Origin of the sequence: Sulfuracidifex metallicus DSM 6482 = JCM 9184, from assembly GCA_032834875.1 — an archaeon.
Lineage (GTDB): Archaea > Thermoproteota > Thermoprotei_A > Sulfolobales > Sulfolobaceae > Sulfuracidifex > Sulfuracidifex metallicus.
In genome coordinates this window covers 682,282-739,154 of record CP135238.1, presented here as the reverse complement: position 1 = coordinate 739,154, position 56,873 = coordinate 682,282, and the positions used below count along the sequence as shown (strand labels likewise).

General features: G+C 39.3%; 60 protein-coding genes, 3 tRNA genes and 6 pseudogenes (2 of these 69 only partly in view). 29 read left to right on the top strand and 40 right to left on the bottom strand.

The features are described 5' to 3' along the window. Positions 1-266, top strand: a pseudogene (locus tag RQ359_RS04340) (RNA-guided endonuclease TnpB family protein); its annotated part reaches 304 nt to the left of the window's first position; the annotation flags it as partial. A gap of 373 nt (positions 267-639) precedes the next feature. Here RQ359_RS04340 and RQ359_RS04335 read toward each other — a convergent pair. The 3 genes from RQ359_RS04335 to RQ359_RS04325 form a co-directional block, all read right to left on the bottom strand. After that, positions 640-927, bottom strand: a complete 288-nt coding sequence (locus RQ359_RS04335) for a type II toxin-antitoxin system RelE family toxin (RefSeq protein WP_156017775.1) — start codon at positions 925-927, stop codon at positions 640-642. Beyond that, positions 920-1,213, bottom strand: a complete 294-nt coding sequence (locus tag RQ359_RS04330; RefSeq protein WP_156017777.1) for a MarR family transcriptional regulator — start codon at positions 1,211-1,213, stop codon at positions 920-922. Before RQ359_RS04330 ends, RQ359_RS04335 begins: the two co-directional genes overlap by 8 nt. Positions 1,214-1,635: 422 nt before the next feature. After that, positions 1,636-1,779 (bottom strand): hypothetical protein, encoded by a 144-nt coding sequence (locus RQ359_RS04325; RefSeq protein ID WP_156017779.1) that lies wholly within the window; start codon positions 1,777-1,779, stop codon positions 1,636-1,638. Between the two features lie 295 nt (positions 1,780-2,074). On the opposite strand from RQ359_RS04325, the gene RQ359_RS04320 reads away from it, so the two are divergent. From RQ359_RS04320 to RQ359_RS04310, 3 genes are all read left to right on the top strand, one after another. Beyond that, on the top strand, positions 2,075-2,341 hold the full coding sequence (locus tag RQ359_RS04320; protein ID WP_054838948.1) for a hypothetical protein: 267 nt from the start codon (positions 2,075-2,077) through the stop codon (positions 2,339-2,341). A 377-nt stretch (positions 2,342-2,718) separates the two neighbouring features. Beyond that, complete coding sequence (locus RQ359_RS04315) at positions 2,719-2,988, top strand: hypothetical protein (RefSeq protein WP_054838946.1); 270 nt, start codon at positions 2,719-2,721, stop codon at positions 2,986-2,988. A 1,019-nt stretch (positions 2,989-4,007) separates the two neighbouring features. After that, entirely contained in the window at positions 4,008-5,864 is a 1,857-nt protein-coding gene (locus tag RQ359_RS04310; RefSeq protein WP_162199566.1) for a serine/threonine-protein kinase, read from the top strand. A 124-nt stretch (positions 5,865-5,988) separates the two neighbouring features. Here RQ359_RS04310 and RQ359_RS04305 read toward each other — a convergent pair whose 3' ends face one another. The 4 genes and pseudogenes from RQ359_RS04305 to RQ359_RS04290 form a co-directional block, all read right to left on the bottom strand. Next, the gene (locus RQ359_RS04305) at positions 5,989-6,186 is read right to left on the bottom strand and encodes a hypothetical protein (RefSeq protein ID WP_156017781.1); all 198 of its coding nucleotides are present in this window, start codon (positions 6,184-6,186) and stop codon (positions 5,989-5,991) included. A 91-nt stretch (positions 6,187-6,277) separates the two neighbouring features. Continuing rightward, a complete protein-coding gene (locus tag RQ359_RS04300) occupies positions 6,278-6,667 on the bottom strand; it encodes a PIN domain-containing protein (RefSeq protein WP_156017783.1) in 390 nt (129 codons plus the stop codon). After that, on the bottom strand, positions 6,654-6,881 hold the full coding sequence (locus tag RQ359_RS04295; protein ID WP_054838944.1) for an AbrB/MazE/SpoVT family DNA-binding domain-containing protein: 228 nt from the start codon (positions 6,879-6,881) through the stop codon (positions 6,654-6,656). Before RQ359_RS04295 ends, RQ359_RS04300 begins: the two co-directional genes overlap by 14 nt. A 413-nt stretch (positions 6,882-7,294) precedes the next feature. Then, positions 7,295-7,486, bottom strand: a pseudogene (locus RQ359_RS04290) (DUF1286 domain-containing protein); the annotation flags it as partial. A 195-nt stretch (positions 7,487-7,681) separates the two neighbouring features. On the opposite strand from RQ359_RS04290, the gene RQ359_RS04285 reads away from it, so the two are divergent. The 3 genes from RQ359_RS04285 to RQ359_RS04275 are packed head-to-tail and all read left to right on the top strand — an operon-like array spanning position 7,682 to position 9,120. Further along, positions 7,682-8,143 (top strand): hypothetical protein, encoded by a 462-nt coding sequence (locus tag RQ359_RS04285; RefSeq protein WP_054839329.1) that lies wholly within the window; start codon positions 7,682-7,684, stop codon positions 8,141-8,143. Beyond that, a complete protein-coding gene (locus RQ359_RS04280; protein WP_240900216.1) occupies positions 8,140-8,694 on the top strand; it encodes a hypothetical protein in 555 nt (184 codons plus the stop codon). The genes RQ359_RS04285 and RQ359_RS04280 overlap by 4 nt, the downstream gene beginning before the upstream one ends. A 36-nt stretch (positions 8,695-8,730) precedes the next feature. Beyond that, entirely contained in the window at positions 8,731-9,120 is a 390-nt protein-coding gene (locus tag RQ359_RS04275) for a hypothetical protein (RefSeq protein ID WP_240900218.1), read from the top strand. A 383-nt stretch (positions 9,121-9,503) separates the two neighbouring features. Here the strand turns inward: RQ359_RS04275 and RQ359_RS04270 are convergent, their stop codons facing one another. Both RQ359_RS04270 and RQ359_RS04265 read right to left on the bottom strand, forming a co-directional pair. Beyond that, positions 9,504-9,815 (bottom strand): type II toxin-antitoxin system RelE family toxin, encoded by a 312-nt coding sequence (locus tag RQ359_RS04270; RefSeq protein ID WP_457921240.1) that lies wholly within the window; start codon positions 9,813-9,815, stop codon positions 9,504-9,506. 56 nt (positions 9,816-9,871) lie between these two features. Continuing rightward, positions 9,872-10,241, bottom strand: a pseudogene (locus tag RQ359_RS04265) (DUF1286 domain-containing protein); the annotation flags it as partial. Between RQ359_RS04265 and RQ359_RS04260 the strand changes: the two are divergent. Both RQ359_RS04260 and RQ359_RS04255 read left to right on the top strand, forming a co-directional pair. Next, on the top strand, positions 10,199-10,549 hold the full coding sequence (locus RQ359_RS04260; protein WP_256202203.1) for a nuclease: 351 nt from the start codon (positions 10,199-10,201) through the stop codon (positions 10,547-10,549). The pseudogene RQ359_RS04265 and the gene RQ359_RS04260 overlap by 43 nt on opposite strands. Positions 10,550-10,664: 115 nt before the next feature. Further along, positions 10,665-10,814 carry a putative integrase gene (locus RQ359_RS04255; protein WP_156017787.1) on the top strand — a complete coding sequence of 50 codons (150 nt, stop codon included), beginning with the start codon at positions 10,665-10,667 and terminating at the stop codon, positions 10,812-10,814. Positions 10,815-10,850: 36 nt separating this feature from the next. On the opposite strand, the gene RQ359_RS04250 is transcribed toward RQ359_RS04255, so the two are convergent. Beyond that, positions 10,851-10,923: transfer RNA gene (locus RQ359_RS04250), tRNA-Gln, on the bottom strand. A 10-nt stretch (positions 10,924-10,933) separates the two neighbouring features. On the opposite strand from RQ359_RS04250, the gene RQ359_RS04245 reads away from it, so the two are divergent. From RQ359_RS04245 to RQ359_RS04230, 4 genes are all read left to right on the top strand, one after another. Beyond that, entirely contained in the window at positions 10,934-11,746 is an 813-nt protein-coding gene (locus RQ359_RS04245; RefSeq protein ID WP_156017789.1) for a hypothetical protein, read from the top strand. A gap of 96 nt (positions 11,747-11,842) precedes the next feature. Then, positions 11,843-13,063, top strand: a complete 1,221-nt coding sequence (locus tag RQ359_RS04240) for a phosphoglycerate kinase (RefSeq protein ID WP_156017791.1) — start codon at positions 11,843-11,845, stop codon at positions 13,061-13,063. Positions 13,064-13,068: 5 nt separating this feature from the next. Continuing rightward, positions 13,069-14,082: a phosphorylating glyceraldehyde-3-phosphate dehydrogenase gene (locus RQ359_RS04235; protein WP_156017793.1), complete on the top strand. Its 1,014-nt coding sequence runs from the start codon at positions 13,069-13,071 to the stop codon at positions 14,080-14,082. Continuing rightward, a complete protein-coding gene (locus tag RQ359_RS04230; RefSeq protein WP_054839074.1) occupies positions 14,079-14,498 on the top strand; it encodes a universal stress protein in 420 nt (139 codons plus the stop codon). The genes RQ359_RS04235 and RQ359_RS04230 overlap by 4 nt, the downstream gene beginning before the upstream one ends. Here the strand turns inward: RQ359_RS04230 and glyA are convergent. From glyA to RQ359_RS04205, 5 genes are all read right to left on the bottom strand, one after another. After that, a complete protein-coding gene (glyA, locus tag RQ359_RS04225; RefSeq protein WP_304951771.1) occupies positions 14,491-15,795 on the bottom strand; it encodes a serine hydroxymethyltransferase in 1,305 nt (434 codons plus the stop codon). The genes RQ359_RS04230 and glyA overlap by 8 nt on opposite strands. Before the next feature lie 75 nt (positions 15,796-15,870). After that, complete coding sequence (gene hmgA, locus RQ359_RS04220) at positions 15,871-17,094, bottom strand: hydroxymethylglutaryl-CoA reductase (NADPH) (protein ID WP_173571509.1); 1,224 nt, start codon at positions 17,092-17,094, stop codon at positions 15,871-15,873. Beyond that, positions 17,091-17,486, bottom strand: coding sequence for a Zn-ribbon domain-containing OB-fold protein (locus tag RQ359_RS04215; RefSeq protein WP_054839071.1), 396 nt, complete (start codon positions 17,484-17,486; stop codon positions 17,091-17,093). Before RQ359_RS04215 ends, hmgA begins: the two co-directional genes overlap by 4 nt. 5 nt (positions 17,487-17,491) lie before the next feature. Beyond that, positions 17,492-18,574 (bottom strand): thiolase family protein, encoded by a 1,083-nt coding sequence (locus RQ359_RS04210; protein WP_156017795.1) that lies wholly within the window; start codon positions 18,572-18,574, stop codon positions 17,492-17,494. Then, positions 18,571-19,617 carry a hydroxymethylglutaryl-CoA synthase gene (locus tag RQ359_RS04205; RefSeq protein ID WP_156017797.1) on the bottom strand — a complete coding sequence of 349 codons (1,047 nt, stop codon included), beginning with the start codon at positions 19,615-19,617 and terminating at the stop codon, positions 18,571-18,573. The genes RQ359_RS04210 and RQ359_RS04205 overlap by 4 nt, the downstream gene beginning before the upstream one ends. A 165-nt stretch (positions 19,618-19,782) precedes the next feature. Between RQ359_RS04205 and RQ359_RS04200 the strand changes: the two genes are divergently transcribed. The 6 genes and pseudogenes from RQ359_RS04200 to tenA all read left to right on the top strand — a co-directional run bounded on the left by RQ359_RS04200 (position 19,783) and on the right by tenA (position 27,278). Next, on the top strand, positions 19,783-20,685 hold the full coding sequence (locus RQ359_RS04200; protein ID WP_054839068.1) for a hypothetical protein: 903 nt from the start codon (positions 19,783-19,785) through the stop codon (positions 20,683-20,685). A 65-nt stretch (positions 20,686-20,750) separates the two neighbouring features. After that, complete coding sequence (gene msrA / locus RQ359_RS04195) at positions 20,751-21,293, top strand: peptide-methionine (S)-S-oxide reductase MsrA (RefSeq protein WP_156017799.1); 543 nt, start codon at positions 20,751-20,753, stop codon at positions 21,291-21,293. A gap of 50 nt (positions 21,294-21,343) precedes the next feature. Further along, positions 21,344-21,433: transfer RNA gene (locus tag RQ359_RS04190), tRNA-Met, on the top strand. 1,782 nt (positions 21,434-23,215) lie between these two features. Then, complete coding sequence (locus RQ359_RS04185) at positions 23,216-23,632, top strand: hypothetical protein (protein ID WP_457921239.1); 417 nt, start codon at positions 23,216-23,218, stop codon at positions 23,630-23,632. Positions 23,633-25,893: 2,261 nt separating this feature from the next. Then, on the top strand, positions 25,894-26,427 hold the full coding sequence (locus tag RQ359_RS04180) for a hypothetical protein (protein WP_457921238.1): 534 nt from the start codon (positions 25,894-25,896) through the stop codon (positions 26,425-26,427). Positions 26,428-26,624: 197 nt separating this feature from the next. Beyond that, positions 26,625-27,278, top strand: a pseudogene (tenA, locus tag RQ359_RS04175) (thiaminase II). Positions 27,279-27,383: 105 nt separating this feature from the next. On the opposite strand, the gene RQ359_RS04170 reads toward tenA, so the two are convergent. Further along, complete coding sequence (locus RQ359_RS04170) at positions 27,384-28,883, bottom strand: MFS transporter (RefSeq protein ID WP_156016029.1); 1,500 nt, start codon at positions 28,881-28,883, stop codon at positions 27,384-27,386. Between the two features lie 143 nt (positions 28,884-29,026). On the opposite strand from RQ359_RS04170, the gene RQ359_RS04165 reads away from it, so the two are divergent. Beyond that, a tRNA-Thr gene (locus RQ359_RS04165) sits at positions 29,027-29,114 on the top strand. A gap of 61 nt (positions 29,115-29,175) precedes the next feature. On the opposite strand, the pseudogene RQ359_RS04160 reads toward RQ359_RS04165, so the two are convergent. From RQ359_RS04160 to gcvT, 9 genes and pseudogenes are all read right to left on the bottom strand, one after another. Next, positions 29,176-29,223: pseudogene (locus tag RQ359_RS04160) on the bottom strand (hypothetical protein); the annotation flags it as partial. 103 nt (positions 29,224-29,326) lie between these two features. Next, positions 29,327-30,451, bottom strand: a complete 1,125-nt coding sequence (locus tag RQ359_RS04155) for a SufB/SufD family protein (RefSeq protein ID WP_054837842.1) — start codon at positions 30,449-30,451, stop codon at positions 29,327-29,329. A 2-nt stretch (positions 30,452-30,453) separates the two neighbouring features. Next, positions 30,454-31,892 (bottom strand): annotated as a pseudogene (sufB, locus tag RQ359_RS04150) (Fe-S cluster assembly protein SufB). A gap of 49 nt (positions 31,893-31,941) precedes the next feature. Beyond that, a complete protein-coding gene (gene sufC, locus RQ359_RS04145; RefSeq protein ID WP_054837840.1) occupies positions 31,942-32,691 on the bottom strand; it encodes a Fe-S cluster assembly ATPase SufC in 750 nt (249 codons plus the stop codon). A 14-nt stretch (positions 32,692-32,705) separates the two neighbouring features. Then, entirely contained in the window at positions 32,706-33,698 is a 993-nt protein-coding gene (locus RQ359_RS04140) for an AbrB/MazE/SpoVT family DNA-binding domain-containing protein (RefSeq protein ID WP_338117010.1), read from the bottom strand. Between the two features lie 77 nt (positions 33,699-33,775). After that, a complete protein-coding gene (locus RQ359_RS04135; RefSeq protein ID WP_054837839.1) occupies positions 33,776-34,129 on the bottom strand; it encodes a hypothetical protein in 354 nt (117 codons plus the stop codon). Between the two features lie 5 nt (positions 34,130-34,134). After that, positions 34,135-34,878, bottom strand: a complete 744-nt coding sequence (locus RQ359_RS04130) for a proteasome assembly chaperone family protein (RefSeq protein WP_054837838.1) — start codon at positions 34,876-34,878, stop codon at positions 34,135-34,137. Between the two features lies 1 nt (position 34,879). After that, on the bottom strand, positions 34,880-35,290 hold the full coding sequence (gene gcvH / locus RQ359_RS04125; RefSeq protein WP_054837837.1) for a glycine cleavage system protein GcvH: 411 nt from the start codon (positions 35,288-35,290) through the stop codon (positions 34,880-34,882). After that, on the bottom strand, positions 35,290-36,330 hold the full coding sequence (gene gcvT / locus RQ359_RS04120; protein WP_156016031.1) for a glycine cleavage system aminomethyltransferase GcvT: 1,041 nt from the start codon (positions 36,328-36,330) through the stop codon (positions 35,290-35,292). The genes gcvH and gcvT overlap by 1 nt, the downstream gene beginning before the upstream one ends. A 42-nt stretch (positions 36,331-36,372) precedes the next feature. Here gcvT and gcvPA point away from each other — a divergent pair, with 42 nt between their 5' ends. Next, complete coding sequence (gene gcvPA, locus RQ359_RS04115; protein WP_156016032.1) at positions 36,373-37,698, top strand: aminomethyl-transferring glycine dehydrogenase subunit GcvPA; 1,326 nt, start codon at positions 36,373-36,375, stop codon at positions 37,696-37,698. Continuing rightward, positions 37,698-39,206 carry an aminomethyl-transferring glycine dehydrogenase subunit GcvPB gene (gene gcvPB, locus RQ359_RS04110; RefSeq protein WP_457921237.1) on the top strand — a complete coding sequence of 503 codons (1,509 nt, stop codon included), beginning with the start codon at positions 37,698-37,700 and terminating at the stop codon, positions 39,204-39,206. Before gcvPA ends, gcvPB begins: the two co-directional genes overlap by 1 nt. A 43-nt stretch (positions 39,207-39,249) precedes the next feature. Here gcvPB and RQ359_RS04105 read toward each other — a convergent pair whose 3' ends face one another. After that, positions 39,250-39,672, bottom strand: coding sequence for a signal peptidase I (locus RQ359_RS04105; RefSeq protein WP_054837836.1), 423 nt, complete (start codon positions 39,670-39,672; stop codon positions 39,250-39,252). Further along, positions 39,653-39,985 carry a hypothetical protein gene (locus RQ359_RS04100; protein WP_054837835.1) on the bottom strand — a complete coding sequence of 111 codons (333 nt, stop codon included), beginning with the start codon at positions 39,983-39,985 and terminating at the stop codon, positions 39,653-39,655. Before RQ359_RS04100 ends, RQ359_RS04105 begins: the two co-directional genes overlap by 20 nt. 380 nt (positions 39,986-40,365) lie before the next feature. On the opposite strand from RQ359_RS04100, the gene eno reads away from it, so the two are divergent. After that, on the top strand, positions 40,366-41,619 hold the full coding sequence (gene eno, locus RQ359_RS04095) for a phosphopyruvate hydratase (RefSeq protein WP_156016034.1): 1,254 nt from the start codon (positions 40,366-40,368) through the stop codon (positions 41,617-41,619). Positions 41,620-41,621: 2 nt separating this feature from the next. Here eno and RQ359_RS04090 read toward each other — a convergent pair whose 3' ends face one another. Then, complete coding sequence (locus tag RQ359_RS04090; protein WP_054837834.1) at positions 41,622-41,873, bottom strand: hypothetical protein; 252 nt, start codon at positions 41,871-41,873, stop codon at positions 41,622-41,624. A 172-nt stretch (positions 41,874-42,045) separates the two neighbouring features. On the opposite strand from RQ359_RS04090, the gene cdvA reads away from it, so the two are divergent. From cdvA to cdvC, 3 genes are read left to right on the top strand one after another with little or no spacing between them, the layout of a single operon-like run. Continuing rightward, entirely contained in the window at positions 42,046-42,765 is a 720-nt protein-coding gene (cdvA, locus tag RQ359_RS04085; protein WP_054837833.1) for a cell division protein CdvA, read from the top strand. Between the two features lie 18 nt (positions 42,766-42,783). Next, a complete protein-coding gene (gene cdvB, locus RQ359_RS04080) occupies positions 42,784-43,563 on the top strand; it encodes a cell division protein CdvB (protein WP_156016035.1) in 780 nt (259 codons plus the stop codon). A gap of 11 nt (positions 43,564-43,574) precedes the next feature. Then, complete coding sequence (gene cdvC, locus RQ359_RS04075; protein WP_240899921.1) at positions 43,575-44,696, top strand: cell division protein CdvC; 1,122 nt, start codon at positions 43,575-43,577, stop codon at positions 44,694-44,696. A gap of 365 nt (positions 44,697-45,061) precedes the next feature. Here the strand turns inward: cdvC and RQ359_RS04070 are convergent, their stop codons facing one another. From RQ359_RS04070 to RQ359_RS04050, 5 genes are all read right to left on the bottom strand, one after another. Continuing rightward, positions 45,062-45,328 carry a DNA-directed RNA polymerase subunit K gene (locus tag RQ359_RS04070; RefSeq protein ID WP_420856772.1) on the bottom strand — a complete coding sequence of 89 codons (267 nt, stop codon included), beginning with the start codon at positions 45,326-45,328 and terminating at the stop codon, positions 45,062-45,064. An 11-nt stretch (positions 45,329-45,339) separates the two neighbouring features. Continuing rightward, complete coding sequence (locus tag RQ359_RS04065; RefSeq protein WP_156016036.1) at positions 45,340-46,461, bottom strand: pyridoxal-phosphate-dependent aminotransferase family protein; 1,122 nt, start codon at positions 46,459-46,461, stop codon at positions 45,340-45,342. After that, positions 46,458-47,429 carry an NAD(P)-dependent oxidoreductase gene (locus tag RQ359_RS04060; RefSeq protein ID WP_054837831.1) on the bottom strand — a complete coding sequence of 324 codons (972 nt, stop codon included), beginning with the start codon at positions 47,427-47,429 and terminating at the stop codon, positions 46,458-46,460. Before RQ359_RS04060 ends, RQ359_RS04065 begins: the two co-directional genes overlap by 4 nt. 176 nt (positions 47,430-47,605) lie before the next feature. Next, positions 47,606-48,223 (bottom strand): N-glycosylase/DNA lyase, encoded by a 618-nt coding sequence (locus RQ359_RS04055; RefSeq protein WP_054837830.1) that lies wholly within the window; start codon positions 48,221-48,223, stop codon positions 47,606-47,608. Next, the gene (locus RQ359_RS04050) at positions 48,156-48,671 is read right to left on the bottom strand and encodes a hypothetical protein (protein ID WP_240899923.1); all 516 of its coding nucleotides are present in this window, start codon (positions 48,669-48,671) and stop codon (positions 48,156-48,158) included. The genes RQ359_RS04055 and RQ359_RS04050 overlap by 68 nt, the downstream gene beginning before the upstream one ends. Before the next feature lie 112 nt (positions 48,672-48,783). On the opposite strand from RQ359_RS04050, the gene RQ359_RS04045 reads away from it, so the two are divergent. Both RQ359_RS04045 and RQ359_RS04040 read left to right on the top strand, forming a co-directional pair. Then, the gene (locus tag RQ359_RS04045; protein ID WP_054837828.1) at positions 48,784-49,002 is read left to right on the top strand and encodes a hypothetical protein; all 219 of its coding nucleotides are present in this window, start codon (positions 48,784-48,786) and stop codon (positions 49,000-49,002) included. Continuing rightward, a complete protein-coding gene (locus RQ359_RS04040) occupies positions 48,999-49,319 on the top strand; it encodes a hypothetical protein (RefSeq protein WP_054837827.1) in 321 nt (106 codons plus the stop codon). Before RQ359_RS04045 ends, RQ359_RS04040 begins: the two co-directional genes overlap by 4 nt. Here the strand turns inward: RQ359_RS04040 and RQ359_RS04035 are convergent. The 3 genes from RQ359_RS04035 to RQ359_RS04025 are packed head-to-tail and all read right to left on the bottom strand — an operon-like array spanning position 49,283 to position 50,956. Continuing rightward, on the bottom strand, positions 49,283-49,597 hold the full coding sequence (locus RQ359_RS04035; RefSeq protein WP_054837826.1) for a hypothetical protein: 315 nt from the start codon (positions 49,595-49,597) through the stop codon (positions 49,283-49,285). The two genes, RQ359_RS04040 and RQ359_RS04035, sit on opposite strands and share 37 nt — an antisense overlap. Before the next feature lie 5 nt (positions 49,598-49,602). Next, positions 49,603-50,001 (bottom strand): hypothetical protein, encoded by a 399-nt coding sequence (locus RQ359_RS04030; protein WP_338116920.1) that lies wholly within the window; start codon positions 49,999-50,001, stop codon positions 49,603-49,605. Then, a complete protein-coding gene (locus RQ359_RS04025; protein ID WP_156016038.1) occupies positions 49,988-50,956 on the bottom strand; it encodes a geranylgeranyl reductase family protein in 969 nt (322 codons plus the stop codon). The genes RQ359_RS04030 and RQ359_RS04025 overlap by 14 nt, the downstream gene beginning before the upstream one ends. A gap of 114 nt (positions 50,957-51,070) precedes the next feature. Here RQ359_RS04025 and RQ359_RS04020 point away from each other — a divergent pair, with 114 nt between their 5' ends. Then, on the top strand, positions 51,071-53,482 hold the full coding sequence (locus RQ359_RS04020; RefSeq protein WP_156017805.1) for a valine--tRNA ligase: 2,412 nt from the start codon (positions 51,071-51,073) through the stop codon (positions 53,480-53,482). A gap of 2 nt (positions 53,483-53,484) precedes the next feature. On the opposite strand, the gene RQ359_RS04015 is transcribed toward RQ359_RS04020, so the two are convergent. The 4 genes in view from RQ359_RS04015 to RQ359_RS04000 are tightly spaced (at most 19 nt apart) and all read right to left on the bottom strand, a layout consistent with a single transcriptional unit that may run on beyond the window. Further along, positions 53,485-54,684 (bottom strand): pyridoxal phosphate-dependent aminotransferase, encoded by a 1,200-nt coding sequence (locus RQ359_RS04015; protein WP_338116921.1) that lies wholly within the window; start codon positions 54,682-54,684, stop codon positions 53,485-53,487. A gap of 19 nt (positions 54,685-54,703) precedes the next feature. Beyond that, positions 54,704-55,447 carry an indole-3-glycerol phosphate synthase TrpC gene (gene trpC, locus RQ359_RS04010; RefSeq protein ID WP_054837825.1) on the bottom strand — a complete coding sequence of 248 codons (744 nt, stop codon included), beginning with the start codon at positions 55,445-55,447 and terminating at the stop codon, positions 54,704-54,706. Continuing rightward, positions 55,447-56,037 carry an anthranilate synthase component II gene (locus RQ359_RS04005; protein WP_156016039.1) on the bottom strand — a complete coding sequence of 197 codons (591 nt, stop codon included), beginning with the start codon at positions 56,035-56,037 and terminating at the stop codon, positions 55,447-55,449. The genes trpC and RQ359_RS04005 overlap by 1 nt, the downstream gene beginning before the upstream one ends. Then, a protein-coding gene (locus RQ359_RS04000; RefSeq protein ID WP_338116922.1) for an anthranilate synthase component I crosses the window boundary here: on the bottom strand, positions 56,034-56,873 show its 3' portion. Its footprint extends 420 nt past the window's final position; only the last 840 of its 1,260 coding nucleotides appear in the window; its start codon lies off the right edge, out of view; its stop codon occupies positions 56,034-56,036. The genes RQ359_RS04005 and RQ359_RS04000 overlap by 4 nt, the downstream gene beginning before the upstream one ends.

Below are 56,873 nucleotides of genomic sequence, written 5' to 3'. Positions count from 1 at the left end.
TGTATAAGCCAACTGTTTGGCTAACTCCTAAAGCAAGTTATAGCGTGAACTTCGAGAGGATGACTGTTAGGATAGCAAGTGTTGGTGAACTACCAATTCTGGGTTATCCTAGGAACTTGAAGGAGTACTTAAGCTGGAAAATGAAGGAGGCTAGGTTAGTGATCAGAGACGATAAGGCTTTCCTCAAGGTAGTTTTTGAGAAAGAAGGAGAGAAGGTTGAGCCAAAGGAAAGTGTTGCCGTAGACATTAATATGAGTGAGATAATGGATCCAGAACAATCCTAGTGTAGTGCAATAGCCCCTTCCTGGACTTACTTTGTATATCCGCTGAAATCACTATGCCTTCAGATAATACGTAAAAAACATCTATTCTCTTTATCATGGATTTTGAGGGGATTTGTGTGGAAATCATGTTTGTTCTGTATAATGTTATACATTACACAATATATAAGCTTTTCTGTGTAGTGTTAAACGAAACACAGTATACATTACTTTTATCTTTTTAACTCCCAGTACTAATTATTACCTATGGAAAAGAAGCAAATCAAAATAATAGAGCCAGAGACCGATGAGGTTACTGTAATTAATAATAGCGAAGAATTGCATAAACTGTTCGAAGAGCTTAAGAAAGAGAGCGATATTATTCATCGTAAACGGATTCCCTCCTAGCGATTCTCCATACATGAATTTCCTTTTTATCATTATCAAAGGAAACAAGTATTCGTATATCCCTCCCGACTCTTATCCTATAAATATCCCTATTTTCGTTATCTTTCCATCCTTCTAATTTCTTCATATTAAGCTCATTTAGTTTCCTCTTACTAAGCTTATCCAGGGCTTCCTCTATTCTTTCTAATTCGTCACGTTGAAAGTCTCTTGCTAATTTCTTCATTTTAATATGGAATACTAATTTCCACTCTTCAGCCATTAGTCCGCACTTTCTTAATTAATTCTTCAATTTCTATAACCCGTTTAGCTACCTCCTTTCCCAGTTCCGTTAAACTGATCAGTCTTCTGTAAGGGAAGACGTTTTCCCTTTCCTCTTTTATCAGCTTAAGTTCTGTTAATTCCTCCAACGCCCTTTTTATACTCCCACTATTAGTATCTGTCTTCTCTACTAATTCCCTTACAGTTAAGCCCCGATTCTCTCTCCCCAAAACTATTAAGACTCTCTGAGCGACCTCACTTAATGCGAAAGGCTTTTCACTTGTCATGCTAAACACTACATGATACTTTCAGTCTACTCTTCATATAATGTTATGTAATTTGTAATGTGAAACGAGATACAGAAAGATTTAAATAATGTGTAATGTATAACATTACACGATAAATATGGTTAGAGAAAGAGACCCAAAAGGAATTCCCATGTATAAAATCCTCGCTTTTCTAAAGAAGAAGAAAGAAGCGAAAACTATAACTGAAATTAGTGAAGAGGCTTTCCGTCTCCTTAACCCCCATTTTTTGTAAAAGTTTTTCGTGGGCTCCTTAATTGACGCCGTTGAATCAAATCGTTTACGATTTGTAAAAGTTCTTCTGAACGTAAATGTTATTTATATGAGAAAAGGGCTTACCAAATGGCTTTAGACTATTTTAATGGCCTTTGTGAGCCGAGAAATGCAAGTGGAATAACTACTACTTAAGGATTTGTAATAATTATGGACAACGGTGAAAAAGTGGAAAGATATGGACTAGCTGCTGAACTGTACTCATTAGCGTCGACGAATAACGTAGCTGAGTACGCTCGAGTGGTATGTCTTATGGAAGAGATGAAGAGGCTCAACATATCTAACCATATTATAAGAGAAGATTACCAACTTGTCGTAAGGCAGCTAAATGGTGAATATAAAGTAAAGTCAAATTACAATATAAAAATAATTTTACTGATAGATAATAAATTTTCGTTTTATTCCCTATGTTTAATAAATATATTGGAAACTTTAGCTGCATATTCACGAGAAAATGTTCAATCTTTACACGATATAAAATCCATTTTGTTTAATATATCACATTATTTATGATTATGGATCTATAACTTTATATAGAACTCAATAGATACTTATATACATAGATACTGAATGAGTGAGATTGAATCTAAAATTAACCTTATGAGAAACATATCTCTAATATTATATTCATTAGATTCGTTCTTTATGATGTTACTGGCAATCTTTATTTTCGGTGGGATTTCATTCACTCTAACCTCCTCTTATGTGCAATCACATCACATCCTAATTCCTTATGGTGGGCTGAACTTCTTTACGGCTGCGTTCTTAGTATTTGCAGCCGTTTTTGACATAGCCATGATAATAGGAGTAGAGATAATGATAACAAGACTTTCTTAAAAACTTAGAAAAGAGGTTATCGGAATGATAATTGATGTGGAAATTGAGTAGCACAAGACCAAGGAATTAAAATTCCCTTACATTTACTGGAAGAACGTAATAGTAGTAATGAGGACTATAGATAGAGTGATATACGTATCCCCTTGGAGAGAGGAGTTAGGTAAATTCAAACCCCCGTTACAAGCACGAACATTCGACTTTTACTACCAAATTGGAAAATTAAAGAACAATGAGCAAAATAAGTGCCTCGAATGCATAGCATTAGAATTACAAAAGAAACTACGTCCTTATATGCCTAGTAAGATAGAATGTAAAGAAGAGGTGACGATACAATTATCGTCGATCTAAATGTCCTGATTTCCTGCTTAGGCAAAGTAGTGAAAGCTGACATAAAAGGTCTTGAGGCCGAGTTTATAGTAATGAACAAGATTATGCTAAAAGGGAAGATAAAGGTTACCCCTGGTATCTTAGATACAGTTGATATAGAGTTTAGGGAACCTTACGGAAAAGGAAAAATCCACTTCATGAAAGATAGGATAGTCATAGTATATCAAGGTGTAATGGGAAATGAGATGAAGAAAATATTAGAAACTTGTGCTTTACAATCTATTCCAGCTGACGAGAGAGCTAAGAGAAGAGTTTTATAAAAGGTTTTTCTTATTCCCTTTTTCCTCTTTGATAACTTTAAGATTAATAAGCTGACTCCTCCCCGCCAGTGAGGGTTCCCATCTCATCATTCCCACCATCGATTCGGGATTACATATGGTGGGCAGTCGGGGTAGCCGGCACTTGAATAGGGGACTTTCATCCAGTCTAGTCCCTTAAGAGATAATGGTTACTCCCCCGTCCAGTTAAGCTGGGGAAGAGCGTCATTAACGCCAATAGAGAACTTTGACAAAGAAGTATTTAAACACGGGACTATCCATCCCCTTGGTGAGGCTTTACGCCTCCCTAACTTTGTAAAGTGTCGGATTACTTTCCTTAGGAAAAGCGTTTTGCACAATGCTGGTTGAAATCAACTGGCGTGAAATTAATGACTTGTTGTAATGCGTAAATTACAATACAACGGAATAAATGACCACAGTTTCTCAAAAGGGGATTACCACTATGACTTTCATCGAGGTTTCATGATTCAACCTCTTTTCATGTCCAGCTCCCCATTGAGCGGCATTTAAACCACTCCCCAATCATGAAATGGGGAGCCTCAATGAGTAAATCCCTTTTCTAACGGAAAAGTCTACAATGGAGAGGACTAGAAATGTTACCAAATGAAACAAACTTCACAGTTTATCAAAACAATGACTTAAACCTATATGAAGTCGTTGCTAAAGTCTAACTGTGTTAAATCATTACGTAAACTTCACTGAAATGGTTTACAACGGAGTGTTAATATTATTTATACGTGTTTAATACTTCCGTAGTAACTTCCTAGTATAACCCCTTTCTCCTTTAGGACTTACATTTTTCATTAAGCTTTATTAAATTCTAACTTCTTTTTTATTTTTGAAAAATGATACCTAAATATCTCATCGTGATATTTCTATTATTTCTTGTTTCTTCTTATTACTTTTACCAATTAGGCATGAGTGCGATTTCCTTAATATACCTCGTATTGTACTTAGCCTTCATTTTATCCTATAAATATATGAGGAATAACATAATCCCGGTGATTTTTAACTTAATTCCGGGCTTAGTATCGTTCTTCTTGATAAACCAGTTTGCCGAAATCGTTAATCAAATACCTTCTGATGTACAACTATGGAATTACATTTTGTTAGTCTTCATAGGTACATTAGCCGGGATTTTGTTGATGTTTGATGAATCGAAAAACTTTGGTAGATTCCTAATCAGTTTAGGGGTAATCTTTAACATCATCTTCTTAATATTAACATTAGAGACACCACAAAAGGATTCATTGGCTTATAATATAGTAGCTAATATATTCTTTCTCTCACCCTTTTACTTTACGACCGCGATATACACTTATAAACTGCATTCGAGACATGTACCTCCACAGCTATTAAAGACAAATAAACCAGTTCACTTCTCGATCTATGGACTACCACAGGGGGCTGCAATAGTGGTAACAGTGAACGGGAAACAATACTCTCCTTCTCTATACATCAACGGAGACTACCTCTTGAGAGTAGATGAAGGAGTAGACAAGTATTATTGGAGTGTACCCCGCCAAATAACTGTTGGCAACGTAACTTACACTCCAGATATAGAGAGCGGTGTTGCCAACCCATATAAACATGTTGATGTACATTACAGTATTAGTAACCCGAGTCCCACACCTCCCCCTCGATACGTGACCTTCATAATAAGGGGATTACCACCGTCACAGAAGGCAACCATAAAGGTCGAGAATATAACTTATACTGCTGATTCCTCTCTAGTAGTTACCATTGAAGGAAGATGGGTAGCAAAGGGAGTTAAGGTGGGTAATGATGTTTATTCCCCGTTCCCACATAATGGGTATGCGAGGTTCGGTGACACAATAGTAATAGATTACCGTAAGGTATCCGTGGGTAGTATTAAACCGCGTAATCTGAGTAATGCCCCTTCAATGACACTTCACCCTGCTGGGTTGACCAAGTGGGATCCCAAAGTGTGGGTGGGAAAAATGCTCTACGTCTATGAAATCCTCGACGTGATAGGGGAGGGTGGTAACGGTAACATATTAAAGGGGGAGTACAACGGTAAGGAGGTCGCGGTGAAGGTGTTAAAACTTGACCGTGGGGACGCCGAGGAATACTTTAAAGACTGGATTAAGGAGTCCTCTAATCTTGTTACGATTTCCTCCAACCCTAAAGTCGTGAAGATTTACAGTGTTTATGTTAATGAGCAAGTAATTGAGGACATTCTTAAGGGAAACTTGAAGTTGTACAAAACGTATCCTCCCATGATAGCCATGGAACTAATGAAGGGAGGTACACTAGCGGACATATTACTCAACGATTCCTTTTACTATTCAAGTAAGTGGGAGAAGACTGTATATAGGGCTATTAAGGACGTGGCCGAGGCTTTGAGTTTCATCCACTCACAAGGTTATGTACACATGGACGTGAAACCACAGAACATCTTCCTAACTGAAAGGCCTTCACAGCCTTACGAGCTCGATAAGGTCGAGTTTAAGTTAGGTGATCTTGGAAGTGCAGTTAGGATCAACGGGAAGATAAGCCAGTTAACTCCCCTTTATTCTCCTCCAGAGGTATATGACGGCGTTGCCAAGCCCTATATCGATGTGTTTGCCTTGGGGATGACTATGTATGTAGTGCTAACCAGAAAGGACAACAGACCCGATTTAAACGAAATAAACGAGGCGTTTGATTGTTACGTAAAGAATGACGTTAATTGTGTTAAGGCAAAAGTTAGTGCTTCTAAGAGTAAATTAAGTAGTTGGGACCCCAATGTTCCAGACGCTGTGAAACCTTTGATTAGGTCTATGCTTTCTCCAGACCCCTTAAAAAGACCTACCGCTAAGGAGGTAGTTGAATACTTAAACCGTATTATCACATGAGATCATGGGGTTATAAAGGGGGTTAAGGGGGCGTAAAGCCTCACCAGCGGGGATGGATAGCCCCGTGTTTAAATATTTCTTTGCCTATTTTCTCTTAGTGATGCTAATGGCGCTCCTCCCCAGCTCAATGGGACTGGGGGGAGCTTCTAGTATCTCTCTCATCAAAGGGACTAGAGCTCAGCAATGAAAGTCCCCTACTCACTCTGTCCAAATGGTAGGGTTCTCTGAGCCACTTGACTGCCCACCAAATGTAATCCCGAATCGATGAGATGGGAACCCTCGCTGGCGGGAAGGAAGTCAGATAACACATAATGCAATTCATGCATGGCAAACCTAGACTTACCAGTAAAAAAACAAAAAGTTTTTTATTCATTAATCCGTTTTAGCTGACCATTATCATCTCCGCTTTATCCTTAAGGAATTATTCTTACACCACGTTTTTCGGCAATTTTCCTTAATTTTTCATCATAGGTTGCTAAATCTCCTTTTAATTCCTTAGCTAAGGTTAGAATAACGTAATCATTTAACATCTTTAAAGGTTTACCGTCTTCCTTTAACATTTTTACGCCATTGAGTATGGTTTCCGGGTTTTCGCATATAATTTCAAACTCTCTTAACTCTTCAATCTTAGTTTTTATTAAGGAAACATCTGATGCAAGTTTAGCTAAAACCCATAAAAACTCATAAACGACTATCTGCGGAATTTTAACGTCCTCTTTTTCTATAATTTCTAGAGCTTCAGAATGGTTCTCGGAATCTTCAAAAGTTGAATAAACCAATATGTTCGTATCAACTACTATCATTTAGTGCCTCCTCAACTGCCTTATCTATATCCTCTTGACCCACTTTCTTATTTAACCTTATTGTAGTCCATTTTCTTTTATACGGCTTAATTATTATAGCTCCATTACTTTCATCCAAAGTTACTTCAACGTAGTCCCCTTCTTTTATACCTAATTTTTCCCTTATCTCTGAGGGGATAGTAACTTGAAAGTTTCTAGTAACCTTTACTTTCATAGTAAAGAGTGAGAATTACTAATATATAAATTTTACTAGTAACTACTATGACTCAGTAGAAATCCGAAATTGAGGAGAAGGGTTGAGGAGTTGGAGAGGAAGGTTAAATAGGATTTCTCTCGATAAACTAGGGAGTTTATACAATTATTCTAACGAGAATAGAAAGCATGGGATCCCACATATACGCTTATACTACTATCAACACAATTTTTCAAAATTCAATGAGAAGAAAAGCTTAATAGATAGTAAGGTTAAGATTAAAATGGGCGGGGGGTCGGGTCAGACTCCGGGTAACCTATCATAGGTCAACTCTGACCCTCCTCATCCCCCGACCCCCATTTCTACTTCTGTAAAAACACATTTAAACACCTTTCTGTTTTTATTTTTGTACATTTATTATCTCGTTAGAAATACTATTTGTAGTAATGATAATAATGGTAAGTGTGTAACTCCATTGCTGCAAATAGCATTATAACTCCTAAGAGGATTGTCATCCCGTTTACTGCAGGGTTATCGTAAGAGAAGTGGGCTAGTGCAAATCTTTTCCACTTCCCGTTCCTCTTTACGTATATTCCTCTTCCCGTGAATACGTCCAATAACATGTGTTATGGGCCGTTTAATAAGCTTATTAAAATAAATTCGATAGGTAAGTTAGGGCTTGTGATAAAGCGTTAAGCCTCAAAGCTCCTGCCTTGTCTTGTTGATATGAAATATCACGAAAACCTATGAAAGTCCGACCCCTAACTTTCTGTCTAAATTTTTTATGCACTCCGTGTATTTTAATATTAGGGTTACTGGTTATGTTAATCGATGACAGAATTTATCGCTTAATTAAATTATTGCTTTACATTGCTAAAGAGGAGAATACAGAGGTTACTGCAACTAAACTGCAGAAGATTTTCTTTTTACTTGAGAAGGAGAAAGAGATTCAACTAGGACTGGATTTTAAGCCTTGGTTCTTCGGTCCTTATTCATCAAAACTACAAGATTATATTGATAAACTAATCGAATTAGGAGAGGTCGATGTTGAAGAGGAGGAAGTAAGAGATCCATTGAGCGGAGCAATAATAGGGTACAAGAGGAATTACGTTTTAAAGCTTGAGTTAAAGCCTGAGGAAGAGGAAAAGGAGATTGAGATGTTTTTCAGAGAATGGGTTAAGAAGAGTAGGACTGAGATTCTAAACTACGTCTACAAGAAATACCCGGAATACGCTAAATATTCCATGATAAGAGACAAAGTTTTAAGTAGGTTACAAGAATGAAGAAGAGGAAGTCGACTTTTGTTAACTTCCTCTTAAACTCCTTAAGCTTTTTCGATACTACACTAGCTATATACGAAAATATTCAGAAAGGAGAAAAACCGTATTCAGACATAAAGTCTCTAGAGGAGCAAAAGATTTTTAATATTGCGAGATCTTTCGAAACCTTAAGTAAGGCCTTTCTTGCAACGTATGGTACACTGATAATTTATCCGGCCCTTTTGATATCCGTAGTAAAGAAGGGACATGTTAAAGCACCGAGACATTTTCAGAAAATGATTAATTCATTGAATATCTTAATAAGACAAGCCTTAAACCGTGAGAAGATTATCGAAAAATTAGGTCACGACCCTATGGGAAGATCTCAAATTCCAGATCTTCTGTTAGCAACCGCGAAACTCTTAGAACAAATCACGGAAAAACCTTTAGCGGAAATTTATAAAAGCTTATCGGAATATTTAAGAGAGTCACCTAATCAAAGAAGCTATGATAAACTACTAGAATTGAGAAAGAGAATTACAGCCGCAGTCCAATTTAAAGACGTATACAAATAACTACTTGATATAATTGAAAAGTGTATAGAAAAACGCATGGAAGACGAGATTTGCAAAAACTTGCCAAATGAAAGCGAGCTATTATTAAACTTCTACAAAGAAAAACCATATTTAATCGATCAAGTAATAACAATGCTAGATCTAGGTTTCCAAGAACTTTTCGATAGTTTGCTATACACAGCCTATTTAGCTAGGGCTGCTGAAACTGCTGATTATATAGTAGGGAGGGAGGAAATAGATGAAAAGTATTTGGAAGAAGTTAGAGACCACCAAAATGAAATGATAGAGTTTATGAAAGGTATGGCAGAAATTAATAGGGAGTTGGTAAAAGCTGATGAATTAGATGAATTTATGGCAGAAGTTGAGAGTGAAGCAAGAAAGGAACTACAAAAAGAGACGGAAAAAGAGAAATCGAATAATTCTTAGGGAATTTATTATGAAGAGAAAGATGAGGCCTTACACACTTCATTTACCCTGCCCTAAACTTTCACTCCTGCTTTTTGTAGCTCAGAACTCTTAGTAGTAGTTATTATTATTGGTTGAATTCCTCTCAGTAAACTGGAGAGTTTATTCAATTTTTCTAACGAGACTTTGAAGCTGGGATCCAAGGATAAGCGCTTATACTACTTTCAATCCAATTTTTCAAAATTCGATAAGAGAAACTCGATTAGCACATTGTTTTAATAGTCTCTGTGAGAAGTTTACACATATGAAGACTGGTAAAGACGGAGAATATTATTATGCGGAGCTAAGTAAAGATGAAGTAATTAAGCTTAAGGAGATTGTGGAAAAGAAAGCTAAGGAGAGAACTAACGTCCGTAAACCTTCTTATGAGACCCAATCTCCCAAATAAAAACTACACAATTTTTTGAATCCACACTGTAAAGTATTCTTATATCTCCAGTTACTTCTATGGAGAACATTGGATTGCCATGCTTATCCTTTCCTAACTTTTCCCTGGAATATTTGAAGGGATTATCTAGCAATAATAAAATCTTATCTAAGATAAGCATAACTAACTTATCGTTTGAAAAAGTATCTAGAAGGTAATCAGCTAACTCATCAAGGTTACTTATCCTCTTACTGAACATTATCCTTAATTTCCATTCCTTACAAACCACGATAAAAGATATAGAAAATGTATTTAAAAATCTTTCTCTTTTCGTATATTATCCCATTAGGAATAATAGTTGTAATAATGATAATAGTGGTAGTAGTAATCATAGTTGTGTTGCCGCAAACAGCATTATAACTCCCAACAATATTGCTAACCCGTTTACAATGGGGTTATCATAAGAGAAGTTTGCCAAGGCAAATCTCCTCCACCTTCCGTTAACTTTGTGGTAAATTCCCCTCTCCGTGAATACGTCTAGGAGCATGTTTGAAGGGCCTACCATAACTCCATCCAGGATGATTATTAAGACGGTATGTGAATAAAATAGGAAATAGAGGGCAAAAATAATTGGCACCGAAGTTAATAACCCCCGTCCGATACTCCTGGGTAGTGTGTGAGTTCTGGGAGTTCTTGAGATGTATTTTCCGATACGGTAAACCAGTAGATGCAATCCTTAAGACTAAGGTTGATTTGGGGTTTAAGTATAGTGTAGCAGGAAGGGTATACTTTGTTCTAAGTATTGATAAAGAGGATAAGTTTAGAGTCCTTACAGCACTGCAAGTAATGAACTTGTACAAGAAAGGGATAGCAAAATTAGATAGTTTTGAGAATGGCGCTAAGACCCCTTATTTCCTAATTTCTAGAGACCAATGGAAGCCATTTAGAGAGCTAATAGTAGGAATAAAGAACTGGTACTCTACGATCTCTGAGGAATTCATGTATAGGGTGAGCGGGAAATAAGTAATACCTTTTTGTTAGTATTACTGATGAGGAATCTTTGCCGTCTACTTTCAATTTGTTTTAGGATATTCTATTAGAATGAGTATTTAAAGTCCTGTTACTTAAGGTTCTTGAAATGCCTTCATTTTACGTTGGTTCTAATTTCTATTCTAAAGAGATTAAGGGGAAGTATTATGTTTACATTATAGAGAATGAGTCAGGTAGTAAGCAAAGGCATCATTATGTAGGTTCTTTAGAGAAGGTGATAGAGAGACCTACACCATGATGATGGCCAAGGTGCGGCATTGCCGCAGGACTTCAGTAGCCGGGCCCGGATTCGAACCGGGGTCCCAGGGGCCAGAGCCCTAGATCCTTGGCCGCTAGACTACCCGGCTGATCTATTTCTTGTTAATTAAGGATTTAAAGCTTCTTACCGAAAATAGTTATGGGTATGTGCTGTTGTTTTTCGACATCTTTAGAAAGACTAACAAAGACCAAAATTCGAGATATATAATTGACGATTACGGAGAATGGATGGTGATATCCCACAATAAGGAGTTATTGTTGGTAGCCAACCTAGTCATCAAGGCGTTAAAGAAGGCTGGAGTTAAGGACTTCGATTTATACATTAACTACTTCTCGTCTGACGAAAGGATAAAAGGATTGATGAGCGTTAAAGGGATGGCTATCACAAGGGAGAACAAGAGGAGCATCGACATAGGATCTTCCATGAGAAGTGTGATAAAGAATGACGGATTCGTGGTAGAGGATCAACCCCGTTCAATCTCTAACATTTGCAATTCTACATTCATCTTCTTCAATTTCGTTTTACTTATAAAAAAAGGGAAGGAATGTAAGGATCCAGTAAAGTTACTGCTTCCTCCCATGGGGGTAGATCCGTCCGAGATACCCTTTTCGTTGGGCACGTTGTTTAAAATCATAATAGAAAGAAACATAAGAGCAGTATGTAGCCTTAACGAAATTGACGCTGGAGATGGAACCAGGATTAAGGTTATAGCGACGTGTAGGACAGAATCCTCCTTTGAGGTGGACAAGGTTAAAGCTTCGTTGTCATATTTCAGCAGGGAGGATCCGAAGCTCTTCACCAAGAGGATAGGCACCCGAGAAATGGAGATAGGTTTATATATGCAACAACTTAACGTAAGGAGCTTGATACCACTTCTTTGGAACAACTTCTCGGAACAGTTGAGATGCTAATCGTAAAGAAAAATTGAAAATGTATAAAGAATTTGCGATCGTTCTTAACCCTCATTTTTATAAATTTGAAAATGTATAAAGAATTGGGGAACTGCCCTGATAAAAATAGGAGATTTGGACATTAAAACACTTGACGATCTAGAACTTTCTGGGAGGAAGGTCCTCCTTCGAGTTGACGTTAACTCACCCATAGATAAGAACGGGCACATTTTAGATAGCTCCAGACTGAAGGCACATGTGCCTACTATCAAGGAATTGGTGGAAAGGAAGAATTCTGTTGTTATGATTTCTCATCAAGGTAGACCTGGCGATAGGGATTTCGTGGAGCTGGAGGAACATGCGCAAGTTCTATCTAAGTATCTGGACTTAAACGTGGAATTCATAGACGACGTCATGGGTCCTTACGCCAGGGAAAAGATAAGCAACATGAAGGAAGGAGAAGTGATATTGTTAAATAACGTGAGAATGGTGGCTGAAGAATTAATAGAAGGACCTCCACAACAGCAAGCCAAAACTTTCCTGGTAAAGAAGCTGTCTCCCCTATTCGACAGTTACATCAATGATGCCTTCGCAACCTCCCATAGGAGCCAGCCAAGCTTGGTTGGTTTCCCCTTGGTTATGCCGTCTGCGGCTGGCAGGGTCATGGAAAAAGAAGTGTCAGCACTGTCAAAGATATTCACGCCAGAAGAAGCTCCAAAGGTTTTCGTTTTAGGCGGAGGAAAGGTTCTAGATACCTTAAGGATAATCGAGAACTTGACTAAGAAGAGGATAGCAGATAGGATATTGACCGGTGGATTGATTGCGGAACTTTTCGCCACAGCTAAGGGAATCAACTTAGGAAAGGAGAACATGGAAGTCCTTGAGAAACTAGGAATCCTGAGTTTGATACCTAGAGCCAGGAAGCTCCTCATGAGCGGTGCTCCCGTTGAGATACCTGTAGATTTCAAGGTAGAGAAGGATGGAAAAATAGAGGAAACCCCTGTACATAAGGTAGAAGGGGTAATCAAGGACGTTGGAATAAACACCGCAGATATATACTCATCCTTCATAAAGGACTCTAAGGTAACTGTCCTTAGAGGACCCATGGGAATAATAGAGGACGAGAGATTCAGAGACGGCAGTAAAGCTGTAATGAAGGCTGCGTTGGAAAACTCAGGATACGTGATTGTGGGAGGAGGTCACATGGTAAGCGTGCTAGAGGGACGCGTAGAGGACAACCCAAAGCTACACATTTCAACCGGAGGAGGAGCACTACTTTTATTCCTTTCCGGTGAGAAACTTCCTGCGTTAGAGGCTTTAAGCCTCAGCAAGGTGTAAAAGTTATGATAAAAGTATCTGTAAACGGTTACGGAACCATAGGAAAAAGGGTGGCAGATGCTACCCTTAAACAACCCGACATGGAGCTGGTGGGCGTAGCTAAAACTTCGCCTAATTATGAAGCAATGGTGGCGTTCAAGAGAGGAATGAGGATATTCGTTCCTAAGGAGAGCAAGGACAAGTTCATCGGAGCTGGAATAGAACCTTCGGGAACAATAGATGAAATGATAGATGAATCTGACGTAGTAGTTGACGCTACACCGAATGGCGTGGGTGCAGAGTATAAGAAGATTTACGTTGAAAAGGGAAAACCGGCTCTCTTCCAAGGAGGTGAGAAAAGCAACGTTGGAGAGATGTCGTTTTCTGCCTTATGTAACTACGATGAGGCAGTAGGGAAGAAGTACTTGAGAGTGGTCTCTTGTAACACCACTGCAATGCTGAGGTCTATATGCACTGTGAACAAGGTATCGCAAGTGAAGAAAGTAAGGGGAACAGTCATCAGAAGAGCTGCAGACCCTAAGGAGTACAAGAAAGGTCCTATAAACGCTCTAGTTCCAGACCCAGCATCAGTTCCAAGCCATCACGCTAAGGACGTGAATACCGTGCTCAAGGACCTTGACATAATTACCATGGCAGTAATATCTCCCACTAACCTAATGCATGTGCACCTTCTTGACATTGAGTTAGAAAAGGAGGTTACCAGGGAGGAGATACTTAAACAAGTTCTCTCTACTCCTAGGCTGGTTATAGTTCCAGGGAAGGCTGGGATAAACTCCACAGCGGAGTTGGTGGAACTAGCTAGAGATTTGGGCAGAGAGAGGAACGATATACCAGAGGTTATGATATTTGAGGACTCCATATACGTCAAAGGAAAGGAGGTATTCATGATGTACGCTGTCCATCAGGAATCCATAGTTGTCCCAGAAAACATAGATGCAGTGAGGGCTGTATCTGGAATCAGGGAATCGATAAACGTGACTAATACTTCCATGGGAATCAGGAAGGGGTACATAATATGAGCGAGAAGTTACCTCCTACCTATACAGTTAGCTTCCTCCTGAGGAAGATCCTGATACCTGTTGATGGATCTGAAAACAGCATGAGAGCTGTCGACGTAGGCGTTGACTTCGCCATGAGGTATGGTTCTAGGCTTTACTTGGTATACGTGTGCCAGGAGTGCAAGAGCACCCAAGCAATAAGAGAAAACTTAGAGAAAAGGATAAGCGGAAGAACGGACTATGAATTCAAAGAAATAAAGACAAATTACAAGGAGTCCAGCGTCGCAAATGAAATTCTGAAAATAATAACTGAGGAGAGCTTCGATGCCGTAATCATGGGAGCAAGGGGAACCTCAATAAATAGCGACGTTAACATAGGCTCTACCGCAACATCAGTGGCATTAAATGCCCCTATCACTGTCATTGTGGTTAGATGATCATTGGAATTACTTTTGAGGAGAACTTCTGCTCCCATTCTCCGTCCTGGAAGGTATATTTAACCGTTAAATAGTTCCTTCTCATTTCCATAACTTCCTTTTTCACCTGATTTACGTCCTTACCTTCAATTAGAACTTTCTTGAACAGGGAAGCTATCTCCTCCATTTCGCCTTCCTTCATGCCAAACCTGGTCATCTCCTGTACTCCTATCCTAAGTCCACTGGGGTTCGACACTGCCTCAGGGCCATCGTAGGGTAAAAGGTTCTTGTTCACTATGATGTTAGCTTCCTCCAACATCTTTGCAGCTTTGGCTCCTCCTCCCTGAGGTCTAACGTCAACTGCTACCTGATGGCTCTTGGTATAACCTAAGTTCTCTCCTACTACCTTAAATCCTAGGGAAGCTAAACTCTCGGCTAACTTTTTGGCATTCTTAACTATTTGTGACGCGTAGTCTTGTCCGAACTCCCTCATTTCCAACGCTGTCACTGCCGTAGCTGGAAGTCTATGCAGATGATGGTTGCTTACAAACCAGGGGAATATTGTCCTTGAGACTGGCTTGTAGTATTCCTCGTTATTGGAGAATATTGCTCCTCCCTGAGGTCCTGGGAAGGTCTTGTGTGTGGAAACGTTGAGAAAGTCGGCTCCTTCATCCAATGGATTGCTCCATGCCTTGCCGGCAATTAAGCCATATACATGCGCTGCGTCATACACCAACTTTGCACCTACCGCATGAATGTAAGGTGATAGCTCCTTTGCAGGGTGGGGAAACAAGTACAAGCTTCCTCCCATAACAACGAATCTAGGTTTGACTTCCTCTATCATCTTAATTGACTTGTCGACGTCCACGTTTATGTTCTCCTTATCGAAAGGTAGCTCAATATGCTCAATTCCTAGAGCTCCAAGGGTTCCGAAGCGAGTGTGACTTACGTGAGCCCCAGCTTGAACCGGAGCTATGAGTGCCTTGTCACCGGGGTTTGCTAGAACCCTGAAGACGGCAGCGTTTGCCACGGTTCCGCTTATTGGCCTCATGTCGCAGAACTTAGAGGCGATTATCTGGTTCATCAATTCCATGGTCAGAGTTTCGATCTCATCCACATACTTTGTGCCTTGATAGAACCTCTTGTAAGGTTTTCCCTCTGCGTATCTGGACATGTAATCGCTCATGTAAACTGACTCTGCTACGGGGCTCATCACATTCTCCGATGCTATAAGGTTAAGAGTTTCCTGCCTTCTCCACGTGTTTTGGCTCTTGGTTATTTCAAGAATTTTTTCTAATTCCTTTGGTATGCTCATAATTACAGAGTAAGTGATGTAACATAAAAACTTTTAGAAATTCAGATTTATGTAAACTCTAGGTTACCAAAACGTTACCTAAGGTTTAGCGTTTCTGCCAAGTTTAAGATGGGCCTTCCCTAGCTCTTTGTTTGCCAAGGCTGAGAGAAGGTTAAGTTCCCCAGCCAAAACTGACGACGCTATGATCTCTGCAAGCTTTTTAGATGAATGTGGGAGTTCTCCTTTGATCCCCATGATGGATAATGCCTCTCTTTGAGTGGGAAGTCTGGTTCCCCCTCCTACACTACCTACCTCCATTGAAGGTAAAGTGACTGAAACATAGAGCCCGTCATCCCTAACCTCGGTCCAAGTATAACCTGAACTACTCTCAACTACCTGAGCTACATCCTGCCCCGTGGCTATAAATATAGCAGCTATTATATTGGCAAAATGGGCGTTAAACTGAGATACGGACCCCGCCCTTGCACTTCCCAGCCAATTCTTCCTCAGGTTGACCTCATGGATGAGGTAAGGGTCACTCTTTAACTCAGATTTAACTACTTCGTGTGGCAATAAGACATCTGCAATCACCGTTTTCCCTCTACCCTCAAGCGAATTAATTAAAGTGTTCTTCTTGTCGCTGCACATGTTTCCGCTGACTGCGACGCACCTCGCCTTGGGAAAATTCTCCTCAATGAAAGAACAAGCCTTCTCAGATGCTATGGTAACCATATTCATTCCCATTGCGTTCCCCGTCTCAAAGGAGAAACGCAACCAAACGTTATTTCCTACAACGAAGGAGGAAAAGCCCTTGTACTTAAGGTGAGACGAGGTTGATTCGGTGACTTCCTTAATCTTGTCCTCTACGGAGTGAAGCCAAGAAAGGAAGTCCGAAACGTCACTTATTGAACCCAACTTTATTACTGGTGCTCTAGTCATCTCGTCCTTGATGACCCTGACGTTTGAGCCTCCTGCTGAAGTTATAGCCTTCATTCCCCTGTTCACACTGGCTATTAGTGCACCCTCTGTTGTCGCCAACGGAACTAGAAAATTCCCCTTAGCGAATTCTCCGTTTACCTTTATTGGACCAGCAACCCCCAAGGGTATTTGAGTTGCACCTATTACGTTCTCTGCGTTTCTATTCTTAATCTCTGCATAATCAATTATGGTGGACCCTACGTTAGGCAAACCAGCTCCGGTCAACTTTTCAACTGCTAGCCTACGGGCTAGCATTGCTGCATTAGCTTCCAGATAATTATCTATTTCATGGAGGGATATTTCTCCTGCAACTACTTTTTCTACTATTTCCTCTATCTTCATCAAGAGACTACCCTGAACTTTAGACCGTACTCTATTAAGCCGTTAGATGAATCGGTAGTAAGTTTCCTCAGGACAACGTTGACCCTCGATCCCTCCTTAGGTTCATCAATAACGTCAGTAAGCGGGGCCACTATTTCAGGACCCTCATCGAGCTTTATCAGCCCTACGTACTGTGGCATGTTCTTCTCGTAACCGGCCCTCTGCTGGAAATTCTCGGTTGCCAAAAGGAGTGTGCCATTACCGCTAAGTGTCACAACCGAAACCTCAGATGACCCGCATTTACTGCAGAAATTTGAAGGTGGCAAATCCACGTTACCACATCTATTGCACTTACTAGCGGTCAACTTATAGAGAGATCGCTTAGCCCTCCAAATTTGTGGTGGAGAAATCCTCATACTGTTCACCTCCTCAAATAAATCATGTAAGAGGTCCTCAACAAATCATCCGTATTGAGGACTAGTCCTTCCTCCGCATCCCTTGCCTTCTTGCCTGGAAACTGGTCTATAAGCTGCATGTAAACTTCGGCGACCTGATATATGCCAGTTGCTCCTCCTGGATAGCCCCTAGCCTTAAGACCTCCGCTAAGGTTAACGTTTAATGAATCTAAGGACTCCAATGATTTTCCCTTCTCTGCCAATCCGAGAGACTCTAGCTCTATTGCAGCTGAAACGCTGAAAGAGTCAGATATCTCTATTGCAGTTTTGTCTCCCCTTACTTGAGCCTTTCTTAGGGGAAATTCCAACGAAGAAATCGTGGGCTCTCCAGAGTCAAATTCTACGGCTTCGATTTCAACCGGCGAGTCTGATACCTTCTTAAAGTCCTCAGATGAGATCAAAACAGAGGAAGCTCCGTCAGCCCTCGGAGCTATATCGAAGAGTTTCATGGGAGTAGAGACTTCCTGTGACTTCCTTACTGTTTCCGAATCTACTGGAAATCTAAGGTAAGCATAAGGGTTCTCTAACGCGTTGGAATGCATCTTTATTGCCCAGTTGTAGAAGTAATCCTCTTTCACGCCATATTTTCTCATGTAGCTTTTCATAATCAACGCTCCATAAGGAGCCGGTAACAAACCTTCGTAATATGACACGTCCTCCAATGTAGTTGAAACCGCATCATTAACGAACTTTGACGGAAAGTCGGAGAACTTGTCTAAGCCAACCACTAACACGTTCCTGGCTACCCCAGATTTAACTATAGAATAAGCCGCTAGAATTCCTGCACCACCACTGGCGTCTCCTTGTTCTACTGTCATGGAAAGCTTCCCTGAGAGTCCTAACCTTTTGGAAAGTTTGAAACCTAACATGGACTGATTCTCTAGCTTCTGAGCGAAGGAATTGGTAACTATTATTGCGTCCACCTCCGGCATCTCCTCAACCGTCTTTCTAAGTCCCATAAATGCGGACTCCGCTAGGTCGAATAATGACATGTCGTAATGTCTATTTACGGGTACCATGGAAGCACCCGTTATGAAAACCTTCGTCATAACTCATACGCCTTTATCTTATTGGTGAACCTTGCGTAGGTGGCATAGTCCACCACCTTCTTATTGCTGATATAATATTCCGTTGTAGGTGCCATCTTCTGTCTTTCAACTATAGCATCAGTGACAAGCATGCTGAAGGCGTCGCTCCCAGCTCCGCTTCCGAAAGGAGCAACTAGAATCCTCTGTCCTGGCTTGGCTACGTCTAATACCTTAGTTAAGCCCAGCAATGCTGAGGCATTGTAAGGGTTTCCTATTAAAGGAGAAACTAGACCTTGCTTTACCTTCTCCATTGGAACGTTAAGCTTCTTGGCTATTTGAATGGGAAACTTTCCGTTTGGCTGATGAAAGACGAAGTAGTCGAAGTCGGATACCGTAAATCCAGTTTCTTCAAAAAGCTTCTTCACAGCGCTCATTATGTGAGCGAAGTAAGCTGGCTCCCCCGTGAAACCCTCCCCATGAAGCGGATATGGCATACCGTCCCTTCTCCAAAAGTCAGGTGTATCGGTGGTGTATGATGTTGAATGCTCTATTATTACTGGGACGTCTCCGGAACCCACAACGAAAGATGAACCAGCAGATGCGGAGCTCAGCTCTAAAATATCACCAGGATTTGACTGTGCAGTATCCGCACCCACTACTAAAGCATAAGAATCTGGGTGTGTCTCGACGAAAGTTGATGCTAACCTAAGGCCTACTGAGGCTGCCCTGCACGCGAACTCCATGTCTGCTGAGGCAGAAAAGTAAGATAAACCGAGCGAATCTATTAACAACGCTGAAGTTGGCTTTACCGCGTATACCTTTGATTCGGAGCCGAATAAAACTAACTTAACTTTTGATGGGTCTATCATTGCCCTAGCCAAGGCGTTCTTGGAAGACTCCCAAGCGATTGTGGTTGAATCCTCATCTGGACCTGGCAAAGACTTCTCTTGAAGACCTAATCCTCTTACAGTACCCTCCTCCATACCCCAAAGCTTTGCTATGTCCTCAACTTTAACTCTGAACCTGGGAACGTAAGCTCCCCAGCCTATTATACCGCTTTTCATCGAAACTCTCTTCACCTATTAAACTTTTTAAGATTTGTGTAACTGTCTATATACCCTATAGACAGTTGTCTATGATGAGACGAAAAGTAGTGAAGGGTGATCTGACTCAGCTCACTCTGAGATTGACGAATAATAATAATAAAATGCAGTCTTAATTGCTTCACCATGAAGTTCAGGATTACCTACGTGATACTAGCGATAATAGCTGTAATAGTTATAGTTGGAGCATTATTCTACATAGAGAATAACTCATTCCATGTCGTAATAAAACCAGAGTACGCGGAGGAGACGTTCTCCCCTATAGGTTACAAATACATCTTTAATTTAACTGCCTACAATAAAGGTCCTCTTCCCATGAGCGCAACCTTGTTTTTCCAAGTAGGATACCTAAACAACTCTGACCACAAGTTAATACTTGAGAATTACACATTCCCCGTGAGTCTAGGATCTGGACAGGAGTTGCACCAAACTATAAAGGTTTACCTTAACGTAAGCAAGGGTTACATTATTCAAAATGGCGTAACGACCCCCATAAACATATACTCAATGCCTCAAATAGAGAAAATAGAACTAACTGGTTATGGAGAATACGGATGGCGTCAAGATACGAGCTTCAATACCGCTGAGATAACTAAAATAACGCCACTGACTTGGCTAACAGTTCCCTCTCCACCCAATCCTGCAATATCTGGAAATATAGCCTTTCCATCTTCAGTTTATACTAGTGGAGTAAAATATTTAGTAAGCTTCAACAATACTAAGTCCATCTTCTATCCCAATATCTCAACCTATTTTACATACATGGAATTCGGATTTCAGAAGTATAGCAATCACTCCGATCGTGCTGCCGGTTATGTAACTTTACCTTTTGAGATTTATAACGTGACTTTTTATCTGCACAGCTCTGATTTCAATAAAACAATAGAATACAAAAACGTGGAAATAATTCCAGGAACTTCATTCCAAGTTCCATACGCAGAAGGCGTCACGTACAATATGACTATTACTATTGAAGGAAAAGGGGTTAACTATACTTGGTACATATATAACATGAAATACGTACCCTGATGAAAAGGAATAGTTCAAAATTTTTTCTAATGCTTATTTAAAGATACTTGAACTCAATTTTATACATGGAAAAAGCTACTTTAGGAGGAGGATGTTTCTGGTGTCTTGAAGCAGTTTTCTCTAGGGTAAACGGTGTCGTTGACGTCAGACCTGGTTATGCGGGAGGTAACGTAAAGAATCCCACGTACGAGGAAGTATGCAGCGACAATACGGGTCACGCAGAGGTGGTTCAAATAACCTTTGATCCTTCAATTATAACATTCATGGACATACTGGAAATTTTCTTTGATATACATGATCCAACAACACCTAACAGACAAGGTAATGATGTGGGATCACAGTACAGATCTATAATCCTATATCACAGTGAGGAACAGAAAAAAATATCAGAGGAAATGATAAAGAAGATTGAGGGTAGACTGGGCAAGAAGGTTGTAACTGAACTGAAGCCTTTCGATGCCTTCTATGAGGCCGAGGAGTATCATCATCATTATTTCGAGAGACATCCAAATCAGCCTTACTGCAGGGTCGTGATAAGTCCCAAGGTAAAGAAGTTTATGTCACATTTCCCTGAGAAAGTTAGAATGGAGGGGAAAACGACTCAATAGAGTATAAACATAAAAGTAAATTTTTTATCTACGCGGGATAGAATGAAACTGCCGCCGTAGCTCAGCCCGGCTAGAGCGCCGGACTCATACGATCCAGAGGGGATATCCGGTTGTCCGGGGTTCAAATCCCCGTGGCGGCACTTATTAAATTAGTTTTCAATAGCCTAAATTGAGAAATTTTATAGCTTAGTATAAATATATAGTAGTAACTAAAATATAAATTTTCCTAAGATATAGCTGTAATAGATTTATAAATAAAAAGAGATAAATAAAAGTAAAAATTAATTATACTAATATTTTTATATTAGTATTCATACTTTTAATATAAATAATTTTAATTAAGAAGAAAAATCTAATTTACCTTGAAAGATGAATAGCTTAGTGATATTATTAATAATATAATAATATATAAGTAGATTAACTGGCTGAGCGATTCGTGTGTCCATTGCGAATTCAGTTTATTTAAAGATTTGTAACAATTTTAATTGAATATTATAGCGTCGACAAGGTAGGGGTTTGCGCTGAACAGTTTACTTTTTTATATCTGTTTTATTCGTGAAATACAAATCGGAAAGGATCCCTGAATCGCCTAACTGGTTTCATAGATCTATTTAATTTTATTAAATATATATACAAATATTTATTAGTTTATATTACTAATATTTATATTGATAAGTATGGAGTTAGAAATACATGCTTGACACACCAAAGACCAAAACACAAACAACAAAAAAACCAAAAAAAAACAACCTTTACAAATACACCACCATTTACCAAAAAATAACCATAACACAACAAAGATAAAAAAACACTTCATATCAATAATACCAACTTCAATACCCAAGTTGAAAGTGGAATAGTAAAATTAGTAAGAAGAGAAATAATTAATTATTTACACAAGAAATAAACTAATGATCAACAAATGGGAAGTAGCGTACAGGTATGGACTCAGAACGGTGAAATCTATCCCGCTTCCGAGAGGAGAACATCTAGCAAAAAAGTCCTATTAAATGAAAGCATAGGTAATTTATAATAAACATTGATCGAAATTTGGATATCGTAGAAATAAAACTGCTTATTAAAAGAAATTTAGAGGAGGAAAGAAGAAAGAACCAAGTAAGAACTCTATCAGTTTCCTAGAGAGCCAGGTTGTAAGATTTAGTGAAGATGGTAAAATTATGTATGTATGTGATATTACTGCTGGAGTTATTTGGAAAACTAAAATATAAAAATATAAATGGGAATTACATAAAATCTAAGCTGAGAAAATTGGTTAAATTTAATAAATTTTTTATCTTAAATAAAGAAGTTAAATTGTATATGTTACCTTCCATTCTGGGAGTTATTGCCACAAGAATGTTTGATACTATTATACAACCTTATTTAGGGATTTATTTACAATTTAATATATCTCAAATTTCATTAATTATTTTAATTTCTACCATTGGGCTATGAGCCGGAAAGCTGATTTCGTCATCCCTAAGATATTAATATTTTCGTTAAACAAAGAGACTTTTCAGTTTTACAATACTTTCTTAATTTTATCAGCCTTTACATATATTGCTTTAGCGAGAACCCTTAATAGAACTATAATTGCAACAAGAAGAACGAGAAGCCTATTTCACAATAGCCACCTTCTGAGCCCCATAATTCCTATACCAAAGTTACAATGACTTATTTTAATATTAGTTATAATAATTATCCTTCTTTTTATTATATTAAACATAAGCTCTATAGTATCTAATATTAGATCAGATAAGATAAAAGATATCAGAACTTATATAAATTTAATAAAAGATAAGAAAACTTTAACTTTACCTTTATTGTTAGCTATAATTAGATTTATTTTTATGACAAGTTTTTTATATATTCCTTTATATTTTACGGAGATAATTAAAGGAAGCTTATTAGAGTAAGGGATAATGTTTAGTACTGAGGCTGTTGCGATAAGTTTGGCTGCGTTTCCATCAAACCTTTTATCAAATAAGTTAGGGGATATCAGTAGTTTGATGATAACAAGAGTTTCTGCCGCTATAACTTACTCCTTACTTTATTTGGTAAATTCTCCAATCTTATTTGTATTAGTAAACTTCATTGGGACACTATTTATAGCCAGGGACAATATACCTGAAGTTAACCTTATTTCTAAGATGAAAACGGCTAATTTAGCAATGTCATTAATAGACTCTTTGTCGACATTATTATCAATATGTTCTCCCGTAATTGCCCTCTATATTTGGATAAGCGTCTTTCCTAAAGCTATATTCATTATTTCACTTTTTGTAATAATACCTTCTATAATTATGCTAAATTATAAAAAGTTATATAGAGTTGATTGATATATTTACAGCATAACAAACATTTAATTATAAATTTATCCTATTTTACTATATAATAGTTTCTTATATTTCAATAAAATATTTAATGGGGAACAAAAGATAAAAAATCTTTACTTTTTCTCTCCATTAGACGCCACATGATACATATCCCAATATTCCAACACGTAAGAAAGGCTACTAATTAATTCTTTTTCTCTTATTTTATATAATTAAGGAAACGAAAAAGAACAAAGAAAAATTTTAAATTAACTTTATTTTTATCTAAACATACCCATTCAAAACAACCTATATATCTCCTAAACACACACAACTCGAAGAACACGCCATTACACAAATATGCATCGTTACAGAAACATCTAGGCAAAATAGATATTAAGAAGCCCTTGGACTGTTTAAGAACTTTCAGTCATCTTCTGATCGTAAGTATCATGTTATTTTTCGCTTTGATTTGTAACATTGTTGTTTACCCGTGAAGTGTTCGCCGTATTTTTTACCGTTACTTGGAAACTTTTTTTTTAAAATTATCTTAAAATTAAATATAAGTAAAGCAACTACATTTTTTCTCTGGTTTCTCAAATCTAGTGTCAAGTTAGAATTGGGAATTCCATCTCTTTTAAAATAAATATCTAAAATATCTTGATAAAGATACAGCAATATCTTAAGGTTATTTCGCCTATATTATGCATTATTTTATTTATCTTCATCTTTTAAAACAACATTAAAACAAATTCGTTTACTTTACTTTCAAAATTAAACTACAAAAACCGAATTTAAACTTAGTAAAAAAATTTCTACACCAAATAAAACTCCTATACACCACAAAACAACTTCAATAAAACCAAAATTCAAAAAAAAAGAATTACCAGAACTAGGATCCGAAATAAAAAACAAGCTAGAAATGAAAGGAAATGGAAATTGAGAGTGTAAGAAGCCAGTAGCTTAAGGTACTCGATATAAAAAATACAAAGAATGTCAGGTGTATCTATTTTCTTAGAGAGTTTCATTCTTAAAGGAATTTTTTAATAAACCCTAAAACTCAATTAATAAAATTCATAAAAATTACCAAACAAGCAATAGAAACAACTACTGAAAACAAGCAGAAAACAAGTTAACCACGAGAGAGCCTCTCCTATCATAAAAGTATTTTATCCAGTTTACAAATAAGCTAAGTAGAATATACGACTTCCAACTGTTCTCGGATATGACTACTAACGGATACGGATTGACTCTAGAAAGGTCAAAACCGGAACTAGGGCAAAAGAAACACCTTAGGACGAAGACTCCATAAGTCCGAATTGACGACGGCCCACTTTTATACAATTATTCCACTTTAACAACAAACTCACTATTCACAAACAAAATCATTTACATCAATAAATAAAAATTCATAAAGAGATTATTAGAGATACATGACGACTAGGAACATTTAATTACCTTTATTAGTAATCATCCTCCAACACAAAAAAATTAAAAAAAGAAGAATCAGTTACAACAATTAAAAAAACAAACATGAAGCAAACCTGCTCAAATACACGATCGGGTGTATCTCAAACCCAACCTAACCACCTCCCTACAATGACTGGACTTATACAGCGACCGTGATTATAGGGAAAATAAGGAGAACGACCTAGAAACAACGAAAAGACAAATGTGATACGATTTAAACAATAACAGAACAATATCTGCCCTCTACAGAAAGACCTAGAGAACGCAGACATCATGAGAACAAGGAAGCAAGACATCGTTCTACTAACTTAATTCCAATTCTTTTCATAGACAAGGTATCATAGAGCCATTCTTTTTAGGTATTATAGGAGACTTCATAGCCTCTTTTTTCTTACATCATAAAATATTAAGTTCTTCCTTTACCATATCAAAACTGAAGAAAGCTAGGGCATTCTTACTTATGACCACTTCGCTTCTCTACTTACTGATAGGCACATTAGTTCTCTTCCCGATTACCCCTTTGACTTTTGTAGTTATATTAATCTCCTTTTTCGGCTCCTATCTGGCTGGAACTTATGAGTCTCTCTTCATTTACTTACGGGAAAACAGACGAGAAAAAGACCATCTCAATAACGAGGATTTTCCTGGATGTACCATCTCTTCTCTTTCATTTCTAGAGTCGCAGCATTTTTCAACCACATACCCCCAACTTCTAACTTCACTAACCAACATCAAGGCTTAAGCTAACCAAAGAGGCTCTTTCTAAGTACGTTAACCTTCTAAAGGGAAACAAGAGATTCTTCTATGTAGCATTTATGGGGATTTTTATCTTCTCGCTAATCACAGAACAGTCCATGTATTTTTACGGCGTGTTCAGAAACTTCCCTGATCTATATCAGGCGTATTCCATTTATACTTTTACGGTTATGATGTGCTACGCTTTGTCCATTTTCACGGTAAGACGAGTAATTAGGAAAATAAATAAGGTCTCCACTTATTTTCTTTTCTTCTTCTATTCGTTTCCTCTTTATGTTGTCGTCATCTTAATTTCACTCTTTCACCTTTCACCGTTCTTCTTCTTTCTAGGGTTAGTTTTCACAAGATACAACATGTCCGTTTTGTCATATTATGAGAGTATGGTAGACTATTCCTCTGTACCATCTGAGATAGTAGGATACGCTAGCTCTATTAGTTCATTAATTTCAATAGGGATGACCCCTTTCACCTCGATCTTCATAGCGGGATACCTTATAGAATACTACGGTACACTGACCTCCGCATCGATAATAATAGGAGTTTCTTTACCATTAATCTCGCTCCTTTACTTCAAAACAAGGAAGATAAGTTAGTGAAGTATATCAAAGATAGTTAGAAAAATGATAAGGACAGATAGACAAGAAATTCTCAAAAACGGCTTCGCCTTTATTATAGTACTTAATTTGTATACAAACAACTGTGTCGCGAATGCCTTTACCAAAAAATCTCTTTCAGTCCTTCTAAAAAGTTTTCCTTTTAAGCTTTGAAATAGAAAAAACAGTGATAACTTTTGGATCCACAAAAGCTTTGGAAAGATTCTGATGATGCATTTCAATCTATACTTGAACATCCATTCCTCAACCAAATGAAAGAAGGAAATCTTCCAAAAGAGAAATTTAGATACTATATAGAGCAGGATTATCAATATTTGAAAGAGTTCTCAAGGGTTCTATCCCTGCTTTCAGCTAAGGCATAAAATGAAAGAGCTTCCTCGATTTTAGCCGACCATGTAAATCATTTTTAAAAAAACGAGGAAAAACTTCACAATTACTACTTCTCTTTATGGGGAAAATTGCAAGTTGAACCTTCTCCCACAAACGTTATGTATACCTCATTTCTTTCATCAATAACTTACTCCAGACCTTTTTATGAAGGGATAGCAGCAGTTCTGCCTTGCTATTGGATTTACTTAAGGGTAGGAGAAAATCTAACAAGTTCACTAAATCCTCTTTATGATAGATGGATAAGAAACTATTCTGGAGAGGACTACGAGACAGGAGTTCAAGAGGTTCTTCAGTTAGTTAGAAATATTGAGGTTAATGAGGAACAAGAGAAATCTATGATAAGATTATTCAGAATGGGTTCAATTTTCGAATATATGTTCTGGGACTCAGCATATAAAACGGAGAGATTTCCTTTCGCGCTTGTCAATAGAGGAACCTAGCTGGCTTCAAAATGTTATAACAATCTCAATAATAATTAGACAAAACTAAAATGTAAAATTACTACAGGTAAAAAGAAAAAAGATTTTCTCTCTAGGAAAAACTTCTTACTTTCCTGATGATACTTCGCTACCTTCTGAGGGGATCAACTCTTCTTCAGAGACCTCCTCCAAGGACCTATTCTTTGGCTCTTTCACGAAGGCCAGTGTCAACAACGCTCCTATCACGCTTATCCCGGCTAACATCAAAAGGATCTCCTTTACTCCAATAGTTAGTAACAATGTGGGGAACAAATACGTGGATATGGCTGCTCCTACTTTTCCCGATGCTGCAGATATTCCATGACCTGTAGTCCTATACCTTACTGGATATACCTCAGCTGGAATCACGAACGTTGTAGTATTAGGACCGAAATCTATGAAGAAGTAAGACAGTGCATATAAAGAAAATGCCGCTAACGTGGGGATCATGAAACCCGTCACTTTCGGACCACTTGCTACCATAACTAGGCTCACTATTACGTAGAGAACTGCCATCATGACAAAACCTTGTACTTGTATCAGCTTCCTGCCTAGCTTATCCATCAAAGCCACCGCAGTGAAATATCCAAAGAAGCCCACGAGGAATGGTATTCCACCATCAAATATTTCCTTTGCTAAATCAGCCTGGAAATCCCCAAGAGGTAAGTACACTCCCTTGGCCAGATGAGGGAAGGTGCTCCCTAATACCGAGCTAACTATTGGACCGGAGTACACTCCTGTGCCATAAAATGCCATATCCAGCATGGTCCAAGTTATTGCAGTTCCAATCAGCAACTTACCGTACCTAGATATAAACTCTGAGAATGGAACCTTCCTTGAGGTAACCGCTGAGGAAGTGTCCAATGAAGTTCCTAGAACTGCCGCAGCCTTCTTTGCCGTCTCAACATCTCCCTTAGCCAATAAGGAATATCTTGGGGTCTCCGGAACCTTTCTCCTTAAGTATATTACAGTCGCCGCAGGTATGGCTCCTATAATTGCCATTACTCTCCAAGCAATATCGGGAGGTAGGTACAATGCTGATATAGTACCTACAGCAACTGCTGCAACTGATCCTAGACCTTGATTTGCAAAAACTAATGCTATGAGCTTTCCGCGATCCTTGACGTTCGCATACTCGCTCATTATCGTTGCAGATATAGGATAATCTCCTCCTATGCCTATTCCCATTATCGACCTAAAAAGTATTAACATAGGAAGATTTATTGAAATGCCACTCAAGAATGCTCCTAGAGCTAAAAGGGACGCCTCAACACCGTAAACCGTCTTTCTTCCTATTCTGTCTCCTAAATATCCAAAGAGAAGTTGCCCCAATATTGCAGTTATTATTGCGGAAGATGCTAACAAGCCAGTCCAAAAGGCTGAGTTTGGACCAATCAAATAAGAGGTGAAGCCTGCTATGTTTATTCCAGCGTACTTGTGGGCATTTATGAGCGTATCAATTATGGCGCCTATAATAAAAAGATCGTACGCATCAGTGAAAAATCCCATACCGGAGGTATACCATATCTTAATGTGATTCAACGATAACTTTGAAGAATCAACGTTCTTAAACGGATTTCTATCCATATTAGGTTCTGCGTTTACATACGACTGTCATGATATATACTTTACCTACATAGTCTATTTTTATCTATATGAAATATATAGGGTATATAGAGGATCAGAAAAAGGCGAGTAAACTTTAAGTTTTATCAAGATAATTCTCAAGTGCCGCTGTAGCTCAGCCCGGCTAGAGCGCCGGCCTTGTAAGCCCTTCAAGAGAGCCGGATGTCGCGGGTCCGAATCCCGCCAGCGGCTTGGTATTTTCCCTCAAATACATTATGAGGGCTTCCCTCATTATCTCACTTCTTGATAATCGCTTGTTGGCGGCGTATAGATCTAAAAGGGATAGTAAACTCTCATCCATTTTTATTGTAACAACTCTCATAAGATAAGGTCTAATGGTATTATATTATAAAATAGACTCATATAACGTAGAATGGAGGGAGAGTTAACCGAAATTGAAATTATTAATAACCTAGATGGTAGAGTATCTGCTCTATCTTGTCCCTTATTAAGTCCGTGACTTCATCTTCTATGAAACCTCTTATTATCATTCCCTCAGCTTCTTTTTGAGTCAAGCCCCTGCTCTTGAGATAAAATATCATATCCTCGTTTATCTTAGAAACGGCTGCTGAATGCTTAGCCATTACTACCCTTCCAGTTTTAACCTCTAACATGGGTACCACTGAAGCGTGAGAGAAAGGAGACAGTATCATGGCTCTACCAGTTATAGAAGTAGAACTGTCAGTTGCCTCTTCTTTAATTTCCGCTATTCCTCTCACGGATATCTCAGCTTCATCCGCAGTAATTCCCTTCAACTTACCGTCGCTTACGCTCTTTGCACCTACATGAGACACGTCGGTTACCATGTCTATTCTGTCACGTTCAGTTCCCAACGCCAAAGCTGAGAACGTGCTCTTTGCGTTGGAATCTACGTTAGTCTTCAACGAAACATGACTCATAGAACTCTCGGTACTGAAAAGAGTAGTATTAAGGGAACCCCTAACGTTAGCCTTTACTGAGATAAAGTTGGGATTTCTGCCGCCTAGAATCACGCCTGAAAATGAGACCGAGCTATCCTTCTCTGCCTCTATTGAAATCAGGGACAAGGGAAGTACAGGTTCGCCATTAACTTCCAGCAGATAAGTAACATTCAACAAGTCTCTAGGAGATGATTTAATTATCAAGTGAATTGGAGAAAGTCCAGAGGATGCCTTATGTCTTATAACGTAGTTCCCTGATTTTTCTATTTTCATGACCTTAGCTGTAGCCATTGCAAGGGAAACTAACTTTCCGTCGTCCTTTCTGAACAACGTACCTTTCATTGAATCCGAAACCTGAACATGTGAAGGACGAATTATCTTTTCGTCGTCTATAATAATCTCTGATCCTTCCACCACCTTTGGTACGTTTACGTTTCTTATGTTTAACCTTTCATAGGTTGACCACTCGGTATACGTCTTTATAGTAGGAGAATCATGAATTGCTTGGTAAGGTATAGCGTAGTAAGCTGATAATAGATCCTCCCTTTCAGCTTGGTTATTGAACTGACTTAGTGACTTTCTCAAAATATCTGGATCTGCGAGAGTCAAGTTTATGCCACTGCACCCAACTTATCTAGCTCCAGTTTAATAACCTTATTAAGCATGGTAGCATATTCAAACGGTAACTCCTTCATTATTTCATCTACAAATCCTAGTACTAGCATTGACGTGGCTTCCTTTTCATCTATTCCCCTTGACATAAGATAGAACAATTGATCCTCGTTCATCCTAAAGGTATGGGCTTCATGACCCACGTCGCTTTCCTCCTCAAATACTTGGTTGTGTGGGAATGTATAAGCCTTTGTCTTATCATCTAGCATTAGGGAGTCACACTTTACAAATGCCTTGGAACCTATTGCTCCTTTATTTACTCTTATCAACCCTCTGTAAATGTTGACTCCGCCATTGAAGCCTATGTTCTTGTTTACGACCTTGCTCTTGGTGTTAGGAGCTGCATGAATCATCTTTGAACCGCTATCCTTCCATTCACCCTCCCCGCTGGCCATTGTAACGACTAAACTTGTTGATGATGCGCCTTTCCCTCTTAGAACTGTTGAAGGATACACGAAACTGTACTTTGAACCTAGAGATCCTTCCACCCACTCAACCACTGAGTTCTCGTTGGCCCAAGCCCTCTTATTATTGAAGTTTATCACGTTCTTGCTCCAGTTCTGGATCGTCGTAAACTTTATCCTAGCGTTCTTCGCTGCGAATAGCTCAACCATTCCGTCGTGGAAGGAATACTTTTTCATTGAAGGTGCACTACATCCTTCTATAAAGTGAACTGACGAGTTCTCGTCAGCTACTAACAATGTATGTTCAAATTGACCTTCCATTTCGGAGCCTATAACGAAGAATCCTTCAACTGGGGTATTTATGTGAACGCCCTTGGGAACGTACATGAAGACCCCTCCGCTCCATAAGGCACCATGTAGAGCGGCAAACTTGTGATCCGATGCGGGGAATATTTTCATGAAATATTCCTTCATCATATCTGGATATTTCTGGACCGCTTCCTCTGGTGGTAGCATAATGACGCCCTTCTTGGAAAGCTCGTTCTTCACGTTCGCATATATTGGCTCTGATTCAAATACTGCAACTAAACCACCTAGGAACTCCTTCTCGCTTTGAGGTATACCCAACGCATCATAATACTTCTTTATCTCCTGGGGTACTTCATCCCAACTTCCCACACGCTCCGCGTCTGGTTTCACGTAAATGTCAAGTGCTGAAACGTCCAGCGATGAAAGAACTTCAGGCAACCAATTTGGTGTGGGAATTTTCTCAAAGAGTTCGAGGCTCTTAAGTCTGAACTTGGTCATCCATTCAGGCTCCTTTTTTGCCTTAGATATTGCCTCAACTGTACTTATAGTTAATCCAGATTGAACCATCCTTCTGTGAAACTCTGACTCGGAAACCTTGTTGTACTTGGCTCAATCGATGCGTTTATAAGCTCATTTATATCCAAAGATATCTTCTCTTCAGTCATTTCGATCTACTTTAACTATGTTAAAGAAAAGATATAAACCTTTGGTAAATCAATTTTGGGCGTCCTTAATCACTGCCTCATAACCGAACTCGTCTATTTTCTTGGCTAGCTCCATGGATCCAGAGGCTATTATCTTTCCACGATAAAGTACGTGTATTTTATCTGCATTTATATGATCCAATATCCTCCTGTAGTGAGTGATGATTAGATATCCCGTAGAGTTCTGCTCTCGCAATTGAGATATTCCTTTTGCTATAACTGAAAGACCGTCCACGTCAACTCCTGAATCTGGCTCATCCAATATTGCAAACTTTGGTTTCAAGAGGAGCATCTGAAGAACTTCCACCCTTTTCTTTTCGCCGCCGCTGAAACCTTCATGAACTCCCCTATTGAGGAGAGACTCCTGAATTCCTACCTCCTTGCTTATGGTCCTTACTTCCTGAATTATCTGAGGTACAGACACGGAAGTGCCCTTCACTTTGTTGTACTCCGCTACTAGCAATGTAGATAATCTTACGCCAGGGACTTCAACAGGGTTCTGAAACGCTAGGAAAAGACCACGTTTAGCCTTTTCAAAAGTGTCCACATTAGTTATGTCCTCTCCATCTATGGTAATCTTACCTTTAGTTATCTTGTATTTTGGGTGACCTAATAGTGCCAATGAAAGGGTAGTTTTCCCAGATCCGTTAGGACCCATTAAGGCGTGAACTTCACCGCTCTTTATTTCTAAGGTTATTCCCTTCAATATTTCCTTTCCTTCTACTTCAACATGTAAATCTTCAATCTTTAATGTTGACATAGGAAAGAGTAGTCCTATCCCGTTAAATTTCTTTCTATCCAGGGTAAATCTTCCAAGAAAATTGTGCATGAACTATTCGAAAGTGCATTTTCCATGAGTGAAAGTATCTGAGAAATGTAAATTAGTAAGATCTCTGGAGAATTCTTCATGGAATCGTTCATGATGTTCTTTATCTGAGAAATGATCGTGTTACCATTGGAAATTCTCTTAATGCTGGGGAAAAGTATGCTCATTACTATTTCATCAAGCAAGTCATTCATACTACCGAGGATTAACTTCACCGACTCAGAAACGTTTCCTGGGAGAGGAGTCCTCTTAAGATAGTCCATGAGTTTGTCCAACATTGAGTCCGTGTTAAGCAGGAGGGACGCGTTAACTATAACGAAAGAATTCTTAGTTAGGTCTGATTCTCCGTAGAGTCTGTCCCCCACGGTTCTCCTCAACAGCATTAGGTATATCTTCCTTAAGTCCTCTTGGTTGGCGTAAACTTCCTTGATTTCTTGATTACTTAAAAAAGCGATTATGTTGTCTATCTTCTTGGAAACTATGTTAAGTATTCTCCTCAAAAGACTCTCTAAACCTATCTTTTCTATATCCAAGAGACACTCCAGCTTAACTCTGGTTTCGGAACTCTCAGTCAGTTCAGCTCCAACTAGTTGCCTTGAGAACTCTGAAACTTCCTCAACCTCTTTTGGATTCAAAGGCTTTTTACTTTCGAAAACTATCTCGTCATAGCCTAGGGAATAAAGACAAGTAAGCACCTTGGTCATGGGTTGTTTTAAAGTATCTATGTCAAGTGTTATGCTCTTTTTACCTGAATTGAACTTTATTTTCTCAGCGACTAGCTTCAGTGTGCCGTCGTCTAGAACTTCCATTATTATTTTGTCTCCAGGATTTATCTTCCACTTGTTTATCCATTTTTTAGGCAAGGTAATGAAAAGGGAGGATGAGCCTAACTTCTGTACTTTCCTTGTCTCCATATCCTTGGCATTCCTGTCTTCTGCCACTGTGACCATATATCTATTAATAAACAGTGTTTATAAAAACATTCTAGACTCTTACTAAGATTTAGATAGACTTGTTTTTACGTAGACGGTCTGCGAGATATTCTTATCCTTAGGAACCACTTAATCCTTTCCACTTTCAAGTTATCTAGATCGGCATCTCTGGGAAGTTGTATTTGAGTCTGATATACGTTTCCCATTTTGTCCTTACATCTAAGTTTCATTACGTCTCCTTCCACCTTCATATATATAGACGTAGGATCCATGTAAGGTACGTCTATGACACAGTCGTAATGATCATCACAGCTGTAAAAATCCAACAGAGGCGTAGAGAAGAATTCCCTTTCTAACTTGTAAACCTCCTTGTTGAATCTAGATATTTCCCTTCTTACTATGGAATTGAAAATATCGTCCAGCTCCTTGTATGCCGGCATGGTTATCACGCATATGTTGAAGGTTTAACTGATGTATATCCCGGCATCTCCCTTCTGGTTTGCTCCATAAGTCCCTTGATCTTAGCTCTCACTTCCTCAGCTTCCTTAAGCAAGGAAGAAGTATCTACCTGGATGCCTATATACTTGCCCAGCGTATCGAGGGCAACAGCAGCTGCCTCTGGATCTGGCAAATCTAAAAAGGATTCTACAACTATTACAAGGTTCCGTAAACCTTTCCTCGCACTCTCCAAAAGTATCGGAGCGTAAGGTCCTGCTATATATCCTTCCTCAAATCTCTTCATTAAACCGGTTTTCTCCACTTCCTCACCTAGAGATTCATCGTTAGCTATCCAGTAAGGGGTTGGCTTCTCTAAGTCTAGCCTGTTCTGTACTGGAAGACCTGTAATGGAAACTATAAGTGCGGGAGAGAACTTGGATAGGTATTCCACCAACGCAGAAGCCACTGGCTGTAAAGATCCAGAAGGTATGGCTGCCCATGAATGAACTACTATAATATTGTCCTTATGATATAGGGAAAGAGGTGACTTAGCTATTCCGGAGGAGATATGAGAAATGGGAGGCAAATGAGATTCGGAGTAAACTTGCGCGAATTCTTTGAATTGAGAGTTAGTAATCAAGAACTCAGTCGATATCCCGCCTACTAACCCTGCGTCAGGAAGGCCCAGAATAACGTAAGTGGGTTTGCTTACCTCTGGTATGTACTTTTCTCTAAATTCTATTCCATGCATATCATTCACCTTTTTGTATTTTCTTAACATAATTTTCTGCATCCATCAATTTTACCTTTTCGTTAAGGTCTGTGCAATTAAGCTTGAATATCCATCCCTGACCGTAGGGATCCTTGTTCATGAGTTCAGGAGATGATGTAAGCAACCCGTTCACCTCGGTCACTTGACCTGAGAGCGGAGCGTATATATCAACTGCTGCCTTAACAGATTCCACTACGCCCACTGAATCTCCAATTGAAAACGTTCTGCCTACTTCTGGAAGCTCTACTCCAACTATGTCTCGTAGTTTCTTTTGTGCATAGTCAGTAATTCCTACAGTAGCTACATTTCCTTCTAACTTGACCCACTCGTCCGTTTCGGTATAAAGTAAATCTGAGAGGACCGTGTATTTACCAACCTTTATTTCTGCCATTAAATAAATGGGAAGTCATCAACTTTTATTTCATACGTTTTCCCTCTAACCTCTACCTCTAACGTATAACCTAAGAAGAAATGGCTAGGAGAGATGTAACCCATTCCTATGGCCCTATTCAGAAACGGAGAGAAGGTTGAACTTGTAACGTGACCTATCTTATATCCTAAGGAGGATACTGAATTCCCATTTCTGGGAATGATCCTAAGTCCTTTCTTCATTTTGAAACCAAACCTTATCTTCTTAACTCCGCTCTTGAGTTGTTCCACTATGGCGTCCTTTCCTATGAAGTTCTTGTTCATTGAAAACACCCAATATCTAGCTTCGATAGGAGTAGTTTCTTCGTCTATGTCTTCCCCATAAAGTAGATATCCCATTTCCTGCCTTATACTATCTCTTGTAACTAGTCCTGCAGGCTTAACTCCCATTTGAACTAACTCGTTTAGAATTGCTCCCGCAATCTCAGGTTTAGCCCAAATCTCAACTCCGTCTTCGCCAGTCCATCCAGATCTACTTAGCAGGAAAACTTCTTTACCTAAGAATTTAGAATTTAACTTAAATATCATGTGAGATATTTGATCTACATCAAATATGTCCTTAACTTTTTTGCCTTGAATTGCAAGCATTACCAAGTCAAAAGTTAGATCTTCAACCGCCAGCGAGGAGTTTGACCTTATCCATTTAATTACCTTTTCTCTGTTAATTGCGTTAGTTACAAGCAAGTATTCTGAATCGCTTACCTTATAGGTCATTACGTCATCAACGAAACCGCCCTTATCGTTAAGGAAGGCGGTTGGGCCTATCATTTGAGATGGCATTGCTTTGGTTAACTCCTTAGCTATTAACTCCTCCAATTCATTTGGGTTTCCCTTTACTCTGAGCCTTCCCATATGAGAAAGATCGAAAACTGTTATGCCATTTCTTACAGCCATGTGTTCCTCTTGATAATTGGTGAATGTCATTGGCATATTCCAGCCTGCAAACTCTCCAAAGTTAGCTCCTAACTTTTCTTCAAGCGCAAACAAAGGCGAAACAAACATTAATTAAATAGACGTCCTTGGTGAGTATTTAGATTATCTGATATGATACACCCTTGGTTACCTAACCTAAAATCTAAGGATAGGATACTAAGCGAAATGGGAATAAACGAGGAGAAACTCTTCAGCGACATTCCCCACGAAATTAGGCTGAAGGGAGAGTTGAACTTACCTAAGGTAATGTCTGAACTGGAAATCAAACGCAAGTTAAACATGTTAAAGGAAAAGAACGTTAAGCTGAAATATCCTCCGTTTATAGGAGGGGGAGTTTGTCCACATTACGTACATGAAGCTGTGAAATTCCTGATTTCAAGGTCAGAGTTTTATACAGCGTATACACCTTATCAGCCTGAAATTTCACAGGGAATTCTGCAGGCTTTATACGAGTATCAAAGCATAATGGCTGAATTGCTGGAAATGGACGTTGTTAATTCCTCAATGTATGATTGGGGATCCTCCTTGGCTGAAGCTGTGCTAATGGGCTTCAGAATTAACGGGAGAAGGAAGGTAATCATCCCTGAGCTTATCAATCCTAACCATGAGAAGGTGCTGAGAACTTGGGTAGAACCCAGAGGGATAAATCTAATCAAGGTAAAACCTAGTAATGACGGGACAATTGACGTACATGACCTATTGAACAAGGTCGGAGACGATATTTCTTCAATTTACATACAACAGCCCAATTTCTATGGTATCTTTGAGAAAAACATTGAAGAAATAGTTGACATAGCTAAGAAGAAGAGGATAGTTACAATCATGGGAGTAAATCCGCTTGCTCTATCTCTCATTAAGCCTCCAGGAGTTTACGATGTGGACATAGCTGTAGGTGAAGGGCAAGAGCTAGGACTACCCTTGAACTTCGGCGGACCCTACATGGGAATAATGGCCGTGAGGTGGGACGCTAAATTGGTTAGACAGATGCCAGGGAGAATTGTGGGAAAGACATTAGATGACAAGAAAAGACCAGGCTATACACTAATTCTTCAAACCAGGGAACAGTTCGCAAGAAGAGAGAAGGCTACTTCAAACATAACTACCAACGAGGCTTTAATGGCAATTGCCAACGCGGTTTACCTTTCACTTTTAGGCAAAAATGGTTTCAAAGAGCTAGGAGAGGAGATATATAGAAGGAGTCATTATGCAGCCAAAAGGTTCATCGAATTAGGAGCATCTAAGAAATTCGAGGGTGATTTCTTTGAGGAGTTCGCGGTGAGCTTCCGAAAGTCTTACGAGAAAATCCATAATAAACTATTGGAACACGAAATCCACGGTGGACTAAGACTAAACGAGATGGACGCTCTGTTCTGCGTTACCGAGGTTCACAGCAAGGAAGCTATAGATGAATTGGTTTCCATAGTAGGTGAGATATAATGTGGAGACAAGCTAAGTGGGACGAACCTATAATATTTGAACTAAACACAAGCGGCACCGAAAGGCAAGGAGTCCTAATACCTAAGGAGGAAGAGCTAAGTCAAATAGATATTAACCTGCCTGATTACCTAAGAAGAAATGAGGTAAATCTGCCAGAGCTTACTGAGAATGAAGTTGTTAGACATTTCGTCAGACTTTCTCAGATGAGTTACGGAGTAGACGTAGGAATGATGCCTTTAGGATCTTGCACTATGAAGTACAACCCAAAGATCGAGGAGGCATCCCAAGTTATTACTGAGGAATATCATCCGTTGCAGGACGAAAAGACGGTTCAGGGTACGCTAGAAATGATGTATGAAATACAGGAGTGGTTGAAGGAAGTTACGGGCATGGACGCTTGCTCGTTGCAAGTCCCTGCTGGATCCGCAGGAGAATTGGCAGGAGTCCTTATGATAAAGAAGTACCATAACGAAACGGGAAACGTAAAGGACGAAATGTTGGTAGCAGACACTGCACATGGAACCAATCCTGCCAGTGCTTCAATGGCTGGATTCAAGGTAATTTACATAAGGTCTAACAAGGAAGGGCTAGTTGACACTGAATTACTCAAGGCTACAGCTGGAGAGAGAACTGCAGGGTTCATGCTTACAAACCCTAACACGTTGGGTCTTTTCGAAGAGAACATAGCAGATATAGCCAAGGTTATACATGAACATAATGGAATTCTTTACTACGACGGTGCGAATCTAAACGGCATATTGGGCATAGTCAGGCCAGGCGACATGGGATTCGACGTAGTACATCTTAACTTGCACAAGACGTTTGGCGTTCCTCACGGAGGTGGAGGACCGGGAGCTGGAGCTATATGTGCAAAAGGGAAGATGGTGGATTATTTGCCATATCCTTTGATCGAAAAAAGTGAAACATTCTATGCCGCAATTCCTAAAAAGAGTATTGGCAAGTTAACCTCATTCCACGGAAACATTGGCAACGTAGCCAGAGCATATGTTTACATTCTAGGACTCGGAAAGGAAGGTGTGTCGCAAATAGGTAAGATGAGCACACTAGCCACAAATTACCTAATTTACGCCTTGAAGGACACTAAGCTTGAGCTAATGTCTCCAGAGAGACCCAGGAAACACGAAGTGGTATTCAGCGCAAAGAGAATTGCAGATGAAACTGGAGTTACAGCTTTTGATATTGCCAAAGCTTTGCTTGATGACGGATTCTATGCACCGACGATATATTTTCCGCCTATAGTCGAAGAAGCGTTAATGATAGAACCTACAGAGACTGAATCCATAGAGACCATAAGGTCATTTGCTAATTCGTTGAAGAGAATATTAGATGAAGCTTACAGAAACCCAGAGAAACTTAGAGATTCTCCTTATAACACAGCGGTTGGGAGGCTAGACCAAGCAAGGGCAAATCATCCCGCTAGCGTAACTCCCTCCTATAGAATAGAAAGAAAGAGGAGAGAAAGCAAAAACGATCTGATCTTAAAGTAAACAACTTAGTATAGATCAGGGAAAAAGAATTTTCGTTTAAATCTCAAATTATTGAGGAGAATATTACGGATATATAGCCTAGATAAGGTATGGAAATTACGTATCCATCGACTTCCATTACCCTACCTACCACGTCTTGCTTAGAAATTCCGTTAATTGGCTCCAAACCTATTCTGTTGTCTGGGATGGGATTTGTTATGTTATCTACTCCTTGTGTGATATATGTGTTCCTTGTTTCACCGACTACTCTATGAATCACGTAAAAACCTAGAGGAGATCTATATATAACAATATCGTGATAAGTGGCGTTATGAGATGATTTATAGAAGGTCAACGAACCGTTCTGGAGCACGGGATACATAGAAACTCCTTGGACGCTGGCTGTCTGCAACACATTGGAAAATATCAGGGCGTATATTCCTACGATAATTAGTATTCCTATCACGTCACTCTTCTTCATCTTCATCTATATCACTTAGATCCAACTCTATCACCTCACCCTCTTCTCTCTTTTCGTCAATCTCCTCTTCATCACCTATCTTCTTTACTCCTTTCTTTCCTTCCACTTCTACAGAAGAACCTCCAGCCTTTATCTTCGAAACTACTCCCCTCCAATGATGGTTACACTTTGGGCAGTCAAACGTACCCATAACGGTTATGGTTATTCTCCCCTTTGAATCTGGCAAAGGTGAAACTAACTGCCAAGTCTTGGTTGGTTTCACGTTTTCCTCTCCACAGTTAGGGCAAGTGGTTGAATCCTTTTGTTTTTTCCTAGCCATCAATTCATTAAAGCCATTGAGGATAATAAAACTGTATTATAACAAGGATAAAACAAGGACGTAAATAAAGGAAATAATAAAAGGTATACCGTAATATAGAAAATTATAATAATTAAACTTTAGTAATATAATATAGCTTAGTATTTGAATAACAAAGAGAAAAATAATATTCATGCTACTAATAAAGAAATAAGAAACTATAAAGGGAGAAGTTAGCCAAGTGATGGAGAATGCTCTTTCATTACTCATCTTGTTCTTCAGCAAAACGTGATAGGGATAGCTCGCCAAAGAGTAAAAAAGGAACAAAAAAAGAGGAACCATTAACGATTGTTGCATAATATAAAATCCCCAAGCATTACTAAAAGATGGAGGGATTTAAAATGAATGAGAAATTCATCATAGACAGAATTAATGCAATAGAGATATTTGACTCCAGGGGGAACCCTACTGTAAGGACGTTCGTGAGGACTAAGAGTGGAACATATTCCTTTGGAGATGCACCTTCTGGTGCATCTAAGGGTTCTAGGGAAGCCCTCGAATTGAGGGATAGCAAAACTATGTCTGTGAAGAGGGCAGTGGATAACGTTAACTATACAATAAACGATGCATTAAGGGGATTCGACGTTAGGGATCAAAGAACTATAGATGAACTAATGATTTCATTGGACGCAACAGAAAATAAATCTAGAATAGGAGCTAACGCTATGATAGCAACTTCCATCGCAATAGTCAAAACCGCGTCTAAGGCGCTGGATGAGGACGTAGCTAGGTATGTTGCTGGACCTAGAGGAATGAAAATACCAACTCCGCTTCTCAACATAATTAACGGAGGCGTACATGCAGGAAATTCCTTGAGGGTACAGGAGTTCATTATAATTCCTGCAGATTTCAAGAACTTCAAGGACGCGCTATTCGCCTCGGTAGAAATTTACAGATACCTTAAGGGTCTAATAACCGAAAAGTATGGAAAGATTTATACCGCGGTGGGAGATGAAGGAGGATTTGCGCCTCCCCTTTCGCAGACCGAAGAGGCTCTAGGTTTGATATATTCATCAATAGAAAACTTGGGATACAAGGGAAAGATATTCATGGGAATGGACGCCGCAGCGTCAGAATTCTATAAGGAAGGCAAATATGAAATAGACGGTAAATCGCTAGATGAGAAAGAAATGATAGATTTCTACTACCACCTTGCCAGGAAATATCCCATAAAGTACATTGAGGATCCTTTTGACGAAAACTCATTTGATACTTTCTCTGAGTTGCAGAAGAAGCTACCAGACGTAGTCATTACTGGAGACGATCTGTATGTAACCAATGTAAAATATCTAAAAAAGGGTATAGAGAAGAAATCTACTAGGGGTGTAATAGTAAAGCTTAACCAGATAGGCACGTTCAGCGAGACGTTCGACTTCGTGGAAATGGCAAAGAAAAACAGTATAAAGGCGGTCATAAGTCATAGAAGCGGAGAGACCGAGGACAACTTCATTTCTGATATTGCAGCGGGGCTTCAAGCCGATTTCATAAAAACTGGTGCTCCTGCCAGAGGAGAGAGGACTAGCAAGTACAATAGACTACTTGAAATAGAGTCAGTGTATAATACGAAGTTCATGGGAATGGAATCTTTCTCTTAAATTTATGGCAAAAATATACCTATTGCCAATATGAATAATGCTAGCCCTATTAGGAACATAACAAACTGTTTTGTAGTCATCTGAGGAACTACTTTAACAAGCTTAAACATTCCGTAAATTGCCAATCCAGCTATGATGGCCACAAGCAAGGCTACTCCTATTGTTATAAAGATTAAAGATAACGGCTCTGAATTAACGTTATGGAAAAGCTGCTGGAACTGGGAAGTTACATTATGTAAGGCTGCTATACTCATTACTAATCATAACCTCACTTGATAGGCTAGCTTTTTAAACTAAATAGCACAAAATTCTCCTAAAGATGATGATGGTTAAAAGCGCTTATTTGTGAAGAAAAACAACCTGCTGAGGAGCCCCAAGTCTTTTAAAGCGAAATACTCAACCTTTAGCTTTTGAGGAGTAATACCTATGTCAATCTCTTCCGAGATCTTAACTAAGGCAATAGGACACAAGATAAAGGATTTGTATGGAAGGGACTTTGGTTTCGTTATTCATGTTTACACTGAAATAGACGGTACCGTAACGGGTGTCGAGGTATCTCAGGGAAATAAGTTTTCTACTATTGAACCAAGCATGTTGAAAATGGAGGGAGACTCTTTGATCGTGTTACCTGATTGGAAAGCGGAAGCCTTAAGATTATTAACTCTAATTGAGAAAATTAGGAAGAGACAGAAGGCCTTAGAGGAATTATTCAATAAACAGGAAATTCCAAAGAGCTCCTACGATGATATGAAGAGAAAGCTGGATTCAGAGCTATTGAAATTGAGGGAAGATCAATCCAAGTTAAAGGCTAAATTGAAGACCAGGTTAAACGACATAGAGGACCAGCTAGCACAGCTGGACAAGGCGAGCATATCCCTGAAGATGAGTTATATTGCATCGGAAATACCTGAGGGATCTTACAAAAGCTCAATAGAGATCTTAAGACAAGCAAAAGATAGCTACACACTTGAGAGGGACGACATTAAAAAGACTTTGGACAAGTTAGACTCAGCAGATAAGGAAAGCATGGACATAAAATCCCCTACAACTATAGCATCCCCGTCAACGAGCCAACCTTCTTCTCCTGAACCACCCAAATCAGAAATACCATTGCCAATACCAGTAAAGGTAATAAATACTCTTTAACCAACCTAGTGGTTTAGGATGGTTAACAAGTTAATTTCTTCTTTGTTTAATCTTTCTCTCTTTCACAGTGATAAGAAGGAAAAGGAAAAATTAACTGAACAATTAACTGCAATATCTCTGAAGTTGAAGGATCAACAGACTAGGCTAGAGGAGACTATAAGGCGGCTTAAGGAGAAGGATAAGGATCTTTTCTCAAGGGTAGTGAGAGCTCAAGAGGAAGGAGAAGACGCTAGGGCTAAAATATATGCTCAGGAAATAGCTGAGATTCGTAAGTTCATTAAGATTATATATACTGCAACGTTAGCTTTGGAGAAAGTTAGAATAAAGCTAGAAACAGTAAGAGAATTGCAAGGGGCTTCAATAGTGCTCGGACCTATCGTGAAGATCCTCGGGGATTTAAAGGATCAAGTGAAGAACGTTGTACCTGACGTAGCTATGGCTTTAGATTCTATCGTGGCTAACGTTAATGGGATAGCGATACAGACCGGTTCTATAGATGGTACTTCCATAGTACCAGCTATGGTTGATGAGCAGGCACAACAAATACTTAAAGAAGCTCAGTCCACGGCAGAGGCGAAGATCAAGGAAATATTGCCTGATCTACCCCATCCTCCTGTGAGCCAGAGCGTTCAAATTAGACGTAAGGTGACGGTTGATGATGCTATTAATTATATTAAATCTAGAGGAGGTTTCTTCGATGTACAAGACTTTGCTTCCATGTACGGAATTGGAAAAGAAGAAGTAATTGAACTGTTAAAGGAAATGAACTCTAGGGGACTAATCTCCCTAGAAGCATAAGGTGAATTTTAATGAGTACAGCACAAGTTATGCTTGAAGATAAGGCTAGGGCTTATGCTATAAATGCAGTTAATGCTGACAGACAAGGAAAAACCCAAGAAGCCGTATCATACTATAAGAAGGCAATAGAGATTCTAAACCAACTAATTAGCTTATATCCTGACTCAGTCGTTAGAACTGCCTATGAACAAATGATAAACGAGTACAAGAATAGAATCACGGTTTTAACCAACATGGTACCAGCAGAGGAAGGGCCTAAACACCAGACGACTTCGGCAGAGGATGTAATTGTAACTGAGAAGCCAAAGGTTAAGTTCTCTGATGTAATAGGTCTAAACGACGTAAAAGAGGCTTTGAAGGAGTCAATAATATATCCATCACAGAGACCTGATCTATTTCCTCTTGGATGGCCCAGAGGTATTCTGCTCTACGGTCCGCCTGGCTGTGGAAAAACAATGATAGCTGCAGCAGTAGCCAACGAAATAGATTCCACATTTATGGTAATGGACGCTGCATCAGTAATGTCAAAGTGGCTTGGAGAAGCGGAGAAAAATGTAGCTGGGATATTTAAACTAGCTAGAGAAAAATCAAAAGAAACAGGAAAGCCTACAATAATCTTCATTGATGAATTGGACGCACTTCTTGGGGTTTACTCTACTGAGGTAGGCGGTGAAGCTAGAGTTAGAAATCAATTCTTAAAGGAGATGGATGGACTATTAGACAAGTCTGATAACTTCAAGGTTTACGTAATGGGCGCTACAAATAAGCCTTGGAGACTCGACGAACCGTTCCTGAGAAGATTCCAAAAGAGGATATACGTTAAATTACCTGACTTGGAACAGAGAAAATTCCTGTTTAGCTATTATACAAAGAAAATAAAGATTGATGAAAACTCAGTGAGCATTGACAAATTGGCAGAAATGACTGAAGGTTACACGGCAAGCGACATTAGAGATTTGGTACAGTCCACACATATAAAGGTGGTCAAGGAGATGTTCAAGAAGGGTGAAAACGAACCTAGAGCCATAACCTTGAACGACTTCAAGGAGGTCATAAGCATGAGGAAACCTAGCGTAAACCAGGAAATGTTAAAGGCATATGAAGCGTGGACGGAGAAATTCAAAGCACTTTAAATCAGATACCTCGAGGGAAGCTTCACCGTTCAGCTTGCATGTCTTACATCATCTCTTTTTTCTCTTTGCTTCCTTAGCTTTTCTCGTTATTAATATTATGTTATGCAGTAAGAGGAAAGCACTGGCTAGAAATTCATCTAACTTTTTTATTCATATATATCGATGTGAATCCAGATCGCCTAATATGTTATCACTTAAATAAGAATAAATAAAATAATAACGTACATATGAACATAATTTATTTTTTCTCCTTTTAGTATATATAAAGATTATATTGAGCCAAAACTTCAATTTGAGGTAAAGCTCGTTATCAAAGAAATAATAAAATAAACATACTTAACATTTCTACATGTAGTCTGAACAGCCTATTGAACTTTAACGTTACGTAAGGAAACTACTATGACTTTTCCGTTCGGCAGCCTTCTTCGGATTGTGATGGGTAGAACATCTCTCTTTAGCTCCTTTTCAGCTATTGAAATCGAGTCATTTGGTTCGTCTGGAGATACATCAATTAGAGGAATTGCTCCCATTGATATTTGTAATGCCCTAGCGCTTATTATTCTTGCTATCTCATACTTAGTGAGCCTATTCTTCCATAACTCTTCAAATGCCTCATTGAAATCGAAAGCCAAAAGACTCACTTTTAATCCCATATTACTTCGGTTTTTAACGTTTCTGGTAAAGAAGTCTCTTGTGGAGGAGGATAATAAACGTCTTTTTTAAGAACGTCCTGCATCGCGAATACCAGCCTGCTTAGAGCTCTGTCATCAACTACCCCAAGTATTCCTGCCCTTATTACCTTGTCCCTTAACTCACCTATTCCTCTGCTTATTTCTACTCCCCTCTTCTTTAATTCAGTTATCATATAAGACACTGGGAGTGGAGGCGTGGAAGCCACTACCGTATTAGAGAAGTTACTTTCGTCCCCTAAACTCTCCATGCCTAATTTTTTGAAAATGTCTCTCAAGTATCTAGCCGAGGCTTCGTGCCTAGCCCATCTTCTCTCTTTACCTTCCATTTCCATTAATTGGGCAGCTCTATAAGATGCATAAAAGACTCCAACTGCTGGAGTAAACGGAGTCTCCTTTTTATCCTGAAACTTAAGGTGTAGTGCAAGGTCTACGTAGTGAGGTATATCATTTCCCTTCAATTCATTTAAAGCCTCTTTGGATAAGGCTACAAAACCAAGACCAGGTACTGAGGCTAGAGCCTTTTGGCTTCCAGTAGCAACCGCGTCTATACCCCATTCGTTAACATATAATTCGTAAGCTGCAAATCCTGAAACTGAATCCACCAAGAATTTCTTTCCACTTCCTTTTACCAACTTTGCCACTTCGCGGAGATTCCTTAGGGCTACTCCAGTGCTGGTCTCGTTATGTACCAACGCAACTGTATCTGCATCCTTGTGTTTATCCATAAATTCCTCTATCTCTCCAAGCGACGGCGTACTACCAGGGGACTTCTTGTAAGAAAATACTTCAACACCCCTTCTCTTGAGGGATTCCTCAAGCCTCTCGCCGAACTCACCATAAGGTATAGTAATTACCTTCTCTCCGCGTCTAGTCATGGAAAATACCATTCCTTCCACAGCTAAGGTACCAGACCCAGTCATTATCGCAACTCTATCTGCACTAAATAGCCTGATTAAGGAAGATTCTAAAGATGCGACTATCCTTCTGAACTCATCCGATCTATGGTTGACCACCCTCGTAGCCTCAAAGCTTACACTTATGGGCACATTGACTGGCCCGGGTATTAGCATCATAAAGATACACCTATTTCTTGGATAGCTTGAATTAAGTTCTTCGTTGTCATCACAGCTACCCTGTACTGAGCCTCTTTGGTCTGAGCTCCTATGTGAGGCGTTATCAATACCCTATCATGCCTAGCTAACTGAATCTCCCAATCCTCCTTAGGAGGCTCATGCCAGAATACGTCAGTCACCAAAGTAAGCTTCCTCTCATCTATGTATTTTAATAATGCCTTTCCATCAATAGCTATTGCCCTGCTAGTGTTGACTAGAATTGTCCCCTCCTTCATTTGCCTGAAATGTTCTTCTGTAACTATAGGTTTGGCATCATTTCCAACCGTAACATGGAAGGAGATTACATTTGACTCCCTAACTAGTTCATCTATTGTATTTACCGGAATAACACCCATTTTCTGTGCACGTTCCTTTATATCAACTACGTCGTAGGCTATTACTTTCATATCTAAAGCTTGGCAGACCCTAGCTACCTTAGTACCTATTCTGCCGAAACCAACTATTCCTATTGTCTTCCCCGCCAACTCCACGCCTGGAAGCTTCTTAAACGAGCCAGACTTTACCATGCTTATACCTTGGAATATGGGCCTTGCCCCTAAGATCATCAACCCTATCGTTAACTCTACAGCGGAATCCGTCGATGCCCCAGGAGCATAAACTATCTTTATTCCCCTTTTCTCTGCTTCGTCGACATCTATATTGTCTAAGCCTATTCCCGCTCTAGCAATTATTTTTAGGTTCTTACCTCTTTCTATAATCTCCTTGTCTACCTTTGTCCTGCTCCTAACTACCACAACGTCATAATTGGATATCTCGTTGAGCAAAGAATTCCTATCTATTTCCGGTTTATAATCCACTTTTATGCCTCTTTCTTGAAGCATTTGCAGCATCACGTTATCCATTGGATCTGTGATTAACAGTTTCAAGTTTTCCTTATTGATAGAACTACCTCTCTCTATAGTCTCCATACTTATTCACCCCTAGAAAGAAAGACCTTATGACCAGTATGAAAGTGAAGAAAGAGAGCTACAATTATCATTTACATATAAAGCTAAAACTTCTCTTCCTCCTTTGACTTCGTGGGCCTGAAAGTTCTCCATTTTTATCGTTATACCTTCATGGATGTAGTTAATATACTTTTATTTTACTTTAGTACTGTATTCGTCTCTTCAAACCATATAAACAGATCTAGTATACCTAATTCTATGTTTAAGGTGTTAGAAATAGAACGAAGTATGGCTTCCACAGTTAAATACTTGTTCCTAGTGAGCGTCTTAAAGTTTATGGGAGTCCCTTCCTTCCTGAGAAACGAAATTACATGTCTATCTACTATAGCTAAGTCCATATATCCCACGTTCCTGAGGAAATGACTAGCTTCCTTGTATCCGAAGCCTAAGAATTTGTTTGCTATTAAATCCCTAGCCATCAGCTGATCCGCGTCCGCAATTGGCTTTACAATTTCCTTCAATTTTGGTAGGAACTCTCTATTGTTTACAATGAACTTAGCTTTAAGGTTATAAAACCTATAACCGCATCTCTTCAACGATTTAGCAACCTCACTATAAGATCCTTTCAATAGAAAGTCCCATGCACACATGAGAGAGCTATAAGCTGAAACGAATGACGAATTGGATGTAAGCTGACAGAGAAGGAACTCCCTTATCCATACGTCATTGTTAGCTTTATTGTTAAGTTTAAACTCTTCTGCTCTTTCTAGTACCCTTGCCCTTAGACTTACGTTTTGAACCAGCCTTCTTAGCACGCCTGACTGACCTCGACTTCTTCTTTTCACTGTTCTGAGTTGGTTGTTCCACCGTAGTTGACTTGGGTTCATTTATTTCAGACATCGAAACTAACTTAGTCCCTTCTGAAGTTTCAAGATAAATGAAGGGCAAGTCCTGGCTTACCTTTAATCCGTATATCATTTCCCCGTTAAGTTGAACGTAATTGAGAGACACGTTTCCATCAGAAATCGACGATGGAAAACCTACCCTATTTACAAGCAAAGGTTTAGGAAAGACGTAATCTGCATCTATCTTGCCCGCTAGAACTTGGATTTCTATTCCATCTATAACAATTATTACGTTGTTTTCCTCAATCTGCTGAGGAAGTTCGTCCAAGTTTTCCTCTTTCTCCTTAGACAGGATAAATACGGTTAACTTTTCTGATAAAGCCCTAGGATGAGCCTTGTATATTTCTGCCCTGAACATGAAGGTATCTAGTAAAATAAGCCTCTCAATCTTAAAAGTTCTCGTGAATTATATAGCGGTATAACGAAGGCATAATCATTTAAGCTTAACACAGCAGTAATCATGATCTTATATGAGTCTCAGAAATAAAGGAAGCAACGCTTATGGTCACGTGGGATGGTTAACAGTAAAATGCAGGATATGTGATAGACACCTTCTAATAGGAACTGACGTAGTTTACAAGTGTCCCAAATGCGAGAAGAAATATAACGCTTATTTCTGTGAGGCAGACAAAAGGGGACTGAAAGGGAAGTGCCCATACTGCGGTACTGAACTAGTGCCAGTGTTATGATATACAGACATCTAGTAGATAATCACTTAGTTATACTAATTTCACAAGAAGGTAAACCCACTCTTTTCATTGCTGATACTGAAATGCAAGTTAAAAATATACCTAGTGGAAAGCAAATAGAAGGTCTAGTTTACGTGGACCGCGAGTTGGAACTCCCCTACGTTAAGGTGAAAAAACTAGTTTTCTGTAAAACCAGGATAGGAAGTTATCTTTGTAACGTAATTGGGGAAATAAAGGAAAACAGCACAGATAAGGTGCCAGATAAAATAGAGGAGTTCTATCACGACGTCATAAATGAGCTATCCAAGTTCATATGAAAGCCCATCTTTTTCAGTCTCTCGTTTATCTCAGAAACTACAGAAACTGCATAGGATGCGTCTTCAGCGTTGACTTTAAGGACAGTCTTAACGTCCTTCAAGTTAGTTACGTTCATGTAAACTATCAACATTGTTGAAGGGTTAGGAGCGCAAAGATAAGACGCTCCAATTTTCACTGTCTTGCAAATGTCTTGGAAAATGTAATCTACAGAAGATATGAAATCCCTTAATTTATCTATGTCGTAGTCCCCCATAACTTGAAATTCCAGCGAGAACATGAGGATCACCTGGTGTTTATTTTCTTAACTGGAATTTTCAGATATTCCATTACCCTCTTTAATGGCTCTAAGGCGTTTGGATCCCCCTCTACCCTCTTAAGCTTTAACTTTCTGTAGTTCATAGCCAAGATAACTTTGTTGTCTTTTATAACCATAGCCTTTCCCTTTACCATACCTTTCACGTTTTTTACTAGGTAAAGATAAACCACGTGACCTTTAGGAATTTCAACTAGCCTAGATTCGCCGACCTTGTAAGTTGGCGGAACTTCATCTCCAGGAGATGAGGAGATATCAACTATGAGGTTGCTGTCAACTTGGAAGAGAAAGCTTCTAATCGCATGTTTCCCGCTCTTGCTCTTAGAATTATCCAGCACAATTTGATTAAGTATTTTAGATCCCTCCACTTTTCATCAGCCTCAATGACTCGGAAATTCCCTGTAAATCTAACTTATCCTCTAAGTAGGCATCTATCAAAACGTCGTTCCTCATTAACGTTTTCATCATTACCTTTCTCATGGAAGGTTTGGCTCTCATGTACGCGTTTAGAAGAATGCTTTGGATCTTGATTCTGCTTTCCATTGTCTTTATTCTGTCATCTAAATAAGACGAAATTTCCTTGTTTTTAGTTATAGCCTGAAAGGTTTCCTCAGCAGAAATCGCAGATGGCCTTATGCCTTCGCCACTTAAGGGAAATACAAGACCTCTCGCTTCGCCTATCCTATTTCCTTTCTCCTTTGGTCTCTCCACTGAAATCGGGGCTCCCCTAATGTCAATTAGCTTGAACTTCCCCATTTTACTGTTCATATAGTCCATAAGAAGTTCCCTGGAATTCTTATACTCTAAAAATCCTGCTCCTACGTTATATTCTCCTTCTTTGCTCGGAAATATCCAATAGAAACCTGTATACTTGCTAGAAAATTCAAACACTGCAGTATCGTTGAAATTTTCGGTCTTAATAATAGCTCTGGTAGTATAAACTACCTTTCTATCCATGGGATACGGACCTCGACTATCTACTACGAGGTCGAACTCTCGAGGATCAGGAGGATTGAGGGTTACTTTATGTTGAATACTTTCCCTCATTCCGTTTATCCAGCTCCATTTGTCTATGACCAGCCATTTAGGTCTGCGGTACCCCACATCATAAATCAATTCCCCGTCTACTAGGAAAGCGAAACGCTTTATTTCGTATTGGACGTCCCAGCTCATTGGGGGTCTGTAAACGTTAGGTACTATATCGCCACAAGGTTTTATATAACTCTTCTTAATATCAAAAATTGTTACCTCATGATTGGAATTTTTAAGTAAGTGCCCCAATAAGGATCCTGCTACTCCTCCTCCACGTATAGCAACTTTCATAACTAGAGTTAGGTTGAGAGGAATAAATTAAATGCTTAAATACAACGCAACAACATGAAATAACATTACTTAAGGTGACGCTTTTTGTTAAGCCAGGAGGAAATAAATAAAAAAATGGAGGAATGGCCTAAACACTATTCGCCTAAGGAAATAGAAGAGAAGTGGCAGAAGGTTTGGTTAACAGAGGATATGTGGAGGGATGTATTCAGATTTAAGGACGAGGATACCCAAAGGAAACCCTTCGTGATTGATACGCCTCCACCTTTCACTAGCGGAGAACTTCATATGGGTCACGCATATTGGGTGAGCATAGCTGACGCTATAGCTAGATTCAAGAGAATCGAAGGTTACAACGTATTGCATCCTCAAGGATGGGATACGCAGGGATTACCAACTGAATTGAAAGTTCAATATAAGTTGAGAATACCAAAGGAAAACAGAGAACTATTCCTCAAAAAGTGCATAGAATGGACCGAAGACATGATATCCAAAATGAAAACTGCAATGATCAGGCTTGGTTATAGACCTGAATGGGAAAGATTCGAGTATAAAACTTACGAGACCAGTTATAGGAGAGCTATACAGAAGAGCGTTATTGACATGTTCAAACAAGGAAGGGTAGAACTGAGGGACGGACCAGTGTATTGGTGCCCTAAATGTGAAACTGCCCTTGCCCTAAGCGAGGTGGGCTACGTTGAAAGGGATGGAATCCTAGCTTACGTAAACTTTCCACTTAAAGATGGAGGAAACATCACGATAGCTACAACAAGACCAGAGCTCATAGGAGCTACCCAAGCTTTAGCAGTAAATCCTGAAGATGAAAGATATAAGTCGTTGATAGGAAAAACGGCGATAGTACCTATTTTTAACAAAGAAGTTAAAATAATAGGGGAAGAGAGCGTTGAGAAGGACTTTGGAACTGGAGCCGAAATGATAAGCACATATGGAGACCCACAAGACATCAAAGTGAAGCTGAAGCATAACCTACCTTCGACAGAAATGATAGACGAAAGAGGAAGGATGAAGGGGACCGGAATACTTGATGGTATAAAGATAGAAGAAGCCAGGAGAAAGATGGTTGAGCTTCTAAAGGAAAAAGGGTTCCTGGTGAAGGTAGAAAGTATAAAACATAACGTCATAGCTCACACGGAAAGGAGCGACTGCATGTCTCCAATAGAGTTCCTTACCAAGAAACAGATATACATCAAAGTTCTTGACGTTAAGGACAGACTCCTTGAAGAATATAAGAAAATGAAGTTCATTCCGTCGAGAATGTCCTACTATCTAGAAACTTGGATATTAAGCCTTGAGTGGGATTGGAACATTAGCAGACAACGCGTTTATGGAACTCCTATACCTTTCTGGTATTGCAAGAATAACCACTTAGTTCCAGCCAGAGAGGAGGACTTACCCATAGATCCTAACACAACTGCTCCTCCTTTCCAAAAATGTCCAGTTTGCGGAGAGGAACTACAACCAGTTAAGGACGTCGCCGACGTATGGGTAGATTCAAGCATAAGTGCCCTTTACGTCACTGGATACTTCAGCGACAAGGAACGCTTCTCTAGGGCATTTCCAGCATCAATTAGGTTACAAGGCACAGATATAATAAGAACATGGCTATTTTATACTTTCTTCAGAACCCTCATGCTGGCTGGAAACGTACCTTTCAATGAAGTATTAGTAAACGGCCAAGCCTTAGGACCTGATGGAACCAGAATGAGCAAAAGTAAGGGTAACGTAATATCACCGCTAGATAGGATAGACGAGATGGGGGCTGACGCAATAAGGTTAACTCTTCTAGACGCTTCAATCGGAGATGATTTCCCATTCAAGTGGGATAAGGTAAAGGCTAAAAAGACAGTCCTGCAAAAGCTCTGGAACGCCAGCAGGCTAATATATCCTTTCATAAAAGACAACAAGATTGAAGCTGAAAGGGTAGAACCCAAGGATCTCATAGATAGATGGATATTGCAGGAGCATAGAAGGTTCATACTTAACGCTATAGACGCATATAGAAGGTATGACTTTTACGTTGTTATACAAGGCTTTTACGATTACTTCTGGGAGATTGTGGCTGACGAGTACTTGGAAATGATAAAGCATAGGCTATTTGAGAACGATGCTGCTGCAATTGCAATAGTGAGAAGAATAATGAAAGATTTGATAATTCTGTTGCATCCTATGGCACCTCATATAACGGAGGAAATATACTTCAGGCTTTACGGCGAAAAGAAGAGCGTACTACTGGAGAACCTACCAGATATAAGTTACATAAAGGAAGATCAGGAAGTCCTAGAGAAAGGTAAAGTCATAAAGAAGTTTTCGTCGATGATAAGGACTTCTAAGATATCAAGGAAGCTTGCTATGCCGACTCCAGTAGACGTGAAATATTATGCTGACAAGAAGTCATTAGACGTCATAAGGGAAGTTGAAAATGACATCAAAAAGACTCTAAAAATAGAAAATCTAGAATATATAGAGGATAACCAGGAGAAAGTTGAACTCTCAGTCCATGGGAGTTAAGCTCATCTATCGCTCTGTGATTTCTCATCAACGAACTCTGCTATTTTCGTTATACCTTCTTTTATGTCTTCTTCTTTCACGGCGAAGCTTAGCCTAACAAAGTCTTTTCCTACGTCTTTCGGAAACACCTCTCCAGGAATTGTTATAACTCCCTTAGATTTTATCAACTCCACAGAAAAGTCCTTCACCTCCATCTTGAGGTCCCTCAGTAACTCACCTATATAAGGGAACATATAAAATGCCCCATTAGGTTTTATTACCCTAATTTTCTTAACCTTCTGAAGTTCATTGAACATAACGTCTCTTCTCTTCTTGAACAAGTTTATCATTTCTTTTACATTGTCAAAAGAGTCAAAGGAAGATATGGCACCCTTTTGCGCGAAGCTCGTAGGGCACGTATAAATGTTTCCAGCAAGGACTCCCATCTTCTTTATTACGTCTTCCCTCGCCACAACGTAACCTAGTCTCCAACCTGTCATAGAGAAAGTTTTGCTGAATCCATTAATATACAAAACGTAATCCGTCCATGATGGGTCCTCTAGTACGCTCTTCATTTTGCCTTCATATACGAAATTATCATAAATCTCATCTGACATAAGTATGATCTTCTTTTCCTTGGATATCTCCATGAGTCTCTCTATCTCATGCGGATCGAAAAGTGATCCGGTGGGATTATGAGGATTGTTTATAACTAACATTTTTGTTTTCGGCGATATGAGTCTCTCTATAGCTTCAAAGTCGTGAGAGAAACCATTTTGATTCATGTTTAGCTTTAGGAACACCGGTTTACCGCCTAGAAGCCTCACAACCTCAGCGTATGAATAAAAAGAAGGATCTTGCATTATTACCTCATCTCCTGGATTTATGAATAGAAGGAATCCTAAGAACAAGGCTGTCTTCGCTCCAGGAGTAACTATAACGTTATCCTTCTTTACGTCACCGTAGTTCACGGTGAGGTATTGTGCTATCTTTTCCCTTAACTCATCTAAACCCAGAGCGGGGGTATAGCCAGTGAAGCCTTGCTCTAGAGCCTGAATTGCACTATCTCTTATTCTCTTGAAAGTAACAACGTCAGGTTGGCCTATTCCAAAATTTATTGTTTTTATCCCTCTCTCTTTGCTTACTTTTCTAGCTATTTCCTGATATACTAGGGTAGATTCTCCTGCTAACTCGTAAATATTTGAGGCAAAATTAAAGGACACAGAAAAGGTTTAATTTACTTCATATAAATTCTTTGATTTTCTCGGGATCCTTCATGAGGGAAGAGCCAATTAGAAAGGCGTCGGCGCCAATCTTTTTGAGCTCCATCAGTTGATCTCTACTCTCTATACCGCTTTCTGCAACCTTCACTATGTCTTTTGGTGAAGTTGATATTAGTTCCTTCTGAAGGTCAACATCCATTTCTAGGGTGAAGAGGTTTCTGGCGTTGAATCCTACTAAGGAGGCTCCGCACCTCAACGCTATTTCTAGATCGTCCTTGCTGTGAACCTCCACGAGAGGCTCTAGTTTATATGAACGGACGTACTCTATAAGTCCTTCCAGCTCTCTCTCTGTAAGTATCCTTACTATAAGCAGAATAAGGTCAGCCCCTAGATTATAACCAGTGTCTATTTGTGTCTCGGTAACTACGAAATCCTTCATTAAAACTGGTATATCTACCGAGCTTGAGATCGATTTAAGCAGGGTATAAGAACCGTTAAAGAATTTCTCTTCTGTAAGAACACTTAATGCAACAGCGTAATTTCGCATGAATTTGGCGTACCCTATTGGGTCTCTGTCCACCGAGAAGCCTGAGGGAGAGGTTCTCTTGAATTCGGCAATTACTGGATTTATACCGCTCTCCTTGAATTGATTAATTCTTCCGATACCATTGTATATCGGTCTAATCCTTTCCGCTGAGATGTATTCTCTTCTTAAAGAATATTCGACAACGTCCTTAAGCCAACCTTCAAGATACCTTGGCATCACATTACCCTATTGAGAAAATTAAAAAATATTTTGTATCCTACGTCGGTTCCAACGCTCTCAGGATGAAATTGGACTCCAAATATGTTGAGCTTATTGTGGTGAATCGCCATGATCTCCTTGTCTTCAGATATAGCGTCAACCACCAGAGGATCCTTAATGTCATCTATGACTAGGCTATGATACCTAGTTCCATTGAAGGTATTTGCTATGCCTGAGAAGAGCACGACATCTTTGTTAATCAATTTGATTTCGCTCACTTTCCCGTGATAGACCTTCCTAGCTTTGCGTATTTTAGAACCGAACACATATCCTATTGTCTGATGCCCTAAGCATATGCCAAGGATTGGAATTCCCTCCTCGCCTATCTCCATAATCAGATCTGGGACTACTCCAACGTCTTCCTTTCTCTCTGGCGTCCCTGGTCCTGGCGAGATAATTATCTTGTCTGGGGACATCCTTCTGATGCCAGAAAGGGTTATCTCGTCGTTCCTTATAACTACTGGAATTGCACCTAAATCGCCTATTGCTTGAGCTATATTGTAAACGAAGCTGTCGTAATTATCTATTATCAAAACTAGATCACTCATGTAAATTCACCTATTATTTTCTTTAATGCCATCATTTTGTACTCGGTTTCCTTAAATTCCATCTTCGGTTGAGAATCATAGACTATTCCGGCTCCGGCCTGAATTCTAATTAAACCATTATTGAAGAACGCAGTCCTGATATTTATGGCGAACTCTGAACTCCCGTCAACAGAGAAGAATCCCACTGCGCCAGCGTAAGGACCTCTCTTATACTCTTCAAGGGAAGCTATTATATCCATAGCCATAGGCTTCGGAGCACCGCTAACTGTGCCAGCCGGAAAGGTCGCCCTCAGAATGTCATGTGCATGATATCTCTTGCCTAAAGTGCCAACCACCTTTGAAACCATATGCTGAACGTGACTGTACTTTTCTACATACATCAACTCTGGTACCTTTACCGTTCCTGGAACTGACACTTTTCCAATATCGTTTCTAGCTAAATCTACTAACATGAGGTGTTCTGCCCTTTCCTTTTCCGAAGCTAGAAGTTCCTTCTCGAGGGAGAAGTCCTCATCTGGGTCTTTACCTCTAGGCCGAGTTCCTGCAATTGGATAGGTTTCTATTATACCGTTTTGTAATCTAAACAGCAACTCTGGGCTGGAACCAACTAAACCGCGGTCTCCAAATTTAATATAAAACATATAAGGTGAGGGGTTGATCTCCCTTAACTTAACGTAAAAGTTAAGCAAACTTCCTTGGAAAGTATAACGGTAGAAACGCGATAATACAACTTGAAATGCGTAGCCTTCTCTAATTTGTTGCAGAATGCTTTTTACTCCCTCCTCATATTTGCTCTGGCTCATTGACTCGTCCAAGTATTTTACCTTTAGGTTGTT

What these genes read in the sequence shown, in the direction of transcription:
- RQ359_RS04335 (WP_156017775.1), bottom strand. Translation starts at nt 927, where the DNA reads ATGGCTGAAGAGTGGAAATTAGTATTCCATATTAAAATGAAGAAATTA.
- RQ359_RS04330 (WP_156017777.1), bottom strand. Translation starts at nt 1,213, where the DNA reads ATGACAAGTGAAAAGCCTTTCGCATTAAGTGAGGTCGCTCAGAGAGTC.
- RQ359_RS04320 (WP_054838948.1), top strand. Translation starts at nt 2,075, where the DNA reads ATGAGTGAGATTGAATCTAAAATTAACCTTATGAGAAACATATCTCTA.
- RQ359_RS04305 (WP_156017781.1), bottom strand. Translation starts at nt 6,186, where the DNA reads ATGAATTGCATTATGTGTTATCTGACTTCCTTCCCGCCAGCGAGGGTT.
- RQ359_RS04300 (WP_156017783.1), bottom strand. Translation starts at nt 6,667, where the DNA reads ATGATAGTAGTTGATACGAACATATTGGTTTATTCAACTTTTGAAGAT.
- RQ359_RS04295 (WP_054838944.1), bottom strand. Translation starts at nt 6,881, where the DNA reads ATGAAAGTAAAGGTTACTAGAAACTTTCAAGTTACTATCCCCTCAGAG.
- RQ359_RS04285 (WP_054839329.1), top strand. Translation starts at nt 7,682, where the DNA reads ATGTTAATCGATGACAGAATTTATCGCTTAATTAAATTATTGCTTTAC.
- RQ359_RS04280 (WP_240900216.1), top strand. Translation starts at nt 8,140, where the DNA reads ATGAAGAAGAGGAAGTCGACTTTTGTTAACTTCCTCTTAAACTCCTTA.
- RQ359_RS04275 (WP_240900218.1), top strand. Translation starts at nt 8,731, where the DNA reads ATGGAAGACGAGATTTGCAAAAACTTGCCAAATGAAAGCGAGCTATTA.
- RQ359_RS04255 (WP_156017787.1), top strand. Translation starts at nt 10,665, where the DNA reads ATGCCTTCATTTTACGTTGGTTCTAATTTCTATTCTAAAGAGATTAAG.
- RQ359_RS04235 (WP_156017793.1), top strand. Translation starts at nt 13,069, where the DNA reads ATGATAAAAGTATCTGTAAACGGTTACGGAACCATAGGAAAAAGGGTG.
- RQ359_RS04230 (WP_054839074.1), top strand. Translation starts at nt 14,079, where the DNA reads ATGAGCGAGAAGTTACCTCCTACCTATACAGTTAGCTTCCTCCTGAGG.
- RQ359_RS04215 (WP_054839071.1), bottom strand. Translation starts at nt 17,486, where the DNA reads ATGAGGATTTCTCCACCACAAATTTGGAGGGCTAAGCGATCTCTCTAT.
- RQ359_RS04210 (WP_156017795.1), bottom strand. Translation starts at nt 18,574, where the DNA reads ATGACGAAGGTTTTCATAACGGGTGCTTCCATGGTACCCGTAAATAGA.
- RQ359_RS04205 (WP_156017797.1), bottom strand. Translation starts at nt 19,617, where the DNA reads ATGAAAAGCGGTATAATAGGCTGGGGAGCTTACGTTCCCAGGTTCAGA.
- RQ359_RS04200 (WP_054839068.1), top strand. Translation starts at nt 19,783, where the DNA reads ATGAAGTTCAGGATTACCTACGTGATACTAGCGATAATAGCTGTAATA.
- msrA (WP_156017799.1), top strand. Translation starts at nt 20,751, where the DNA reads ATGGAAAAAGCTACTTTAGGAGGAGGATGTTTCTGGTGTCTTGAAGCA.
- RQ359_RS04185 (WP_457921239.1), top strand. Translation starts at nt 23,216, where the DNA reads ATGTTTAGTACTGAGGCTGTTGCGATAAGTTTGGCTGCGTTTCCATCA.
- RQ359_RS04180 (WP_457921238.1), top strand. Translation starts at nt 25,894, where the DNA reads ATGGGGATTTTTATCTTCTCGCTAATCACAGAACAGTCCATGTATTTT.
- RQ359_RS04170 (WP_156016029.1), bottom strand. Translation starts at nt 28,883, where the DNA reads ATGGATAGAAATCCGTTTAAGAACGTTGATTCTTCAAAGTTATCGTTG.
- sufC (WP_054837840.1), bottom strand. Translation starts at nt 32,691, where the DNA reads ATGTCAACATTAAAGATTGAAGATTTACATGTTGAAGTAGAAGGAAAG.
- RQ359_RS04135 (WP_054837839.1), bottom strand. Translation starts at nt 34,129, where the DNA reads ATGCCGGCATACAAGGAGCTGGACGATATTTTCAATTCCATAGTAAGA.
- RQ359_RS04130 (WP_054837838.1), bottom strand. Translation starts at nt 34,878, where the DNA reads ATGCATGGAATAGAATTTAGAGAAAAGTACATACCAGAGGTAAGCAAA.
- gcvH (WP_054837837.1), bottom strand. Translation starts at nt 35,290, where the DNA reads ATGGCAGAAATAAAGGTTGGTAAATACACGGTCCTCTCAGATTTACTT.
- gcvT (WP_156016031.1), bottom strand. Translation starts at nt 36,330, where the DNA reads ATGTTTGTTTCGCCTTTGTTTGCGCTTGAAGAAAAGTTAGGAGCTAAC.
- gcvPA (WP_156016032.1), top strand. Translation starts at nt 36,373, where the DNA reads ATGATACACCCTTGGTTACCTAACCTAAAATCTAAGGATAGGATACTA.
- gcvPB (WP_457921237.1), top strand. Translation starts at nt 37,698, where the DNA reads ATGTGGAGACAAGCTAAGTGGGACGAACCTATAATATTTGAACTAAAC.
- RQ359_RS04105 (WP_054837836.1), bottom strand. Translation starts at nt 39,672, where the DNA reads ATGAAGATGAAGAAGAGTGACGTGATAGGAATACTAATTATCGTAGGA.
- RQ359_RS04100 (WP_054837835.1), bottom strand. Translation starts at nt 39,985, where the DNA reads ATGGCTAGGAAAAAACAAAAGGATTCAACCACTTGCCCTAACTGTGGA.
- eno (WP_156016034.1), top strand. Translation starts at nt 40,366, where the DNA reads ATGAATGAGAAATTCATCATAGACAGAATTAATGCAATAGAGATATTT.
- RQ359_RS04090 (WP_054837834.1), bottom strand. Translation starts at nt 41,873, where the DNA reads ATGAGTATAGCAGCCTTACATAATGTAACTTCCCAGTTCCAGCAGCTT.
- cdvA (WP_054837833.1), top strand. Translation starts at nt 42,046, where the DNA reads ATGTCAATCTCTTCCGAGATCTTAACTAAGGCAATAGGACACAAGATA.
- cdvB (WP_156016035.1), top strand. Translation starts at nt 42,784, where the DNA reads ATGGTTAACAAGTTAATTTCTTCTTTGTTTAATCTTTCTCTCTTTCAC.
- cdvC (WP_240899921.1), top strand. Translation starts at nt 43,575, where the DNA reads ATGAGTACAGCACAAGTTATGCTTGAAGATAAGGCTAGGGCTTATGCT.
- RQ359_RS04065 (WP_156016036.1), bottom strand. Translation starts at nt 46,461, where the DNA reads ATGATGCTAATACCCGGGCCAGTCAATGTGCCCATAAGTGTAAGCTTT.
- RQ359_RS04060 (WP_054837831.1), bottom strand. Translation starts at nt 47,429, where the DNA reads ATGGAGACTATAGAGAGAGGTAGTTCTATCAATAAGGAAAACTTGAAA.
- RQ359_RS04050 (WP_240899923.1), bottom strand. Translation starts at nt 48,671, where the DNA reads ATGTTCAGGGCAGAAATATACAAGGCTCATCCTAGGGCTTTATCAGAA.
- RQ359_RS04045 (WP_054837828.1), top strand. Translation starts at nt 48,784, where the DNA reads ATGAGTCTCAGAAATAAAGGAAGCAACGCTTATGGTCACGTGGGATGG.
- RQ359_RS04040 (WP_054837827.1), top strand. Translation starts at nt 48,999, where the DNA reads ATGATATACAGACATCTAGTAGATAATCACTTAGTTATACTAATTTCA.
- RQ359_RS04035 (WP_054837826.1), bottom strand. Translation starts at nt 49,597, where the DNA reads ATGTTCTCGCTGGAATTTCAAGTTATGGGGGACTACGACATAGATAAA.
- RQ359_RS04025 (WP_156016038.1), bottom strand. Translation starts at nt 50,956, where the DNA reads ATGAAAGTTGCTATACGTGGAGGAGGAGTAGCAGGATCCTTATTGGGG.
- RQ359_RS04020 (WP_156017805.1), top strand. Translation starts at nt 51,071, where the DNA reads ATGGAGGAATGGCCTAAACACTATTCGCCTAAGGAAATAGAAGAGAAG.
- trpC (WP_054837825.1), bottom strand. Translation starts at nt 55,447, where the DNA reads ATGCCAAGGTATCTTGAAGGTTGGCTTAAGGACGTTGTCGAATATTCT.
- RQ359_RS04005 (WP_156016039.1), bottom strand. Translation starts at nt 56,037, where the DNA reads ATGAGTGATCTAGTTTTGATAATAGATAATTACGACAGCTTCGTTTAC.